36 protein-coding genes are annotated in these 45,434 nt (G+C 72.9%); 12 read left to right on the top strand and 24 right to left on the bottom strand.

Annotation, left to right across the window (positions count from 1 at the left end):
- Window positions 1-244: hypothetical protein (locus ACIA8F_RS18890; protein WP_399380032.1), on the top strand; the 244-nt coding region annotated here is incomplete at its 5' end.
- A 209-nt stretch (window positions 245-453) separates the two neighbouring features.
- Here ACIA8F_RS18890 and ACIA8F_RS18885 read toward each other — a convergent pair.
- Both ACIA8F_RS18885 and dapA read right to left on the bottom strand, forming a co-directional pair.
- Entirely contained in the window at window positions 454-2,139 is a 1,686-nt protein-coding gene (locus ACIA8F_RS18885) for a ribonuclease J (protein ID WP_399380031.1), read from the bottom strand.
- Window positions 2,140-2,255: 116 nt separating this feature from the next.
- Complete coding sequence (dapA, locus tag ACIA8F_RS18880) at window positions 2,256-3,155, bottom strand: 4-hydroxy-tetrahydrodipicolinate synthase (RefSeq protein ID WP_266904008.1); 900 nt, start codon at window positions 3,153-3,155, stop codon at window positions 2,256-2,258.
- A gap of 405 nt (window positions 3,156-3,560) precedes the next feature.
- Between dapA and ACIA8F_RS18875 the strand changes: the two genes are divergently transcribed.
- Both ACIA8F_RS18875 and ACIA8F_RS18870 read left to right on the top strand, forming a co-directional pair.
- Window positions 3,561-3,800, top strand: coding sequence for a hypothetical protein (locus tag ACIA8F_RS18875; protein ID WP_399380029.1), 240 nt, complete (start codon window positions 3,561-3,563; stop codon window positions 3,798-3,800).
- A 48-nt stretch (window positions 3,801-3,848) separates the two neighbouring features.
- The gene (locus ACIA8F_RS18870; protein WP_399380027.1) at window positions 3,849-4,406 is read left to right on the top strand and encodes a PH domain-containing protein; all 558 of its coding nucleotides are present in this window, start codon (window positions 3,849-3,851) and stop codon (window positions 4,404-4,406) included.
- Window positions 4,407-4,475: 69 nt separating this feature from the next.
- Here ACIA8F_RS18870 and ACIA8F_RS18865 read toward each other — a convergent pair whose 3' ends face one another.
- The 6 genes from ACIA8F_RS18865 to eccD form a co-directional block, all read right to left on the bottom strand.
- Window positions 4,476-4,928: a hypothetical protein gene (locus ACIA8F_RS18865; protein WP_399380025.1), complete on the bottom strand. Its 453-nt coding sequence runs from the start codon at window positions 4,926-4,928 to the stop codon at window positions 4,476-4,478.
- Window positions 4,929-4,947: 19 nt separating this feature from the next.
- Entirely contained in the window at window positions 4,948-5,700 is a 753-nt protein-coding gene (gene dapB / locus ACIA8F_RS18860) for a 4-hydroxy-tetrahydrodipicolinate reductase (protein WP_399380024.1), read from the bottom strand.
- Between the two features lie 74 nt (window positions 5,701-5,774).
- Window positions 5,775-7,154 carry a M16 family metallopeptidase gene (locus ACIA8F_RS18855; RefSeq protein ID WP_385370530.1) on the bottom strand — a complete coding sequence of 460 codons (1,380 nt, stop codon included), beginning with the start codon at window positions 7,152-7,154 and terminating at the stop codon, window positions 5,775-5,777.
- The gene (locus ACIA8F_RS18850) at window positions 7,151-9,373 is read right to left on the bottom strand and encodes a polyribonucleotide nucleotidyltransferase (protein ID WP_385370554.1); all 2,223 of its coding nucleotides are present in this window, start codon (window positions 9,371-9,373) and stop codon (window positions 7,151-7,153) included. Before ACIA8F_RS18850 ends, ACIA8F_RS18855 begins: the two co-directional genes overlap by 4 nt.
- A 304-nt stretch (window positions 9,374-9,677) precedes the next feature.
- Window positions 9,678-9,965, bottom strand: a complete 288-nt coding sequence (gene rpsO / locus ACIA8F_RS18845; RefSeq protein ID WP_243337509.1) for a 30S ribosomal protein S15 — start codon at window positions 9,963-9,965, stop codon at window positions 9,678-9,680.
- A gap of 171 nt (window positions 9,966-10,136) precedes the next feature.
- Window positions 10,137-11,651, bottom strand: coding sequence for a type VII secretion integral membrane protein EccD (gene eccD / locus ACIA8F_RS18840; RefSeq protein WP_399380022.1), 1,515 nt, complete (start codon window positions 11,649-11,651; stop codon window positions 10,137-10,139).
- A 240-nt stretch (window positions 11,652-11,891) separates the two neighbouring features.
- On the opposite strand from eccD, the gene eccCa reads away from it, so the two are divergent.
- Both eccCa and ACIA8F_RS18830 read left to right on the top strand, forming a co-directional pair.
- The gene (eccCa, locus tag ACIA8F_RS18835; RefSeq protein WP_399380021.1) at window positions 11,892-15,869 is read left to right on the top strand and encodes a type VII secretion protein EccCa; all 3,978 of its coding nucleotides are present in this window, start codon (window positions 11,892-11,894) and stop codon (window positions 15,867-15,869) included.
- Window positions 15,870-15,988: 119 nt separating this feature from the next.
- Window positions 15,989-16,234 carry a DUF397 domain-containing protein gene (locus tag ACIA8F_RS18830; protein ID WP_254385841.1) on the top strand — a complete coding sequence of 82 codons (246 nt, stop codon included), beginning with the start codon at window positions 15,989-15,991 and terminating at the stop codon, window positions 16,232-16,234.
- Window positions 16,235-16,369: 135 nt separating this feature from the next.
- Here ACIA8F_RS18830 and ACIA8F_RS18825 read toward each other — a convergent pair whose 3' ends face one another.
- From ACIA8F_RS18825 to eccB, 4 genes are all read right to left on the bottom strand, one after another.
- The gene (locus tag ACIA8F_RS18825; RefSeq protein ID WP_399380019.1) at window positions 16,370-16,678 is read right to left on the bottom strand and encodes a WXG100 family type VII secretion target; all 309 of its coding nucleotides are present in this window, start codon (window positions 16,676-16,678) and stop codon (window positions 16,370-16,372) included.
- A 60-nt stretch (window positions 16,679-16,738) separates the two neighbouring features.
- A complete protein-coding gene (locus ACIA8F_RS18820; protein WP_399380017.1) occupies window positions 16,739-17,080 on the bottom strand; it encodes a WXG100 family type VII secretion target in 342 nt (113 codons plus the stop codon).
- Window positions 17,081-17,294: 214 nt separating this feature from the next.
- A complete protein-coding gene (mycP, locus tag ACIA8F_RS18815; RefSeq protein WP_399380015.1) occupies window positions 17,295-18,572 on the bottom strand; it encodes a type VII secretion-associated serine protease mycosin in 1,278 nt (425 codons plus the stop codon).
- Window positions 18,572-20,158: a type VII secretion protein EccB gene (eccB, locus tag ACIA8F_RS18810; protein WP_399380013.1), complete on the bottom strand. Its 1,587-nt coding sequence runs from the start codon at window positions 20,156-20,158 to the stop codon at window positions 18,572-18,574. Before eccB ends, mycP begins: the two co-directional genes overlap by 1 nt.
- Window positions 20,159-20,418: 260 nt before the next feature.
- On the opposite strand from eccB, the gene eccE reads away from it, so the two are divergent.
- The 3 genes from eccE to ACIA8F_RS18795 all read left to right on the top strand — a co-directional run bounded on the left by eccE (window position 20,419) and on the right by ACIA8F_RS18795 (window position 26,193).
- Window positions 20,419-21,702: a type VII secretion protein EccE gene (eccE, locus tag ACIA8F_RS18805; protein WP_399380011.1), complete on the top strand. Its 1,284-nt coding sequence runs from the start codon at window positions 20,419-20,421 to the stop codon at window positions 21,700-21,702.
- Window positions 21,699-22,469: a hypothetical protein gene (locus tag ACIA8F_RS18800; RefSeq protein WP_399380009.1), complete on the top strand. Its 771-nt coding sequence runs from the start codon at window positions 21,699-21,701 to the stop codon at window positions 22,467-22,469. Before eccE ends, ACIA8F_RS18800 begins: the two co-directional genes overlap by 4 nt.
- Before the next feature lie 718 nt (window positions 22,470-23,187).
- The gene (locus ACIA8F_RS18795; protein ID WP_399380008.1) at window positions 23,188-26,193 is read left to right on the top strand and encodes an SCO5717 family growth-regulating ATPase; all 3,006 of its coding nucleotides are present in this window, start codon (window positions 23,188-23,190) and stop codon (window positions 26,191-26,193) included.
- A 112-nt stretch (window positions 26,194-26,305) separates the two neighbouring features.
- Here the strand turns inward: ACIA8F_RS18795 and ACIA8F_RS18790 are convergent, their stop codons facing one another.
- The 9 genes from ACIA8F_RS18790 to rimP form a co-directional block, all read right to left on the bottom strand.
- Window positions 26,306-27,262 carry a bifunctional riboflavin kinase/FAD synthetase gene (locus tag ACIA8F_RS18790; protein WP_399380006.1) on the bottom strand — a complete coding sequence of 319 codons (957 nt, stop codon included), beginning with the start codon at window positions 27,260-27,262 and terminating at the stop codon, window positions 26,306-26,308.
- Between the two features lie 57 nt (window positions 27,263-27,319).
- Window positions 27,320-31,297: a serine protease gene (locus ACIA8F_RS18785; protein WP_399380005.1), complete on the bottom strand. Its 3,978-nt coding sequence runs from the start codon at window positions 31,295-31,297 to the stop codon at window positions 27,320-27,322.
- Window positions 31,298-31,586: 289 nt separating this feature from the next.
- On the bottom strand, window positions 31,587-32,495 hold the full coding sequence (gene truB, locus ACIA8F_RS18780; RefSeq protein ID WP_399380003.1) for a tRNA pseudouridine(55) synthase TruB: 909 nt from the start codon (window positions 32,493-32,495) through the stop codon (window positions 31,587-31,589).
- On the bottom strand, window positions 32,495-32,971 hold the full coding sequence (gene rbfA / locus ACIA8F_RS18775) for a 30S ribosome-binding factor RbfA (RefSeq protein WP_399380001.1): 477 nt from the start codon (window positions 32,969-32,971) through the stop codon (window positions 32,495-32,497). The genes truB and rbfA overlap by 1 nt, the downstream gene beginning before the upstream one ends.
- Before the next feature lie 27 nt (window positions 32,972-32,998).
- On the bottom strand, window positions 32,999-33,292 hold the full coding sequence (locus tag ACIA8F_RS18770) for a DUF503 domain-containing protein (protein ID WP_355411441.1): 294 nt from the start codon (window positions 33,290-33,292) through the stop codon (window positions 32,999-33,001).
- Between the two features lie 163 nt (window positions 33,293-33,455).
- A complete protein-coding gene (gene infB / locus ACIA8F_RS18765) occupies window positions 33,456-36,617 on the bottom strand; it encodes a translation initiation factor IF-2 (RefSeq protein ID WP_399379998.1) in 3,162 nt (1,053 codons plus the stop codon).
- Between the two features lie 151 nt (window positions 36,618-36,768).
- Complete coding sequence (locus tag ACIA8F_RS18760; protein WP_266881406.1) at window positions 36,769-37,056, bottom strand: YlxR family protein; 288 nt, start codon at window positions 37,054-37,056, stop codon at window positions 36,769-36,771.
- Between the two features lie 189 nt (window positions 37,057-37,245).
- A complete protein-coding gene (gene nusA, locus ACIA8F_RS18755) occupies window positions 37,246-38,343 on the bottom strand; it encodes a transcription termination factor NusA (protein WP_399379997.1) in 1,098 nt (365 codons plus the stop codon).
- A 2-nt stretch (window positions 38,344-38,345) separates the two neighbouring features.
- Window positions 38,346-38,843, bottom strand: a complete 498-nt coding sequence (rimP, locus tag ACIA8F_RS18750) for a ribosome maturation factor RimP (RefSeq protein WP_399379995.1) — start codon at window positions 38,841-38,843, stop codon at window positions 38,346-38,348.
- 165 nt (window positions 38,844-39,008) lie between these two features.
- Between rimP and ACIA8F_RS18745 the strand changes: the two genes are divergently transcribed.
- From ACIA8F_RS18745 to ACIA8F_RS18730, 4 genes are read left to right on the top strand one after another with little or no spacing between them, the layout of a single operon-like run.
- Window positions 39,009-39,569, top strand: a complete 561-nt coding sequence (locus ACIA8F_RS18745; RefSeq protein WP_399379994.1) for a hypothetical protein — start codon at window positions 39,009-39,011, stop codon at window positions 39,567-39,569.
- A complete protein-coding gene (locus ACIA8F_RS18740) occupies window positions 39,566-40,021 on the top strand; it encodes a DUF4439 domain-containing protein (RefSeq protein WP_399379992.1) in 456 nt (151 codons plus the stop codon). Before ACIA8F_RS18745 ends, ACIA8F_RS18740 begins: the two co-directional genes overlap by 4 nt.
- Window positions 40,022-40,073: 52 nt before the next feature.
- Window positions 40,074-40,976 (top strand): aminoglycoside phosphotransferase family protein, encoded by a 903-nt coding sequence (locus ACIA8F_RS18735; protein WP_399379991.1) that lies wholly within the window; start codon window positions 40,074-40,076, stop codon window positions 40,974-40,976.
- A gap of 41 nt (window positions 40,977-41,017) precedes the next feature.
- Window positions 41,018-41,965: a slipin family protein gene (locus ACIA8F_RS18730; protein WP_399379989.1), complete on the top strand. Its 948-nt coding sequence runs from the start codon at window positions 41,018-41,020 to the stop codon at window positions 41,963-41,965.
- A gap of 124 nt (window positions 41,966-42,089) precedes the next feature.
- On the opposite strand, the gene ACIA8F_RS18725 is transcribed toward ACIA8F_RS18730, so the two are convergent.
- From ACIA8F_RS18725 to ACIA8F_RS18715, 3 genes are read right to left on the bottom strand one after another with little or no spacing between them, the layout of a single operon-like run.
- Window positions 42,090-43,793, bottom strand: coding sequence for a proline--tRNA ligase (locus ACIA8F_RS18725; RefSeq protein ID WP_399379988.1), 1,704 nt, complete (start codon window positions 43,791-43,793; stop codon window positions 42,090-42,092).
- Window positions 43,794-43,835: 42 nt separating this feature from the next.
- Window positions 43,836-44,405 carry a GNAT family N-acetyltransferase gene (locus ACIA8F_RS18720; protein ID WP_399380048.1) on the bottom strand — a complete coding sequence of 190 codons (570 nt, stop codon included), beginning with the start codon at window positions 44,403-44,405 and terminating at the stop codon, window positions 43,836-43,838.
- 44 nt (window positions 44,406-44,449) lie between these two features.
- The gene (locus ACIA8F_RS18715) at window positions 44,450-45,295 is read right to left on the bottom strand and encodes a GNAT family N-acetyltransferase (RefSeq protein ID WP_399379987.1); all 846 of its coding nucleotides are present in this window, start codon (window positions 45,293-45,295) and stop codon (window positions 44,450-44,452) included.
- Between the last annotated feature and the right edge of the window lie 139 nt (window positions 45,296-45,434).

Raw genomic sequence — 45,434 nt, 5'->3', positions numbered from 1 at the left:
GTATCAACTTTTTGGCGTTGATTTTTGGCACGCTGTTGAGTTCTCAAGGAACGGACGCTTCCTTTGTACTCACCCTCTCGGGCTTTCCTCCGGGCTTCGTTCTGTTCTGTTCTTGCGTTTCAGACTCTATCAGAGTCTGTCTCGCTTGTTTCCCGCCTTCCAGGTCATCCGCTTTCGCGTTTTCCCTTTCCGGCGATTCCAACTCTACCAGATCATTTCCGTGTCGTTTCCGACTTGGATTTGAATTGGATGGCCATTGGAGAGCCATTCCCTTTCGGGCGAGCCAGACTTTATCAGGTTTCCCTGCTCTGGAATCCCACCCGCCCGCATCGACATGGCCGGGCACACGTGTGTGCCGGGGGGTCGTGCGAGGTGGAGACGTAAACGTACTGGAGCGGGGCCCCCGGATGCAAATCCGGTTGCCCCGCTCCGGCGTGGTCGCTACGGCGAGGGTCAGACCTCGACGACGACCGGGAGGATCATCGGGCGGCGGCGGTAGCCGTCCGAGACCCACTTGCCCATCGTGCGACGGATGAGCTGCTGGATCTGGTGCGGCTCTGCCACGCCGTCCGCGGCGGCGCGGGCGATGGCTTCCTCGATCTTCGGCAGGACGGAGGCGAACGCCGAGTCCTCGATGCCGGAGCCGCGGGCCTGGATGTTCGGGCCGCTGACGATCTTGCCAGTGGTGCTGTCCACCACGACGTAGACCGAGATGATGCCCTCGTCGCCGAGGATCTTGCGGTCCTTGAGGTGGGCTTCGGTGACGTCGCCGACCGAGAGGCCGTCCACGTAGACGTAGCCGGCCTGGACCTTGCCCGAGATGCGGGCCTTGCCGTCGATGAGGTCGACGACTACGCCGTCCTCGGCGATGACGATGCGGTCCTTCGGTACGCCCGTCAGGGCGCCGAGCTCGGCGTTGGCGCGCAGGTGGCGCCACTCGCCGTGGACCGGCATCAGGTTCCGCGGCTTGCAGATGTTGTAGAAGTACAGCAGCTCGCCGGCGGAGGCGTGGCCGGAGACGTGCACCTTGGCGTTGCCCTTGTGCACGACGTTGGCGCCCCAGCGGGTCAGGCCGTTGATCACGCGGTACACCGCGTTCTCGTTGCCCGGGATGAGCGACGAGGCCAGGATGACCGTGTCGCCCGGGACGATCCGGATCTGGTGGTCGCGGTTCGCCATGCGGGACAGGGCCGCCATCGGCTCGCCCTGCGAACCGGTGCAGACCAGGACGACCTCGTGGGGCGGCAGGTCGTCGAGGGTCTTGACGTCCACGACCAGGCCGGCCGGAACCTTCAGGTAGCCCAGGTCGCGGGCGATGCCCATGTTGCGGACCATCGAGCGGCCGACGAAGGCGACCCTGCGGCCGTACTCGTGCGCGGCGTCGAGGATCTGCTGGATGCGGTGCACGTGGCTCGCGAAGCTCGCCACGATGATCCGGTTGTTGGCGTTGGCGAACACCGTGCGCAGGACGTTCGAGATCTCGCGCTCGGGCGGGACGAAGCCCGGGACCTCGGCGTTCGTCGAGTCCGAGAGGAGGAGGTCGATGCCCTCTTCGCTCAGACGCGCGAAGGCGTGCAGGTCGGTGAGGCGGTTGTCCAGCGGGAGCTGGTCCATCTTGAAGTCACCGGTGCACACGACCATGCCGGCGCCGGTGCGGATGGCCACGGCCAGGGCGTCCGGAATGGAGTGGTTGACCGCGACGAACTCGCAGTCGAAGGGGCCGAGGTTCTCGCGCTCGCCTTCCTTCACCTCGAGGGTGTAGGGGCGGATGCGGTGCTCCTGGAGCTTGGCCTCGATGAGCGCCAGCGTCAGCTTGGAGCCGATCAGCGGGATGTCCGGCTTCTCCCGGAGGAGGTAGGGGACGGCGCCGATGTGGTCCTCGTGGCCGTGCGTGAGGACGATGCCCTCGATGTCGTCGAGGCGATCCCGGATGGACGAGAAGTCCGGCAGGATCAGGTCGATGCCCGGCTGCTCCTCTTCGGGGAAGAGGACGCCGCAGTCGACGATGAGCAGGCGGCCGTCGAACTCGAAGACGGTCATGTTGCGGCCGATCTCACCGAGCCCGCCCAGGGGGGTGACCCGGAGGCCGCCCTTGGGGAGCTTCGGCGGCGGACCCAGTTCAGGATGCGGATGGCTCAAAAGGTTCTCCTTCACCACGCGCGGCCACGTACCCGTCGAGGCACGTGGCGCGCATGTCATTCGTGCACTTGCTGTCGTCTTGTGTGGTTCTGCTTATTCAGTTGTGAAGTCTGGTGTCAGAGCTGTACCCCGCCGGCGGCAAGATCGATCTTGAGCTGTGCCGTCTCTTCGGCGGTCAGCTCGACGAGCGGGAGGCGCAGCGGGCCCGCGGGCAGGCCCTGCAGGTTCAGTGCGCCCTTGGTGGTGATCACACCCTGGGTGCGGAACATGCCGGTGAAGACGGGGAGCAGCTTCTGGTGGATCTCGGTGGCCTTCTGGACGTCGCCGCCCAGGTGGGCCTCGAGCATCTCGCGGAGCTCGGGAGAGACCACGTGACCGACCACGGAGACGAAGCCGACCGCGCCGACCGACAGGAGCGGCAGGTTCAGCATGTCGTCACCGGAGTACCACGCCAGGCCGCTCTGTGCGATGGCCCAGCTGGCGCGTCCGAGGTCGCCCTTGGCGTCCTTGTTGGCAACGATACGGGGGTGCTCGGCCAGCCGGACGAGTGTTTCCGTATTGATCGGGACACCGCTGCGGCCCGGGATGTCGTAGAGCATGACCGGGAGCTCGGTGGCGTCGGCGATCGCCGTGAAGTGCCGGAAGAGGCCCTCCTGCGGCGGCTTGCTGTAGTACGGGGTGACCGCGAGCAGGCCGTGGGCGCCGGTGCGCTCGGCCTGGCGGGCCAGCTCGAGGGTGTGACGGGTGTCATTGGTGCCGATGCCCGCGACCACGTGGGCCCGGTCTCCGACCGCTTCGAGTACGGCTCGTACGAGGTCGTTTTTCTCCGCGTCAGTGGTGGTCGGCGACTCACCGGTGGTGCCGTTGATGATCAGGCCGTCGTTGCCTGCATCCACCAAGTGGACGGCGAGCTGCTGCGCGCCGTCGAGGTCAAGTGCGCCATCCGCCGTAAACGGCGTGATCATGGCGGTGAGGACCCGCCCGAAGGGGGTCTGCGGAGTCGAGATCGGAGCCATGGGTAACACGCTACTCGCTGCCATGCTCGCGGTGTCCCCTCGGGGGACGTGATGAGGGTGTTGGAGCCCGGCACTGCCTGCTCGGGGGTTCAAGCAGTGCCGGGTCCGTTTGATCAGCCTAGATGAACTTTACGAAACGTGGCAATACGGACACTTCAGACTTGTTCCGTACATCCGTGCGGAACCAGGCGATCGGGGCATACGGGGTATCGCGGCGGACAGGCCCGAACGGGGTGCGGACCCGCCGGGCCCGAGGGCGTCGGAGCTGACGCCGCGCCATAAAATTTGGTTAATGTCCCGGAAATCGGCACCGATCGGGCCTTTCGCGCGTCCTACTTGGTAGGACATCCGCCCGTCCTGACCCCACAGCCCCCAGGGCTCCGACCGTGAGGAGAGTCGTCCCCCATGTTCCGCCGGCGCGAACCCGTCCCGTTCGCCTTCGTCGCCGAGGCCGACCGATTCCGCAGCAACGTCACTCCGCCGCCGCGCGAGAGTCTGAGCAAGACCCAGTTCGCCGCCCGTAGTCTGGTCGGACTGACCGTCGTCGCGGGGCTCGTCGGATCCCTGCTCTTCGGCATCCCCGCACTGCAGCCGAGCCACGCACCAGCGAAGTCGCAGCAGTCGGAGGCCTCCGAGGGGCGGTAGCCTCACGGGCACAGCCCAACCGAACGTGCATGTGAGTGAGGTCCTGCCGTGCCCCTGCCCTTCCTGACGGCCGACGGCGCATTCGACGCGCACGACACCGGGGAGACGCTCCCCTACGAAGACCCCGACCGCTGGCGCCGCCCCTACCGCCCGGGGCCCTGGCGCGTGGCCATCGCCGCCGTCATGCTGCTGGTCGGCTCGTTCATGCTGTTCGCCACCGTGATCATCGTGGCCGCCGGCACCTGGGCGGGCGCCCTGGGCGGCCTGCTCGCCTCGCTCGCCGTGATCGGCTCCGCCCTGCGCCTGCTGCGCACGGGGGTCTGGGTGAGCCCCAAGGGGCTGCGCGTGGCCGGATTCTTCACGACCCGGTCCATCCCCTGGAACCAGGTCGGCGAGGTCCGCACGGTCCAGCAGCCCGTGCGCTGGCTCGGACTCCCGAGGACCGTGCAGGGCCAGGCCCTGACGGTGGCCGCGCGCGGCGGCTCCGAGCTGCCGGTCCTGCTGACCGACCACAGCGCCGATTTCCTGTCGCGGACCGAGGCCTTCGACCGGGCCGCCGGCTCGGTGGAGGCCTGGGCCGACGAGTACCGGGCCGTGCCGGCCTGAGCCGTCCCGCCCCACCGCCCCACCCGCCCCTGAGGGGGCGCGTCACCCGCACGGGAAGCCCGTACAGGCTCAGGCTTGTACGGGCTTTCCGTCGTGCAGGGAGATGGCCCTCTGCATGGCCTTGCGGGCCCGCGGGGTGTCGCGGGCGTCGTGGTAGGCGATGGCGAGGCGGAACCAGCTGCGCCAGTCCCCCGGGGCGTCCTCCGTCTCGGCCTTGCGGCGCGCGAAGACCTCGTCGGCCGAGTCCCGCAGGATCCGGCCGTACTTGTCCCGCTCCAGCTCGTCCACGGGCAGCCCGCCCTCGGCCTCCAGCTCGGCTCCGAGCTGGTTGGCCCGGGTGACGAACTGGGTGTTCTTCCAGAGGAACCAGACGCCGATGACCGGCAGGATCAGCACGGCCACCCCGAAGGTGACCGTGAGCCAGGTCCCGTGCCGGATCAGCATCAGGCCCCGGCTGCCGACCAGGACGAAGTACACGACCAGGACCGCGGCCGTGAGGAAGTAGAGGATCTTCGCGCGCATGGGTGCAGCCGCCTGCTCGTCAGCCGAGTTCGAGGAAGTTTTCCAGGCCGAAGGTGAGGCCCGGGGTCTGCGTCACGCGGCGCGCACCGAGCAGGATGCCCGGCATGAAGCTGCTGTGGTGCAGGGAGTCGTGACGGATGGTCAGGGTCTCGCCCTCGCCGCCGAGGAGTACCTCCTGATGGGCCAGCAGTCCGCGCAGGCGGATCGCGTGCACCGGGACGCCGTCGACGTCCGCACCGCGCGCGCCGTCGAGGGCGGTGGCGGTGGCGTCGGGCTGCGCGCCGAGGCCGGCCTCGGCGCGGGCGGCCGCGATGAGCTGCGCCGTACGGGTCGCCGTGCCGGAGGGGGCGTCGACCTTGTTCGGGTGGTGCAGCTCGACGACCTCGACGGACTCGAAGTAGCGGGCGGCCTGGGCGGCGAACTTCATCGTGAGGACGGCGCCGATGGAGAAGTTCGGCGCGATGAGCACACCGGTCGCCGGGGAGGCGGCGAGCCAGGTGTTCAGCCGGGCGAGGCGGTCCTCGGTCCAGCCGGTGGTGCCGACCACTCCGTGGATGCCGTGGTGGACGAGGAACTCCAGGTTCTCCATCACCGAGGCGGGGGTGGTCAGCTCGACCGCGACCTGGGCACCGGCCTCGGCCAGCGTCTCCAGCTTGTCTCCGCGGCCGAGTGCGGCCACCAGTTCCATGTCCTCGGCGGCCTCGACGGCCTTGACCGCCTCGGAGCCGATGCGGCCCTGGGCGCCGAGAACTGCCACGCGCAGCTTGCTCATGTCATTCCTTAAAGTGCGTACGGACCCGGGCCCTGTCCCGGGGCCCGGGCAACGTGCTCCCGGGGTTCGCCCGGCTAGGCGACGGCCTCGTCCAGACGGGCCGCCTGCTTCTCCTTCAGCGGACCGATCACCGCGAGCGAGGGCCGCTGGGCCAGGACGTCCTGCGCGACCGAGCGCACCTCGTCCGGGGTGACGGCCGCGATCCGGGCCAGCAGGTCGTCGACCGACATCTGGTCGCCCCAGCACAGCTCGCTCTTGCCGATGCGGTTCATGATCGCGCCGGTGTCCTCCAGGCCGAGGACGGTGGAGCCGGACAGCTGGCCGACGGCCCGCCGGATCTCCTCGTCGGTGATCCCGTCGGAGGCGACCTTGTCCAGCTCGTCCCGGCAGATCCGCAGGACGTCGTGGACCTGGTTGGGGCGGCAGCCGGCGTAGACGCCGAAGAGGCCGGTGTCGGCGAAGCCCGAGGTGTACGAGTACACGCTGTAGGCGAGGCCGCGCTTCTCCCGGACCTCCTGGAAGAGGCGGGAGGACATGCCGCCGCCGAGCGCGGTGTTCAGTACGCCGAGCGCCCAGCGCCGCTCGTCGGTGCGGGCCAGGGCCGGCATGCCGAGGACCACGTGGGCCTGCTCGGTCTTGCGGTTGACCAGCTCCACGCGGCCGGAGGTGCGGATCCGCTTGGTGCCGGAGCGCGGACCGACCGGTTCGGCGTCGGTGCGGGTCAGGGCGCCGGCCTTCTCGAAGGCCGCGCGGACCTGGCGTACGACCTTGTTGTGGTCGACGTTGCCCGCGGCCGCCACGACCAGGTGGGTGGGGTCGTAGTGCTTCTTGTAGAAGCGGCGGATCCGGTCGGCGGTGAGCGCGTTGATCGTGTCGACGGTGCCGAGGACGGGGCGCCCGAGCGGGGTGTCCCCGTACATGGTCTGGGCGAACAGGTCGTGGACCATGTCGCCCGGGTCGTCCTCGGTCATCGCGATCTCTTCGAGGATGACTCCGCGCTCGGCGTCGACATCGGATTCGAGGATCAGCGAGCCGGTGAGCATGTCGCACACGACGTCGATGGCCAGCGGCAGGTCGGTGTCGAGGACCCGCGCGTAGTAGCAGGTGTACTCCTTCGCCGTGAAGGCGTTCATCTCTCCGCCGACCGCGTCGATCGCGGAGGAGATGTCGAGGGCACTGCGCTTCTCGGTGCCCTTGAAGAGGAGGTGTTCCAGGTAGTGCGTGGCGCCGTTCAGCGAAGGCGTCTCGTCCCGGGAGCCGACGTGTGCCCAGATCCCGAAGGTGGCGGAGCGGACGGACGGCAGCGTCTCGGTGACGACGCGCAGTCCGCCGGGGAGGACCGTGCGCCGGACGGTGCCGATGCCGTTCGCGCCCTTGAGCAGTGTTTGGGTACGGGCGACGGCCCGCCCCTCCGAAGAGGGGCGGGCCGTCACACGGGAACTACGCGACGTCACTTGTCGGAGTCGTCCTTGTCAGCGTCGTCGCCGGCGGCCTCGCCGTCGATCACGGGGACCAGGGAGAGCTTGCCGCGCGAGTCGATCTCGGCGATCTCGACCTGGACCTTGGTGCCGACCGCGAGCACGTCCTCGACGTTCTCCACGCGCTTGCCACCGGCGAGCTTGCGGATCTGCGAGATGTGCAGCAGGCCGTCCTTGCCGGGCATGAGGGAGACGAAGGCACCGAAGGTGGTGGTCTTGACGACCGTACCCAGGTACCGCTCGCCGACCTCCGGCATGGTCGGGTTGGCGATCTGGTTGATCGTGGCGCGGGCGGCCTCGGCGGCCGGACCGTCGGCGGCACCGATGTAGATGGTGCCGTCGTCCTCGATCGTGATCTCGGCGCCGGTGTCCTCCTGGATCTGGTTGATCATCTTGCCCTTGGGGCCGATGACCTCACCGATCTTGTCCACCGGGATCTTGACGGTGATGATCCGGGGGGCGAACGGGGACATGGCGTCCGGCGTGTCGATCGCTTCCATCATCACGTCGAGGATGTGGAGGCGGGCGTCGCGGGCCTGCTTGAGGGCGGCGGCCAGAACCGAGGCCGGGATGCCGTCGAGCTTGGTGTCCAGCTGGAGCGCGGTGACGAACTCCTTGGTGCCGGCGACCTTGAAGTCCATGTCGCCGAAGGCGTCCTCCGCACCGAGGATGTCGGTGAGGGCGACGTAGTGGGTCTTGCCGTCGATCTCCTGCGAGATCAGGCCCATGGCGATGCCGGCGACGGGGGCCTTGAGGGGCACACCGGCGTTCAGCAGCGACATGGTGGAGGCGCAGACCGAGCCCATGGACGTCGAACCGTTGGAGCCGAGGGCCTCGGACACCTGACGGATCGCGTAGGGGAACTCCTCGCGCGTCGGGAGGACCGGCACGATCGCACGCTCGGCGAGCGCGCCGTGGCCGATCTCGCGGCGCTTCGGCGAACCGACGCGGCCGGTCTCGCCGACCGAGTACGGCGGGAAGTTGTAGTTGTGCATGTAGCGCTTGCGGGTCACCGGGGAGAGGGTGTCCAGCTGCTGCTCCATGCGGAGCATGTTGAGGGTGGTGACGCCCAGGATCTGGGTCTCGCCACGCTCGAACAGCGCCGAGCCGTGCACGCGCGGGATGGCCTCGACCTCGGCGGCGAGGGTACGGATGTCCGTGATCCCGCGGCCGTCGATCCGGACCTTGTCCTTGATGACGCGCTCGCGGACCAGGGCCTTGGTGAGGCTGCGGTACGCGGCGGAGATCTCCTTCTCGCGGCCTTCGAAGGCCGGGAGGAGCTTCTCGGCGGCGATCTCCTTGACGCGGTCCAGCTCGGCCTCGCGGTCCTGCTTGCCCGCGATGGTCAGCGCCTGGGAGAGCTCGCCCTTGACCGCGGCCGAGAGGGCCTCGTAGACGTCGTCCTGGTAGTCCAGGAAGACCGGGAACTCGCCCTCGGGCTTGGCGGCCTTGGCCGCCAGGTCCGCCTGGGCCTTGCAGAGGACCTTGATGAAGGGCTTCGAGGCGTCGAGGCCGGCGGCCACGACCTCCTCGGTCGGCGCCTCGGCGCCGCCCTTGACCAGGGCGATGGTCTTCTCGGTGGCCTCGGCCTCGACCATCATGATCGCGACGTCGCCGTCCTCGAGCACGCGGCCCGCGACGACCATGTCGAAGACGGCGTCCTCGAGCTCGGTGTGCGTCGGGAAGGCAACCCACTGGCCGCGGATCAGCGCGACGCGGACGCCGCCGATCGGGCCGGAGAAGGGCAGGCCGGCCAGCTGGGTGGACGCGGAGGCGGCGTTGATCGCCACGACGTCGTACAGGTGGTCGGGGTTGAGCGCCATGATCGTCGCGACGACCTGGATCTCGTTGCGCAGGCCCTTCTTGAAGGACGGGCGCAGCGGGCGGTCGATCAGGCGACAGGTGAGGATCGCGTCCTCGGAGGGGCGGCCCTCGCGGCGGAAGAAGGAACCGGGGATCTTGCCGGCCGCGTACTGGCGCTCCTCGACGTCCACCGTGAGGGGGAAGAAGTCGAGCTGGTCCTTGGGCTTCTTCGACGCGGTGGTGGCGGAAAGCACCATCGTGTCGTCGTCCAGGTAGGCAACGGCGGAGCCGGCGGCCTGGCGGGCCAGACGGCCCGTCTCGAAGCGGATGGTGCGGGTGCCGAAGGAACCGTTGTCAATGACGGCCTCGGCGTAGTGGGTCTCGTTCTCCACTAGCGTTTTCTCCATTTTCGTCGTCTCCGTCCGCCACCCGTGTGGTGGTGGACGGTTGCGGAGAAGCGCTCCTGGCGTGCGGGCCGGTCTTCGATCGAAGCAGCCGGGCGAAGCCCCGTACGGGCTTTCCGGATGCCACTACCGAGGACCGGCGGCGTGGGAGGGCGCTCCTCCTCTTCAGTTGTGCAGTCGTGCGCGTCTCGCGACGCGGACGCTTCCAGACTACAAAGCGTCCGGTACGTCGCGCACGTACAGCAAAGGGAGCGGCCCACTCAATGTGGGAACCGCTCCCTTCACAGCGTCTTTACTTGGCGCCGGCCGCACCGCGGCGGATGCCGAGGCGCTCGACCAGCGTACGGAAGCGCTGGATGTCCTTCTTGGCCAGGTACTGCAGCAGGCGGCGACGCTGGCCGACCAGGATCAGCAGACCACGACGGGAGTGGTGGTCGTGCTTGTGGGACTTCAGGTGCTCGGTCAGGTCCGAGATGCGGCGGGACAGCATCGCGACCTGGACCTCGGGGGAGCCGGTGTCGCCCTCCTTGGCACCAAACTCTGCGATGAGCTGCTTCTTGACTGCGGCGTCGAGCGGCACGCGTACTCCTTGTAATAGGTCTACATAGCCACCGAGTGCCCCAGGTCGAATTCTCTGGGGATCTTCCGTAACTCGGGAGGCGGGGTCCGCTGAGCGCAGCCCCGGAGCGATCCGGAGGCGCGTACACAAGCGGCCGTCACACAGCGTACCAGGCTGCCGCTGACCCTCGTCTCAGCTGGTGAGAGAGCGGGCCCGGGCGTAGACGTCGAGCACGGCCAGGGCCAGCGGGACCAGGCTGAGCAGGACCGCCGCCTCGGTGAGGTCGAGCAGCCGCCCCCAGAAGGGTGACAGACCCTTGCGGGGAATGACCAATGCAATTCCGGCGAGGAGGGCGCCGCCGGCGGCGACGGCGGCGGAGAGCCAGAGCGTACGGATCTCCAGGCCGCTGTGGTCCCCGTACAAGGCGAGCTCCTTGAGCAGGGCCAGCGGCGGGTGCATGGCGAGGCCCAGGACGAGCAGGCCCAGGGCGGCGAAGCCGGCCACGAGGGTGCAGGCGACCTGGGAGGTGTAGCGGAAGAGGCGGGCGCGCAGCAGCATCGCGAGCCCGGTGGCCAGGGCCAGGAGCCGGGCCCAGGTGTTGTCCGAGAAGCCGAGCACGGCGGCCGCGCCGACGGCGACGGCGGCGCAGCCGCCGACGAGGCCGAGGAGCATCTCGTGGCCGCGGCGGGCCTGGGCGGCGATGGCCTCGGCGTCGAGGGGCGCGCCGGAGTCGTGCCCGTCGGTGGCGGAGCGCTCGCCGTACTCGTTGTAGGGGTCGCTCTCGTAGCGGTCCGGGGCCTCGTACTCGGCGGTGGCGCTCTGCGGGGCGGCGTAGCCGATGGGGAGGCGGGCGAAGCGGGCGGAGAGGCCGGGGAGGAAGGCGACGAGGCCGATGGCGGCGGGGGCGCAGACGGCGGCGGCGGAGGTCGCTCCGGCGTCGGCGGCGATCGCGGCGAAGGTGGCCAGGGTCCCGGTGGCGGCGAGGAAGGTCGTCGCCACGAAGGGGGCGTCGCCGTCGGGGGTGAGCGCGACGAGAGCGACGGAGGCGACGAGCACGCAGACGCAGCCGAGGAGGAACTGGAGCCGTCCGGGGCCCTGGCCGGCGGCGGGGGCGATGATGCCGGCGCCGGCGAGCAGCAGGTGCGGTACGGCGGCGAGGCCGAGGGCGACGGCGGAGCCGCGGTCGCGGTAGACCCGGGCGCGGACGCCCGCGGCGGCGGTGAGGAGCAGGCCGACGGAGCCGGCGATGATGCCGGGCAGTCCGTGCACGTCGTGCAGGACGGGGTCGGCGTACCAGAGGACGAAGCCGAGCAGGACGAAGAGGACGGCGGCGCCGGTCAGGCCCGCGCCGCGCAGCATGTCGTCGCTCCAGCGGTGGCGGTCGCGCACCACGGCGGCGGCGACGGCGTCGGAGACGTCGTCGAAGACGGCGGGCGGCAGGGATTCCGCGAAGGGGCGCAGGCTCAGCACTTCGCCGTCGAGGACCTGCTGGGCCGCGAGGGTGCGGGCGCCGTCGAGGACGGTGCCGCTGCGCAGGACCAGGTGGAAGCCGGTGGGTGCGCCGACCGGCTGGGTCTGGCCGGTGAGGCGCAGCAGCTCGGGGTAGATGTCGGCGACGGCGATGTCCTCGGGGAGGGCGACGTCTATGCGGCTGTCGGGAGCCACGACGGTGACCCTGCGGAAGCCGGTCGCCTCGGCGGTGTTCACCTGATGCCCCCCGGTGGGTGTGTGCGTGGGTGTGGGTGTGCGTGTGCGTCGGCGGCGGTGGTCCGACCGCCGGTGCGCGGCCGATTCGCGGATGCGCATGCCGCGCGCGCCACCCTACCGGGAGGCCCGGCGACTGTCGGCAAGTAGGATCACCTCTCTGCGGAGGAGACCCCCTTCGCGCCCGGGACTTGAGGGCGCCGGTTGCGACGTCCCGTCTGTTTTCGAGGGATTGATGCTCCGGTGAGCCAGATCGTCGTCAAACGTCCGCCGCGGTCGCTGCCGCCGGAAGTGCCTTCGGACGAACTGAGGCTGGAGGCACCGCCGGAACTTCCCCGGGGGCAGCAGGAGGGCGTGCTGATGCAGCTCCTCCCGATGCTCGGGATGGGCTCGTCGGCCGTCTTCTTCTTCATGCCGGGCGCCGCGCCGTTCATGCGCATCATGGGCGTGCTGATGATGGTGTCGACGGTGGGCATGCTGGTGGCCCAGCTGGTGCGGCACCGGCGCGGTACGCAAGGGCAAATGGCCGATATCCGGCGGGACTACCTCAAGTACCTGGCGCAAACCCGCCGTCAGGTACGGAGGACCGCACGGGCCCAACGCGACGCGCAGCTCTATCTGCACCCGGCTCCGGAGCAGTTGTGGTCGGTGGTGGCGGAGGGCTCGCGGCTGTGGGAGCGGCGGGTCGGCGATGCGGACTTCGGGCAGGCCCGGCTGGGGCTGGGCGCGCAGCGCCTGGCGACCCCGCTGGTGGCTCCGGACACGGCGCCGGTGGACGAGCTGGAGCCGCTGGCGGCGGGCGCGATGCAGCGTTTCCTGCGGGTGCACTCCTCGCTGGACGGGCTGCCGATGGCGGTGTCGTTGCGGGCGTTCTACCACGTGACGGTCTCCGGGGAGCCGGAGTCGGCGCGAGGCACCGCGCGGGCGCTGGTGGCCCAGCTGGCGACGCTGCACTCCCCCGAGGACCTGATGGTGGCCGTGGTGGCGGCGCCCGGTTCGGTGGCGGAATGGGACTGGGTGAAGTGGCTGCCGCACACCCAGGTTCCGGGTCAGATCGACGGGGCCGGCACGAAGCGGCTGTTCGGCGACGACCTCGGTGAGCTGGAGGGGCTGCTCGCCTCCCGGCTGGAGGGGCGGCCCCGGTTCAGCCGGGAGGGCTCCCCCGTGCTGGACCAGCCGCACGTGGTCCTCGTACTGGACTCGGGTTCCCGCGGGGGTCTGGTGCCGGCGGAGTCGGTGTTCGCGGCGGCCGAGGGGTTGCAGGGGGTCACCGTCGTCGAGGTGGTGGCGGGCGAGCTGGACGAGGCGCGCGGCGGGCTGTCGGTCGTGGTGCGGCCGGGCCGGCTGCGGCTGGAGTCCGGTGCGGGCTTCGCCTACGAGGGGCTGCCGGACAGCCTGTCGCTACCGGCGGCCGAGGCGCTGGCCCGGCAGCTGGCGCCGCTGCGGACGGGTGGCGGGGACGAGGACGAGCCGCTGCTGGCCAACCTGGACTTCACCGACCTGCTGAACCTGGGCGACGCGGCCGCCGTGGACGTGGCCCGGACCTGGCGGCCGCGCTCCGCCGGCGAGCGGCTGCGCGTGCCGATCGGGGTGGGCGAGGACGGTTCCCCGGTGATGCTGGACCTGAAGGAGGCCGCGCAGGAGGGCATGGGCCCGCACGGTCTGTGCGTGGGCGCGACCGGTTCGGGCAAGTCGGAGCTGCTGCGCACGCTGGTGCTGGGGCTGGCCGTCACGCACACCTCGGAGACGCTCAACTTCGTGCTCGCCGACTTCAAGGGCGGTGCCACCTTCACCGGGATGGGGCAGATGCCGCACGTGGCGGCGGTCATCACCAACCTGGCGGACGACCTCACGCTCGTGGACCGCATGGGCGACTCGATCCGCGGCGAACTGCAGCGCCGCCAGGAGCTGCTGCGCTCGGCGGGCAACTACGCGAACATCCACGACTACGAGAAGGCGCGGGCGGCGGGTGCTCCGCTGGAGCCGCTGGCCTCGCTGGTGCTGGTCATCGACGAGTTCTCCGAGCTGCTGACCGCGAAGCCGGACTTCATCGACATGTTCATCCAGATCGGCCGCATCGGCCGGTCGCTGGGCGTGCACCTGCTGCTGGCCTCGCAGCGGCTGGAGGAGGGCAAGCTGCGCGGGCTGGACACGTACCTCTCGTACCGGATCGGTCTGCGGACCTTCTCGGCGGCGGAGTCGCGGACCGCGATCGGCGTGCCGGACGCCTACCACCTGCCGTCGGTGCCCGGTTCGGGCTACTTGAAGTTCGGTACGGACGAGATGACGCGCTTCAAGGCCGCGTACGTCTCGGGCACCTACCGCTCGGGCGGGCCGGACCTGTCGGTCGGGCTGTTCCCGGTGGAGCGGCGTCCCGTGCTGTTCACGGCGGCGCCGGTGCCCGTGGTGTACGCGGCTCCGGACCCGGCGTACCTGTCGGCGCGGGCCGAGCAGGAGGCGCGGGCCGGGGACGACGCGCTGGCGGACACGGTGCTGGACGTGATCGTGGGACGGCTGGAGGGGCAGGGGGTGCCGGCGCACCAGGTGTGGCTGCCGCCGCTGGACCAGGCTCCGCCGCTGGACCAGTTGCTGCCGGCGCTGGCTCCGAGTGCGGAGCGCGGGCTGCATGCGGAGGGGTACACGCGGCCGGGCGGGCTGGTGGTGCCGCTCGGGCTGATCGACAAGCCCTTCGAGCAGCGGCGCGAGGTGCTGTACCGGGACTTCTCGGGTGCGGCGGGCCACATGATGGTGGTCGGCGGTCCGCAGTCGGGCAAGTCCACGCTGATGCGGACGCTGGTCTCCTCCTTCGCGCTGACGCACACCCCGCGCGAGGTGCAGTTCTACGGGCTGGACTTCGGCGGCGGCGGTCTGTCCTCGCTGGCGGAACTGCCGCACGTGGGCGGGATCGCCTCCCGGCTGGACCCGGAGCGGGTGCGGCGCACGGTCGCGGAGGTGGCCGGAGTGCTGCGCCGGCGCGAGGAGTTCTTCCGCGCGAACGGCATCGACTCGATCGGCACCTACCGGCGCCGGCGGGCCGCGGGCGAGCTGCCCGGGGAGGCCTGGGGTGACGTGTTCCTGGTCATCGACGGCTGGGGCGGTTTCCGGGGCGAGTACGAGGCCCTGGAGCAGGTCGTCACGGACATCGCGTCCCGCGGACTGGGATACGGCATCCACGTGGTGATCACGGTCGCCCGGTACATGGAGGTCCGGGCCGCGCTGAAGGACCAGATCCTCAGCCGGCTGGAGCTGCGCCTCGGCGATGTCATGGACTCCGAGTTCGACCGCAAGGTGGCGGCGAACGTTCCGACGGGGATGCCGGGCCGCGGTCAGGTCGCGGAGAAGCTGCACTTCCTGGGCGCGCTGCCGCGGGTCGACGGCTCGCACGCGGCGGAGGACCTGTCGGAGGCCACGGCCGCGTTCGTGGACGCGGTGAAGCAGAACTGGACGGGCCAGGCGGCCCCCGGGGTGCGGCTGCTGCCGCGGCTGCTCCACGCGGACCAGCTCCCGAAGGGCGCGGAGTACCCGGAGCGCGGGATCGCGATCGGCATCGACGAGACCGAACTGGAGCCGGTGTTCGTCGACTTCGAGACCGACCCCTTCCTCCTGGTGTTCGGCGAGAGCGAGTCGGGCAAGACGAACCTGCTGCGGCTCATCGCGCAGCGGATCGCGGAGCGCTACGGCCCGGACCGGGCCCGGCTGGTGGTCGGCGACTACCGGCGCGGCCTGCTCGGCGCGCTGCCGGAGGAGCACCTGCTGGAGTACGCGCCGATGGCGAGTTCCCTGCAGATGCACATGGAGGCGCTGGCCGGGGTGTTCGCCCGCCGTCAGCCCCCGCAGGACGTCACTCCGCAGCAGTTGCGCGACCGCAGCTGGTGGACGGGCCCGGACGTGTTCATCATCATCGACGACTTCGACCTGGTGGCCACGAGCCAGGGCAATCCGCTGGCGCAGCTGGTGGAGTTCCTGCCGTTCGCCCGCGACACCGGGGTCCGCTTCATCATCGCGCGCAGTTCCGCGGGGGCCTCGCGGGCGCTGTACGAGCCGTTCATGCAGCGGATCAAGGAGCTGGGCGCGCAGGGCGTCGTCCTGTCCGGCGATCCGTCCGAGGGGGATCTGGTCGGCAACGTGCGGCCGCGGCCCATGCCCCAGGGCCGGGCCTCCTTCGTCTCGCGCAAGCGCGGGACCTCGCTGATCCAGATCGGGCGGATGCCGGGGCTGTAGGGCGGGGACGGCGGGCGGGGCGCGGAGGGCGGCCGGGAGGGTTCCGGAAAGCTCCCCGCGCACGGCCGGCCGGCGTCGATAATCGGCGGGGAACCGCACCACCGAAGGAGAGGCCGCGCATGGGCACTCAGCAGGAGAAGGACGAGCTGTACGGGCTCGACATCAGCGGCGTCGAGTGGGAGGGCCCGCCCGGGACCTCTCCCGACGAGGAGCGGGTCGAGATCGCCCGGCTGCCCGAGGGGGCGGTGGCGATGCGGTCCTCGCTGGACCGGGACACGGTGCTGCGCTACACCGCCGCCGAGTGGGAGGCGTTCGTACTCGGCGCCAGGGACGGGGAGTTCGACCTGGACCGGGACCCGCGCTAGGGATGGCCGCTCCGGGGTCCGTACGGCTCCCGGGGACGGAGGAAGGGGCGCGCCCGGTGCGGGCGCGCCCCTTCTCCTCGTGCTTCGCCGTGCCCGTCGGTGCCCGGTCCGGCGGCGCTGCGCGGCGCCTCGGGCCTAGTAGGCCTCGGTGAACAGGCGCGAGGCCTTCACGTCGGTGGCGCGGTAGTCGTTCTTGCCGCGCTCGATCAGGTCCGCGACCAGGCGCAGCTGGGCGCGCATGTGGTCGGCCTTGGCGTTGTACTTGCGCTGCAGCTCGACGTACTGGAGGTGCGCCTCGCCGTCCCAGGTGTCGGTGACGACCGTCAGGGCGGCGCCCATCTCGTCGAGGTCCTTCTTGATGTTGTCCGAAACGATGCGGATGCGGTCCGCCATCATCTGGACGCTCTCGTACCGGACCTTGGTGTGCCCGTCGTTCGCGGTCATGCTCTTCTCCTTCGCACGGGGCGGGGCAGGTGGGTGGGGAAGCGGATCGGGTCCCGCCGGTCAGATCCCGTTGAGGGCGGAGGTGTTGCCGCCGCCGCCGGCGGACTTGACCGACTGGAACGCCGAGACCACGTCGTCGTCCTGCGCGTTGCTCAGGTTCTTCGTCTGCCCGACCGCGTTGTGCAGGACGCCGAGCAGCCGGCGGATCTCGTCGTGGTCCTCGTTGACGACGGTCTGCGCGGAGGTGAACCCCGACGCACCCACACCGGTCCAGCCCGCACTGACGGTGGCCAGGATGTCCGCCAGCTCCCGGGACTGCCGGGTGACGCTGTCGGCGGTCTCCGAAATCTTGTTCAGTGCCTGCTTTACCGGGTCATCAGCGAGTCCGAAATTGTTGGTCATCCGAAGCTCCTCATCTCTCAATTCGCCAGACAGAACCGGCGGACCGCGCGGCGGAGCGGTGCTTCGAGGAGGCGGTTTTCAGCCACGCGCCCCCGGATCCCCTCCGCTTCACACACCATCCCCGATCACAGTCGTGAAGCCTCCGATCACTGTAGTCAGTTGATCGGCCTTACCCAACACAGCCCTTTGGGATCTGTTGATGAACCGTGACCGTTCACTGCAAACGGCGCCGTCGGTTCCGTGCGTCCCGGACCACCGTGGCGGTCCCGGCGATCACGGCGATGAGCAGGCCGCCGATCCCCAGCGCGTACGTGCCCAGCCGTTCGTCGCGTTCGCGCGCCGTCTCGGTCGTCTGCATCGCGGCCGGTTCCGGGGCCGCCGCGGGGGGCGGCCCGGGGTCCGGTACGGGGGCCTTGGGGGGCTCCGCCCCCGCGGCGGACTGGGTGAGCGCGCGGACCGGGTCGACCACGCCCCAGCCCACGTAGTCGTCGTGGCCGTTGACGGAGCGCTCCGCGGTGTTCTGGAGCTGCCAGATCACTTCCTGCGCCGTCCACTGCGGGTGCTTGGCGCGCAGCAGGGCGGCGACCCCGGCGACGTAGGGGGCGGAGAAGCTGGTGCCGTTGTCCACGCACTGCCCGAAACCGGGGACGGTGGAGACCATGTCGACCCCGGGAGCCGCGATCCCGATGAAGGAGCCGGGCTGGGAGAAGGCGGCGCGCTCGTTGTTGCGGTCCGAGGAGCCCACGGCCAGGACGCCCGGGAAGGCCGCCGGGTAGGTGGCGCGCTTCTTCCCGGTCAGGCCCTCGTTGCCCGCCGAGGCGACGACGACCACGTTGGCCTCCACGGCCTTCTTGACGGCCTGGCCGAGCTTGGAGTCCTGGGTCATCGCCACCTCGGTGTCCTGCGAGATGTTGATGACCTGGGCGCCCTTGGACACCGCGTGCGCGATGGCCTCGCTCAGGGTCTCGGCGTTGCCGTTGCCCTGCCCGTCGTTCTGCCGGATCGGGATGATCGTGGCCTCGGGGGCGAGCCCGACGAAGCCGGTGCCGGGCTTCGGGCGGGCCGCGATCAGCCCGGCGACCTTGGTGCCGTGCCCGACGGTGTCCGCGGTGCCGTCGCCCTTGGGGTCGAGGAAGTCGCGGCCGGCTCCGATGTCGAGGGCGTCGCTGAGCTGCGGGTTGACCCGGTCGACGCCGGTGTCGATGACGGCCACGCGGACGCTCTTGCCGTCCTTGGAGCGGCCCTTGGTGTCCGCCCACAGCTCATCGAGCAGCAGCCGCTGCAGCGCCCAGGGCCGGTCCTCTATCTGCTTCTTCATCGGGAAGGTGCACTCGCCGGCGCCCGCGAGGCGCAGGGGGTACGGGGTCTCGCGCGCGCTCCCGTACGAGGACTGCGGCGCGGCCCCCAGGGTGAGGGCGGCGGCCGCCAGCAGGGCGGCGAGGGCGGGCCTCGCCGTGCTGCGCACGGGGGCGGGCTTCACCGGGCCGCCCATCACGAACCCTGGGGCTGGCGGGCGGAGTTGCTGTCGAGGCGGGGCCCCTTGGAGAGGAACTCCGACCAGGCGATGGGCACCGTCACCGGGACCACGTCCGCGTAGCCGAGCCGGGCCTGGGCCTGGCTGGGCGCGGGGCGGCCGTCGGAGGTGGCCGGCCCGCCCTGGCCGGGGCTCGCGCCCGGTCCGGGTGAGGGCTGGGCCGCGTCGCTGTCGCCGTTGGCCTGGACGGCGTACCGCAGGCCGGTGTCGGTGACCAGGAAGAGCGCGCCGCCCGCGGTGGTCTGGCGGCCCTGCGTCTGGGTGTAGAGGAGGCCGGTGCCCGGAGTGACGTAGGCGCTCGTGCCGGAGGCGGTGATGTCGACGGGGAAGCCCGTGCCCGCCCAGGTGCTCAGCGTCTGGCGGCCCTGGGCGTCGACCGAGCGCAGCACGCTGCACACGGTGTCGCGGGCACCGTCCGCGGCGGTGGCTCCGGTGGCACGGACCTCGTTGATCCGGTCGGTCTTCTCCTGCGGCCACTTCGCGTCGCCCCGGAAGGGCGTGCGGTCCGGGTTGATGGACTGGAGGTCCACCTCGTGGGGCTTGCCGTGCATGTCCAGCCGGTCGGTGGCGGGCGAGGAGATCATCAGCCAGGCGACGAAGTCGGAGACGGGGAGCACCTTGCCGGGCACCACCAGGTAGTGCTGCGCACCGGCTCCGGTCACGGCCTTCAGCACCATGCCGACCTTGTCGTCGGTGCTGGCCAGGCCCTTGACCCCGGCGGCCGTGCCGGCCTTGCCGCCCGGCAGCTCGGGGAAGGCCAGGTCGTCGCCGGAGCCGAGGGTGGCCAGCCACTCGTCGGTGACCGGCTGCGGGACGGCGCTGCCGCCGACGAGGGCGTTGGTCATGGTGCGCGCGTCCGCGGTGCCCTCGGGGAACTTGTACTTCGTGCCCGCCGCATCGACGAGGTAGCGGGCCCTGCCCGGGCCGTTGCTCTGGACGTACAGGGCCTGGGAGTCGGAGAGCCGGCGCCCGTCGTCCATCAGGTGCGCCTCGCGGTCGGCCAGGACGAAGGCGGCCGTCTGCACGCCCTTGCCGTTGCCGCCGGGCTGCTGGCAGACGGCCCAGCGCTTGGCCTTGCCCGCCTCGGCGGGGGCGGGCAGCCGGTCGGGGGCGTAGGGGATGCCGATGATGGGGCCGCGCGGGAGCTTGCCCGCGTCCAGCACCTTGTCCTCGACCTGGACGACCTTGGCCTTGTTCGGGTCGAGCAGCAGGCGCGCGGAGGCGAGGTTGAGCACGGGGTGCAGGCGGGTCTGGTCCTTGCCGTCGACCTTGGTGGTCAGGACGACGTAGCGGGTCGTCGAGTCCTTGCCGACGATGACGTGGTCGCCGGGGGTGTCCCAGCCCTTGGGGGCCGTCGGCTTGAACATGCCCCAGGCGCCGAAGGCGGCGAGGACGAGCGCCGCGGTGATCACACCGGGCAGGACGGCGCGCAACGGCCGTGGAGCACCCTCCTCCGAGCCGCTCGCGGAAGGCTGAAGGAACGCGGCCACCGTGCGTCGCTTCGCAAAGGTGTACGCGTTGAGCTCGTCACGTCGTGAGGCCATGGCCGCCTGATTCTCCCCGCACGGCCCGGTCGGTGGGTACGGTCTCCGGGCCTCTATTGTCCGACCGGCCACCTACTATGCCTCTTGACGGAGGGTGGGTGGGGGCCGGGTAGGGTGAGGCAGCCGCTCCACGCCTTCCTGGCCGGGGGAAACAGGGGTGTTGGGGCGGATTGGGGAGATTCCGGGGGCGAGCGGCCGGCTGTCGCGCGTACTGCCGGGGCTCAGGGGCACGGACCCCGGAAAGGTGAGGTGCGCGAGTGATGGCCACTGCCGTGAGGCCGCGGACCGGGGCGCCCGCACCCGCGCCCGCCGGTGTGACCCCGCATCCGAAGTCCGGCCCGGGGCGTTTCGGGCCGTTCCGATTGCAACAACTCGTACTCCTCCAGGTCGCCGCGGCCGCGCTGTTGGCGGCCTGGGTGGTGGAACCGCTGCTGCTGGCACCGGCCGGCGTACTCGCCCTGATCCTCGTCCTGCTCGCGGTCGTCCGCAGGCACCGGCGTTCGCTGCCCGAGTGGATCGGCGGCGCGCTGGCGCTGCGCGCACGCCGCCGCCGGGCCGCCGCCACGGCGGTCCCGGCCGGCACGGAGCCGGGGCTGGCCCCGCTCGTCGAGGCCGAACCGGCGCTGCGCACGCTCACGTTCAGCGAGCGGGAGCGCGACCGTGACCGGCGGCCCGTCGGGATGGTCGGCGACGGCACCTTCCTGACCGCGGTGGTCCAGGTCGACATGGACGCCACCGCACTGCGGCCCGACCGGGCGGCGCGGCCGCTGCCGCTGGCCCTCGTACGGGACGTCCTCGAAGTGGACGGCATCCGGCTGGAGTCGGCGCAGCTCGTGCAGCACACCCAGCCGGCGCCGGCCCCGCACCTGCCGGCCCAGTCCATGGCCGCACGCAACTACGCCCCGCTGCAGGCCCTGACCGGGAGCCCGGCGGTGCGGCTCACCTGGATCGCGCTCAAGCTGGATCCGGAGCTGTGCCCCGACGCGGTCACCGCGCGCGGGGGCGCAATGGCGGGGGCGCAGCGGTGTCTGGTGCGGGTGGCGGACCAGTTGGCGAGCAGGCTCGCGGGGGCCGGGTTCCGCGCGACGGTGCTCACGGAGCAGGAGCTGACCGCCGCACTGGCCACGTCCTCCTGCGCGAACCCGATGGCGATCACCCAGGCGGGGCGGTCGGCGGCCACGGGCCGGCGCACCGAGGAGACCCCGCGGACCTGGCGCTGCGACGACCGGCGGCACACCACGTACTGGATCAGCCGCTGGCCCCAGTTGGGCGGGGGCGGGGCGGGACTTCCGCAGTTCGTCGCGCTGTTGACCTCGCTGCCCGCGCTGGCGACGAACTTCAGCCTGACCATGACCCCGGCCGCCCGGCACGAGGTCACCCTGACCGGGCACGTACGGGTCACCGGGCGCAGCGACGAGGAGCTCGTCACCGCACGGCGCGGGCTGGAGCAGACGGCCCGGGGAGTCAAGGCGGGACTGGTGCGGCTGGACCGGGAACAGGTGCCGGGCCTGCTGGCGTCGCTGCCGCTGGGAGGAGCACGATGAGGGGCTCTCGTTCCACGGGGCGTGCGGCGCAGGCTTCCACCACGGGGGCCGCGCGGGGCCCGTCACCGCTGCGGGGCGGCTTCGGGCTGGTCGGCCCGCGCCGGGAACGGCACGTGGTCCAGGCCGCGGAGCTGGACGCGCTCGCGCTGCCCGTCGGAGACGACGGGGTCGTCATCGGCGTGGACTCGGGGGGCCGCCCGGCGGTCCTCGGCATCAACCGGCCGACGCCGTACGAGGTCACGCTGATCGGCGGCCTGTGGACGGCGCAGGTCCTGGCCCTGCGGGCGGCCGCCACCGGGGCGCGGGTGGCGGTGGAGACCGGGCGCGGCCAGGTGTGGTCCGGCCTGGCGCAGGCCGCGGGCGGCGGCCAGCAGTGCGTGACCCTGCACGACGTGGGCCGGGTGCCCCCGCAGGGCGCGTCGGCGGGCAGCCCCGTCCTGGTGATCCGCGACTGCGGCATGCGCCCGCCGCGGGGCCGCGTGGCCGCGGGACCCTGGCAGTCGGTCCTGACCCTGCTCCCGTACCTGAGCCCGGCGGCCCCCCGACTGGTGCGCAACGCCTCCCTGGTCGGCATCCAGCGGGTCTCCCCCGACGAGGCGGAACAGCTCGGCCGCCTGATGCAGCTGCCCGCGGCGGCGGTGGAGTCCCTGCCGACGCTGGGCGACGGGGTCACCCTGTGGTGCACGGAGCGGGACCGCCAGTTCGTGATGACACAGCCGACGGACGGCGAAACGGGCCTGCTGGGCCCGTCCCGGCGCATCGACTGAACCCTGTGCGAGGCAGGAGTGCCTCGTGCCGTCCGGCGGAGGCAGGAGTGCTGCGAGGTTCAGTCTCACGGGGGACCCCGGGTCGTGGGGCGGACACTCGGGCGGTACCGGTTCGAGGGACGTGCCGCGCGGATCCCGGTGGGGCGGGTCCCTGTGTGCGGGGCGCCCGGGACGAGCGCGGCACCCGGGAACTCCGCGGTCGGGCCGGGAACCGGGAGCGCGTGCTCAGGCGTGCCCCTCACCACAGGACTGTGCGGACCGGGGCGGAAGCGTCGGACCGGACCGGGCGCGGGGCCCGCGGGCCGGTGGCGCACGGGAGCAGCAGGGCCGAACTCGGCGGCGGGGCGGGCAGGTTCCGGGGGGGGCGGGTCGGGGAGGGCCGACGGGTTGGGGATCCGCAGGGCGGGAACGGGTGAGTCGGGGCCGGTGCTCATGCGGCGGCCGGCGGCGGCGGCAGGCGCCACGCACGCGTCCGTCGGGGCGCCTGGGTGGCCCGTAGGGCGCGAGCGGGGTGGCCCGTGGTGGTGTGCCGGAGCCGAGCGGGCGGGGAACGGCCGGGGATCCGGCCGAATGGGCAGGATGGAGGCGGTCCGGGCCCTGCCGTCGGGCTCGGGTACGGGAAGACGGGGGCGGCTGCCGGCTGCGGGACCCGATTAGGCTGGGCGGCGGCGTGGCGCGGTGGGACGCCGGACCAGTGTTCGACATATCAGGAGGACCAGTGAGCGGCGATCGGAACGAGAGGCGCGGCGGGACGTGGGACGTCCCGACGGACGATCAGTCCGACGCGGAGCCCGAGCTGACGGGCGAGTTCACCATCGACTACACCCCGCCGGCCTGGTACACGCAGGGCGCCGCCCCGGCGCCCGCCGCGGTCCCGGGCCTGCCCGAGGGCAGTGGCTTCGAGCCCCACCGGCCGCCGTCGGACCTGGAGACGCCTCCGACGATGCGCATCGCGCCGCCGGCTCCACGCGCGGAGTCCGGCCTCGCACCGGCCCCGGCCGTGCCGTACCAGGGCACCCCCGGCGCACCCACGGCACTGACCGGAAACCCCGCGGCCGCCGCACCGTACGCCCCGCCCTCCCCCTCGGCGCCGGGCAGCGGACTGCCGTCGCAGCACCTGTCCGCCCGGGACGGTGCCACCCCGACGCCGGGCACCGGACTGCCGTCGCAGCACCTGTCGGCCCCCGAAAGCGCCGCCGCGGTACCGACTTCCCACGCCCCGGCCCCGGGCACCGCCCTGCCGTGGCAGCCGTCGGCTCCGGACACCGGACTGCCGCCGCACGCGTCGGCTCCGACCAGCCCCGACCCGGCCTACGCCCCGGTCCCTGACGCCGAACTCCCGGAGCCCCCGGCGGCCGCCGACAGCGCCGCGCCGCCCCGTACGCCGAGCCCGGAGACCGAGCTGCCGCCGTACGCGGGCACCCCGGCTCCGTCGCAGCCCTCGGCCTCCGGCGCTGCCGCCCTGCCGCCGGTCCGGTCCGGCTCCGACAGCGCCGCAGCGCCGCACGCCCCGGCCCCTGAAACCGCCTTGCCGCCGTACCCGGGCGCCCCGGCTCCGTCGCAGCCCTCGGCCTCCGACGCTGCCGCCCTGCCGCCGGTCCCGTGGGGCTCCGACAACGCCTCACCGTCCCGCACGCCGTCCCCGGAAACCGCCACGCCGGGGTACCCCGGCACCCCGGCCCCGCCCCACGCCCCGGAGCCGGGCGCCGCCCTGCTCCCGGTACCGCCGGGCTCCGACAGCGCCGCACCGTCCCGCACGCCGTCCCCGGAAACCGCCACGCCGGGGTACCCCGGCACCCCGGCCCCGTCCCAGGCCCCAGAGCCGGGCGCCGCCCTGCTCCCGGTATCGCCGGGCTCCGACAGCGCCGCACCGCCGCACGCTCCGGCCCCGGAAACGGCCCTGCCGCCGTACCCGGGCGCCCCGGTCCCGCCCCAGCCCTCGGCGATGGACGGCGCCCCGTCGCACGCGCCGGAGCCTGCTGCCTCCCTGCCGCCGGTCCCGTCGGCCTCGGAGAGCGCCGCGCCTTCCCCCACACCGGAGCCGTCGGCCGGCGTCGGCGCCGGGGAGTCGGGCGAGCGGGCACCCCTGAGCGACCCGTACGCGGACGCGTCCGGCGGCGCTGAGCACGGTGCGTCGCCCGTCCGGCCGGACGCGGCGGCTTCGTACGCCGCGCACCCGCCGTACGAGAACGCGGCGCCGCCCGCCGCCGTGCGTACGCCGACTCCCCCTGCGGGGACGGTCGTTCCGGCGGCGCGCGCGGCGGACACGTTCGGGGGGCCCGCCTCGGACGGCTCGGTGCCCGGCGCCGAACTGCCGCGGTGGCCTGCGGAGTTGACCTCGCCGGTGGATCCGCAGGCGGGGTACGCCATCCAGCCGCCCACCCCGCACCAGCCCCAGGCACCGGCGCCGGACGCGGGGTACGGATTCCCGCCCGCGCAGCAGCAGCCGCAGCAACAGCCGCCCCAGCCCCAGCAGTACGCCGATCCCCGCGGCGGCCAGTGGCAGCAGGGGCCCCCCGGGCCGCAGGGCCCGCAAGGTCCCCACGGGCACGATCCCCGCTACGGCGCGCCCCAGCCCTCCGGCGGCGCCCCCCTCGGCTACACCGCGGCCGTCGAGCTGTCCTCCGACCGCCTGCTCCGCGGCAAGCAGAAGGCGAAGAGCGGGAACAACGCCTCCGGCGGCGGTCTGTTCCGGTTCGGCGGCAAGGCGGCGGAGGCCGAGCGGAGGCGCAAGCTGGAGCTGATCCGCACGCCGGTCATGTCCTGCTACCGCATCGCCGTCATCAGCCTGAAGGGCGGCGTCGGCAAGACCACGACCACCACCGCCCTCGGCGCGACCCTCGCCACGGAGCGCCAGGACAAGATCCTGGCCATCGACGCGAACCCCGACGCCGGCACCCTCGGCCGCCGCGTGCGCCGCGAGACCGGGGCCACGATCCGGGACCTGGTCCAGGCGATCCCGTACCTCAACTCGTACATGGACATCCGCCGGTTCACCTCCCAGGCGCCCTCCGGCCTGGAGATCATCGCCAACGACGTGGACCCGGCCGTCTCGACGGCCTTCAACGACGAGGACTACCGCCGCGTCATCGAGACGCTCGGCCGCCAGTACCCGATCATCCTCACCGACTCGGGCACCGGTCTCCTCTACTCCGCCATGCGCGGGGTCCTGGACCTGGCCGATCAGCTGATCATCATCTCGACCCCGTCGGTGGACGGCGCGAGCAGCGCCAGCACCACCCTCGACTGGCTCTCCGCCCACGGGTACGCGGACCTCGTCTCGCGCTCCCTGACGGTGATCTCCGGGGTCCGCGAGACCGCCAAGATGATCAAGGTCGAGGACATCGTGCGGCACTTCGAGACCCGCTGCCGCGGAGTCGTCGTGGTTCCCTTCGACGACCACCTCGCGGCCGGCGCCGAGGTCGACCTCGACATGCTCCGGCCAAAGACGCGCGAGGCCTACTTCAACCTCTCCGCCCTGGTCGCCGAGGACTTCATCCGCGCCCAGCAGCAGGCCCCCCAGAACCACTGGGGCCAGCCCCAGCCGCCCCAGCAGCCCTACCCGCAGCAGCAGCCCCCGCAGCCGCAGCAGTACCAGCAGCCGCAGGGCCCGTACGGGCAGCAGCCCTACCCCACCCCCGGGCAGCCCTGGCCCCAGCAGCCCGGCCAGCCCCAGGCCCAGCCCCAGCCGGGCGTGCCCCCGCGCGACCCGCGCCTGGGCTGATGCGGTCGGCGCACGGCACGCGTACTGCGCCGTACGGCACACGCACGAGGGCCCGTACCGCCCCCGGAATCCCCGGGACGGTACGGGCCCTCGCCCGTGGTCCGACCGCTCGTCAGCGGTCCGCGTCGTACGACTCCGTGAGCACCCGCGCACGCTTCACGTCGTCCGCGATGGCCTCCAGCAGCCCGTCGAGCGACTCGAACTTCGCCATCCCGCGCACGTAGGCGAGGAAGTCCACGGCCACGTGCATGCCGTACAGGTCCAGCCCGACCCGGTCGATCGCGTACGCCTCCACGGTCCGCTCGGTGGCGTCGAACTGCACGTTCGTGCCGACCGAGATCGCCGCCGGCATCCGCTCGCCGTCCGCCGTCAGCCAGCCCGCGTACACCCCGTCGGCCGGGATCGCGGTGTGCGGCTGCGTCTCCACGTTCGCCGTCGGGTAGCCGAGCTCGCGCCCGCGCTGCGCACCGCGCACCACGACGCCCTCCAGCCGGTGCGGGCGGCCGAGGATCTCGGACGCGCCCTCCATGTCGCCCTGGGCCACGAGCTTGCGCGCGAGCGTGGAGGAGAACGGCACTCCGCCGCCCGCCTCGCCGCGCTCCACCAGGTCCACGACCTCGACCTCGTAGTCGTAGGTGGCGCCGAGCTGCCGCAGGAACTCGACGTTCCCGGCGGCCTTGTGGCCGAAACGGAAGTTCGGGCCCTCGATGACCGCCAGCGCGTGCAGCTTGTCGACGAGCACCTTCACGATGAAGTCGGCCGGGGACAGCTGCGAGAACTCCGCCGTGAAGGGCAGGATCAGCAGCGCGTCCACGCCCAGCCCGGCCATCAGCTCGGCGCGCCGGTCGTACGGGGCCAGGATCGGCGGGTGACTGCCGGGGCGGACGACCTCGCTCGGGTGCGGGCTGAAGGTGACGACGACGGAGGGGACACCGAGCTCGCGCGCCCGGGCCACGGCGCGTCCGATGATCAGCTGATGACCCCGGTGGACCCCGTCGTAGGAGCCGATGGTGACGACGCCGCGTCCCCAGTCCTGGGGGATGTCCTCCAAGCCACGCCAGCGCTGCACTGTGACCGCTCCTCGCCCGAACCCTGTGGGCCCACGTCCTGGTTGCCGATTGCAGGTCTAAGACTGCCATGCCGGTGGCCGCTGCCCATCATCGGCGTCTTCCCGCGGGCACGCGCTGTGAGCGAGGGTCTCGACGGTCCGGCGCGCGCTCGGCCCCAGCAGCGCCGCCGCCTCCTGCGGCGCCCGCTCCAGCCAGCGGGCCACGAGGGCGCCGAAGGCCGGTTCGGCCCGCGCCAGCTCGACCGTGCGCCGCTCGAAGACCGCCGGACCGCCCGGTGCGCGCAGCAGTTGCCGGCCGGTGCGCCGCAGGAGGTCCCGGGTGCGGTCCGCGGGTGCACCGGCGGCCGCTCCCGCCGCCAGGGCGCCGAGGAAGGCGTCGAGCACCGACGGGTCGAGCTCCTCGCGGAGCAGCTCCTCGGCGAGCTCCCCGCGGAGGGTGTACGAGGGCTCCGTGCCCGGGGCGGCCAGTACGCCGGCCAGCGCGGCCCGGACCGGCGGCGGACCGGAGGCCAGCAGGTCCCGTACGAGCGGGCGGAGCACGGGGGCGGCGGCCAGGCCCTGTTCGAGCCGCTGGTCCAGGAACGCGGCGGCGTGCGCCGCGTCCTGCGGGCGGCGCGCCAGGTGGTCCCGTACGAGGTCGGCCGCGCGCCGCGCCAGGCCCGGGGTGGTCAGCGCGGCCAGGGCGCGCACCACTTCGCCGTCGGCCCGTTCCCGCAGGGCGGCGAACACCGCGTCCGGGTCGGGCAGCACGGGGAGCGCGGCGACCAGCGCGGCGGCGGGCAGCCGCCGGCCGCGTGCGGGGTCGCGGAAGCAGGCCAGTGCCTCGGGGAGGTAGCGGGCCCGTACCTGGGGGTCGCGGAGCAGGATTCCGAGGGCGCTGCCGTGCAGGGAGACGTCGGCGGGGCGGGCCAGGAGGGCCTGCGCGGCGTAGCGCAGCAGCTCGCGGTCGGCGGGGGTGCGTACGTGCGGGGCGGTGAGCGGCCCGTACGCGGCGGCCGCGACCCGGCGGCCGGGCCGCTCGTCGTGGGCCCATCGGTCCACGGCCCGGCTGAGGGCGGAGGGCTCGTCCTCGGCGAGGGCGGCGAGCAGTTCGTCGGCGCGGGGGTGCGCGGCCGTGACGAGCGCCTCGGCGAGGTCGTCGACGGCGAGCCCGCGGTGGGTGTGCAGCAGGGCCTGCGCGGCCGTGGCGACGGTGGCCCCGGGCCGCCCGAGCAGCCGCCCCTCGTCGCGGAACCAGCCGCACAGCAGCGGCTGTACGAGGCGCGGTGCGCGGACCAGCCGCCGGGCGGCGGCCTCGAGGAGGCGGTGGTCATGGGGCACCAGGCGGCGCAGCAGCTCGAACCGGTCCTCCTCGGCGATGCGCAGCCGGGTCCAGAACCACGCCCCGAACTCCCCCTCGTCCTCCGGGCCCCGACCGGGCTCGGGCGGGCCGCCGGGTGCGGCGCTCCCGCCGGTCCGCGCCCCGCCGGCGCAGGCCGTCTCCCCGGGCCCGGCCTGCCCGTCGGCCCGCGGGGCTCCGCCCTGGGCGGGGATCCGCGGGTGCCCGGTGGCTCCGGGTCCCGGCCACGCGGTGGTGGCCGCCGGGCCCGGGACCCCCAGGGCTCCCGCGTACGCGGCGGAACCGGCCGGTGGCGGGTCCGCCCGCGGCACGGGGGCGGGTGGCGGGGGCACGGGGGCGGGCATCACGGACGCCGGTGCCGGGCCCGCGGGTGCCGGGCGCGCCGGTGCCGGGCCCGCGGGTGCCGCGGCCTTCGGCGGCCCGGTCAGGTGGGCGGTGAGGGCGTGGAGGACGGGCAGGTACGGCGTGGCGTCGGGGGCGCGCAGCAGGGTTTCGCCGAGGAGGCGGGCGGCCCACCAGCGCGCCTCGGGGCCGGCCGCTTCGCCGTCGAGCAGGGCCACGAGCCGCTCCAGTGCCGCTGCCCGCTCCCCGGGCGGGAGCAGCCGCAGGGCCTCCAGCACGGGACCGATGCGGTGGCGGGGGACGTCCCGTCCGAGGGTGTCCAGGGCGGCCGGGAGATCCAGGTGCGCGGCCTGCACCCAGTCGGCGAGCTCCTCGTGGGCGAAGCGGTAGCCCTCTCCGGCGGGCACCAGCAGCCCCTCGGCGAGCACCGCGGAGGCCCACCCCGACCGCCAGGGGAACAGTTCCTCGAAGGAGGCCCGGTCCAGCTGTCCCTGCCCGGGTCCCAGACACCGCCGGGCGGCTTCGTGCACCCGCCCGGCCACCCGCGCGGCCAGCCGGCCCGCGCCGGGCCCGTACACGGCGGCGGCGTCCGGACCGCACGCCCCGCCCTGGCCGGCCCCGCACGCCCCACCCGGATCCACCCCGTCGACGCCGCCCCGGACCGAACCGGACTGCCCGCCGGAGTCCGCCCCGTACCCGCCACCCGAGCCCGACCCGCACACTCCGCCCAAGCCCGGCCCGCACACCCCACCCGGATCCACCCCGTACACCCCACCCGAACCCGGCCCGTACACCCCACCCGGATCCGCCCACCTCGCGCCGCCCGTTTCCGGGGCCGCGCCGCGTGTGCGCGGCTGCGGCAGCGCCGCGCAGACCCGGACGGCCACGCGCAGGCACAGCAGGTCCAGGTGTGCGGCGAACACCTCGTCACGCGACGGACGGCCCGCGGTGACCCCGGCCGCGCGGATCTCCGCGAGCAGCCGCAGGGTGAGCGGGTGCCGGGCGTCGGCTCCGGCGACGGCGCCGGCCGGGATGCCCAGCCGGGCCCCGGCGAGCACCGCCTCCTCGGGGGTGAGGTCGCCGACCGGGACCGCCGGCGGCAGCCCGCGGGCCGGCCGGGCCGGGGTGCGGAGCATCCGCCGCGGGTAGAGCCGCCCGGCGGACTCCCAGTGTTCGGGTCGGGCGGCCACGGCGAGCCGGGCTCCGGTCGCGTCCAGCCAGGCGGCGGTGGCGGCGGTCCACGGCGCCGCCCGGCCCGCGAGCCGCGGGGGCATCTCCTCGGGCCCGTCCAGGACGACGAGCAGGGGCCGCCCGGCCGAGGCCACGAGCGCGGCCAGCTCCGAAGCCTGGTCCGCCCCCGCGACGGCGGCCGGCACCTCCAGGATCCGGCCGGCCTCCGCCAGGGCCCGGGCCACCGCGTCGGCCAGCGAGGTGTCCCCGGCCCGCAGGTCGGCTCCGCGCAGCCAGAGGGTCGGGGCCGGGCGCGGGCCGCGGGCGCGGCGGACCGCCAGGGCGGCGAGGGCGGTGGTGCGGCCGGTGCCGGGGTGTCCGACCAGGGCGAGGACAGGGCGGTTCCCGGCGGTGAAGGCGTCCAGTTCCGCTGCGATCGCCGGGCGGTTCACCGGCTCGGGTCCCCCGGTGGCGAGGGCCGCGCCGAGGGTCGTGCCGGTGAGCTGCAGGGCTCCGGCGAGGTTCAGAGCGGGGCCGTGGCCCGGCACGGTGGCGGCGTTGCGTTCCAGCAGCGCGGCCAGGGGTCCGCCCGGGTCGGCGGCGGCCGCGGCCGTGAGCGGCACGGCGAAGCCCCCGGAGCGGTGCTCCGACTGCGGAGCGGTGCACAGGACCGCGAGCACCGCTCCGGTTCCGTCGTCCAGCACCGGGCCCCCGCAGGCCTCGCCGCCGAGCCGCAGCGCGTCGCGGCCGTCGGTTCCGATGGCCAGTTCCAGCGCGGCCGGGAGCAGCGGGAACTGATGCGCCCCCGTCGGGGCCGCCGCCACCGGGCCCGCCCACGCGTAGGCCGCCTCGGCCGGGCCGAGCACCCGTGCCTGGCGCCAGCCCCGCGCCGACAGCCGTACGTAGGTCCCGGGAGCGATCACCGCCCGCGGTGCGACCGGCAGCGGCCGTACTCCGAGCCCGTCGCTCCGTACCAGCGCCAGCCCCAGCTCCGGCAGGGCGGTCACGTCCGAGGCCCCCGCCACCCAGGTCCGCTCCCCCGGCGGCGGCCCGTGCAGGACGACCCGGGCCAGTCCGTCGACGGCCTCGTGGCTGGTGAGCACGGTCCCGCGGTCGTCCGCGACGAACCCGCTCCCCCGCGGCCGCCCGGCGAGATCGCAGATCCTGATCAGTTCCGCCGTCACCGCACCACTCCCCGTCGCGCGTGCCCCGTAGGCACGACCGTAGGCAGGTGAAGATCAGCGGGAAAAGCACGCGAGGCGAAAGCGCCCCCTTACGCTCCCTCCATTCACTCCGAGCGCCTGCTCGGACGGGTGAATAGGAGGGTCCGGATGGATAGAGACCTACCCGAGGGGGGTCGTGGAGCGGTGAGCAGCAGTCCGTGTGCGCTCACCGCTCCACGTCGAAAACGAGAACCGGCCGGCCCGAAGGCCGGCCGGTGAACGCATCGGGAAAACGGACCGGGGGAACCGGTCAGGCGAAGACGGCGAGCGACTTCGCCTTGCCGCCCTTGTTCTCCACGAGCCCGAGCAGCTGCCCCTCCGGCCCGTAGACCGCGACCGCCTTGCCGGGCTCGTACTCGTCCGGCATGTCGATCCGGACGCCGTTCGCCAGCAGCGACGCCCGCCGGGAGTCGAGCTGCCAGCGCGGGAACGCGGCAGCCGCCGCGTCGCCGATCGGCATGACGGTCAGCTCCTCCTGGAGCTGGTCGAGCGTGCGCGCCCGGTCGATCTTGTACGGACCCACCCGCGTGCGCCGCAGCGCCGTGAGGTGCCCGCCGACGCCGAGGTCGGCGCCGAGGTCCCGCGCGAGCGCGCGGATGTACGTACCGCTGGAGCAGACCACGGAGACGACGAGGTCGACGACCTTGGTGCCGTCCTCGGCCTCCGCCTCCCGCATGTCGTACACCTGGAAGGAGGACACGGTCACCGGGCGGGCCGGGATCTCGAACTCCTCGCCGTCCCGTGCGCGCTTGTAGGAGCGCACGCCCTTGATCTTGATGGCGCTGACCTTGGACGGGACCTGCATGATCGCACCGGACAGCTTGGCGATGCCCGCGTCCACGCCCTCCCGGGTGACCCCGGTGGCGTCCGTGGAGGAGGTGATCTCGCCCTCGGCGTCGTCCGTCAGGGTGTTCTGGCCCAGCCGGATGGTGCCGAGGTACTCCTTCTCCGTGAGCGCGAGGTGGCCGAGGAGCTTGGTGGCCTTCTCGACGCCCAGGACCAGCACGCCCGTCGCCATCGGGTCGAGCGTGCCGGCGTGGCCCACGCGGCGGGTCTTGGCGATCCCGCGCATCTTGGCGACCACGTCGTGCGAAGTGAAACCGGACGGCTTGTCGACGATGACCAGGCCGTCCGGCGTCTTCCCTGCGTTGGTGCTCATTACGCGGATGCGTCCCCGTCTTCGTCGGCGTCGGCCCCGTCGGCGTCGTCGTCCTCATCGGGCTTCTTGTACGGGTCGGCGTCGCCGGCGTACTTCGCGCCCGAGGAGACCTCGCGCACCTGGGCGTCGGAGGTCCGCGCCTTCTCCAGGAGGTCCTCGATGCTCTTGGCGGTCTCCGGAAGGGCGTCCGCCACGAACGTCAGGGTCGGCGTGAACTTGGTCTGTGCCGCCCGGCCGACCGCGGAGCGCAGGACGCCCTTGGCGCTCTCCAGGCCCGCTGCCGCGCTGACCCGCGCCTCGTCGTCGCCGTACACCGTGTAGAAGACCGTGGCCTCCCGCAGGTCGCCGGTGACCCTGGTGTCCGTGATGGTCACGTGCGTACCGAGGCGGGGGTCCTTGACGCCGCGCTGCAGCTTCTCGGCCACCACCTCCCGGATGAGGTCCGCCAGCTTCTTCGCCCGCGCATTGTCGGCCACTGGTCCGTCTCCTTCTTCGTCTTGCGGTCAGTCTTCATCACCGTGGATCCGCCGTCGTACCGACAGCAGCTCCACTTCCGGACGTGCCGCGACCAGCCGCTCGCAGCGGTCCAGTACATCCGAGAGGAACCCCGTGTCCCCACTCACCAGAGCGACCCCTATACGGGCCCTGCGGTGCAGGTCCTGGTCGCCCACTTCGGCCGCGCTCACAGAGAACTTGCGCTGGAGCTCGGCCACGATGGGCCGGACGACGGAGCGTTTCTCCTTCAGCGAGTGAACGTCGCCGAGGAGCAGATCGAAGGACAGAGTCCCCACGTACATGCAGTTCCGGATGTCCCGCCGGTGCGGGTTCGGTGGCCTGCCGGCCGTCGCGCGGCAGGGTCATCAGAACCGTACACGCAACGGCCGGGGCCGATCGACGGATATTCCGCCGACCGGCCCCGGTGTTACAGCTACCTACGACACGGTGCGAACCGCCTCGCGCTTACGCGCGGGGCTTCTCGCGCATCTCGTACGTCGCGATGACGTCGTCGATCTTGATGTCGTTGAAGTTACCGAGGTTGATACCGCCCTCGAAGCCTTCGCGGATCTCGGTGACGTCGTCCTTGAAGCGGCGCAGACCGGAGATGTTGAGGTTCTCGGCGATGACCTTGCCATCGCGCAGGAGCCGCGCCTTGGTGTTGCGCTTGACCTCGCCCGACCGGATGAGGACACCGGCGATGTTGCCCAGCTTGGACGAGCGGAAGACCTCGCGGACCTCCGCCGTACCGAGCTCGACCTCTTCGTACTCCGGCTTGAGGAGACCCTTCAGGGCCGCCTCGATCTCCTCGATGGCCTGGTAGATCACCGAGTAGTAGCGGACGTCGACACCCTCGCGCTCCGCCATCTGCGCGGCACGGCCGGCCGCACGGACGTTGTAGCCGATGACGATGGCGTCGGAGCCCATCGCCAGGTTGATGTCGGACTCGGTGACCGCACCCACACCGCGGTGCAGGACGCGGATGTCGACCTCTTCGCCGACGTCGAGCTGGAGCAGCGAGGACTCGAGAGCCTCCACCGCACCGGACGCGTCGCCCTTGATGATGAGGTTGAGTTCCTGGACGAGACCGGCCTTGAGGACCGAGTCGAGGTCTTCCAGGGACACCCGGCGGACGCGCTTGGCGAAGTTGGCGTTGCGCTCACGCGCAGCACGCTTCTCGGCGATCTGACGGGCGGTGCGGTCCTCGTCGACGACGAGGAAGTTGTCGCCGGCGCCGGGGACGTTGGTGAGACCCAGGACCAGGACGGGGGTCGCGGGACCCGCTTCCTCGACGTTGTTGCCCTTGTCGTCGAGCATGGCGCGCACGCGGCCGTAGGCATCGCCCACGACCATCGTGTCGCCGACGCGGAGGGTACCGCGCTGGACGAGGACGGTGGCGACGGCACCGCGGCCGCGGTCGAGGTGGGACTCGATCGCAATACCCTGAGCGTCCTGCTCCGGGTTGGCGCGCAGGTCGAGCGAGGCGTCGGCGGTGAGGACGACGGCCTCGAGCAGGGAGTCGATGTGCAGACCCTGCTTGGCGGAGATGTCGACGAACATCGTGTCGCCGCCGTACTCCTCGGCGACCAGACCGAACTCGGTGAGCTGACCGCGCACCTTGACCGGGTCGGCACCCTCGACGTCGATCTTGTTGACCGCGACGACGATCGGAACGCCGGCGGCCTGGGCGTGGTTGAGCGCCTCGATCGTCTGCGGCATCACGCCGTCGTTGGCCGCGACCACGAGGATCGCGATGTCGGTCGACTTGGCACCACGGGCACGCATGGCGGTGAACGCCTCGTGACCGGGGGTGTCGATGAAGGTGATCTTGCGCTCTTCACCGTTGACCTCGGTGCCCACCTGGTAGGCACCGATGTGCTGGGTGATGCCACCGGCCTCGCCCGCGACGACGTTCGTCTTGCGGATGGCGTCGAGCAGTCGGGTCTTACCGTGGTCGACGTGACCCATGACGGTCACGACCGGCGGACGCGGCATGAGGAATTCCTCGCCGCCCTCGTCCTCGCCGAACTCGATGTCGAAGCCCTCGAGGAGCTCGCGGTCCTCTTCCTCCGGGCTGACGATCTGAACGACGTAGTTCATCTCGCCGGCCAGCATTTCGAGGGTCTCGTCGGAGACGGACTGCGTGGCAGTGACCATCTCGCCGAGGTTCATCATCACGGCGACGAGCGACGCCGGGTTGGCGTTGATCTTCTCCGCGAAGTCGGTGAGGGAGGCACCGCGGGACAGGCGAACGGTCTCGCCGTGACCACGCGGCAGCATGATGCCGCCGACCGACGGGGCCTGCATGGCCTCGTACTCCTGGCGACGCTGGCGCTTGGACTTGCGTCCACGACGCGCGGGACCACCGGGACGGCCGAAGGCGCCCTGCGTGCCACCACGGGCGTTGGGACCACCGGGACGTCCGCCGAAGCCGGGACGACCGCCGCCACCGGCACCGGCCGGACCGCCGCCGAAGCCGCCGCCACCGGGACGGGGACCGCCGAAGCCGCCGCCGCCACCCGGACGCGAGCCCGGACCGGCCGGACGGCCGGCGAAGCCGCCGCCCGCGGGACGACCCGCGCCACCGGCACCGCCGGGACGGGGACCACCGGCACCGGGACCACGGCCACCGGGGCCGCCACCGGGACGGGGACCGGGACCACCGGCAGCGGGACGCTGCGGCATCATGCCCGGGTTGGGACGGTTACCACCGGGAGCACCACCGGGACGCGGGGCGCCGCCCTGCGGGCGCGGCATGCCGCCCGGGGTCGGACGGCCCGCACCGGCACCCTGGGGGCGCGGAGCGCCACCGGGGCCGCCCTGCGGACGGGGAGCGCCACCCTGGCGGTCACCGGCGCCGGGGGCACCGGGACGGGGAGCGCCGGCCGGACGGGGCGCCTGCGGGCGCGCCATGCCGGTGGAGCCACCAGAGGTGAACGGGTTGTTGCCCGGACGGGGACCGGCCGGACGGGCGCCCTGCGGACGCGGTGCCTGGGCACCGGGACCGGCGGGACGCTCGGCGCGCGCCGGAGCGGCGCCGGCCGGACGCGGGGCGCCGGGACGGGCGCCGGACTGGCCACCGGCCGCCGGACGCTCGGGGCGCTGCTGCGCCGGACGCGGACCGGGGGTCGCGCCGGGGCCGGCGGGACGGTCGGTGCGCGCCGGGGCCGCGGCGGCCGGAGCCGCCGGGGGCGCGGAGAACTCGGTCGCCACGGGAGCCGCCGGAGCGGGCTTCGGGGCGGCCGGAGCCTTGGGACCGGGACGCGGGCCGCCTGCGGCGGGGGCCGGGGTCACCGGGGCGGGCGCTGCGGCGGCCGGGGCCTCCGCGACGACCGGCTTGGGGGCCGGGGCGCCGGGCTTCGGCGCCGCGGGACGTGCAACAGCACCCGGGGTGGGAACCCCGGGCTTGGCGGGGGCGGCCTTGCGGGGCTCACCCGGCTTCGCAGCGGACTTGCCGGCGTTGCCGCCGGGGCCCTGCAAAGCATCGGTCAACTTGCGTACGACCGGCGCCTCGATCGTCGAGGACGCCGAACGGACGAACTCACCGAGTTCCTGGAGCTTGGCCATGACGACCTTGCTCTCAACTCCGAACTCCTTGGCGAGTTCGTATACCCGGACCTTAGCCACTTCGCTCCTTTTAGGTCCGGGTTACGCCGGACCGTCTCTACTTCATGCTCGTACTCATCGCGTACTCATCGAGGGGTGCTCATCGCAATCTCGACCTACTTCCAACTCGCGAGGTACCTGACCGCACGGTGATCCGTGCCGTACTACGTGCTTACGGTGTCGCCTCGGCCTCATCGGCCACGGCATTGTGCAGTTCCGCCGTGTCGAACGGTCCTGCGGACTTGAAGGCCCGGGAGAACGCCCTGCGGCGGACAGCCTGGTCGAGGCAGACCACGGCGGGGTGCACGTAGGCACCCCGGCCGGGCAGCGTACCGCGAGGATCGGAGACACATTTGTCACCGACCGCCACGATGCGCAGCAGATCGCTCTTGGCCGCTCGCTCCCGACACCCCACACAGGTGCGTTCGGGGCATGCGCGGGCTTGCGTCCGGCCAGACACGCTTAAGTCTACCTCCCCGCACCGACCTCACCTCTTCGGGTGAAAAATCGAACGGATGTCGTCGTGATCACGAGTGCCGGGTCCCGCCGCCGAAACCTCGGCGGAGGACAGCCGTGCACGTCGGGCAGGGCTCTTCGTCGCCCCTGCCGTTCTTGTGTACCGCCCGGACAGCTCCGGGCGGTAGCGGTTTTATTCCCCGCGGCGGTCGTCGCGCCGGTCGTCCCGGCGGTCGTCGCCCCGGTCGCCCCGGTCGCCCCGGTCGTCCCGGCGCTCGGCGCGGTCGCCCCGGTCGCGGTCGTCCGCGTCCGAGGGCTGCTCGGTGTCGGGACGGATGTCGATGCGCCAGCCGGTGAGGCGGGCGGCGAGGCGGGCGTTCTGGCCCTCCTTGCCGATGGCCAGCGACAGCTGGTAGTCGGGCACGGTCACCCGGGCGGACCGGGTGTCCCAGTCCACGACCTCGACCTTGCTCACCCGGGCGGGTGACAGGGCGTTGGCGACCATCTCCGCCGGGTCGTCCGACCAGTCGACGATGTCGATCTTCTCACCGTGCAGCTCGGCCATCACGTTGCGCACGCGGCTGCCCATCGGGCCGATGCAGGCGCCCTTCGGGTTGAGGCCGGAGCGGTTGGCGCGAACGGCGATCTTGGTGCGGTGACCGGCCTCACGGGCGATCGCGCAGATCTCGACGCTGCCGTCGGCGATCTCCGGGACCTCCAGCGAGAACAGCTTCTTCACCAGGTTCGGGTGGGTGCGCGACAGGGTCACGGACGGACCGCGGACACCCTTCGCCACCCGCACGACGTACGACTTCAGCCGCAGTCCGTGCGTGTAGTCCTCGCCGGGGACCTGCTCCTGCACCGGCAGCATGGCCTCCATCTTGCCGATGTCGACCAGGACGTTCTTCGGGTCCTTGCCCTGCTGCACGACGCCGGTGATGACATCACCCTCGCGGCCCAGGAACTCGCCGAAGGTCAGGTCGTCCTCGGCGTCGCGCAGACGCTGGAGGATCACCTGCTTGGCGGTCGTCGCGGCGATGCGGCCGAAGTCCGACGGGGTGTCGTCGAACTCCTTGGCCTCCTGGCCCTCTTCCAGGTCCCTCGGGTCCTCGGTCGCCCACACGATCACGTGACCGTTGGTGCGGTCGAGCACGACGCGTGCGCGCCGGAAGCTTCCCTCGGTGCGGTGGTACGCGATGAGGAGGGCCGACTCGATCGCTTCGACCAGCAGGTCGAAGGAAATCTCCTTCTCCCGGACCAGACCCCGTAGGGCACTCATGTCGATGTCCACGACTACGCCTCCTCTTCCTTCTTGTCCTTGCGGTTGAACTCGATCTCGACACGCGCCTTGGCGATGTCGGTGAATGCGATGCGCCGGGCGGTCGCCTTGCGGCCCTTCACGCCCGGGACCTCCAGGTCCATGCCCTCGTCGTCGACGTCGAGGATGCGGGCGATCACTTCCCCGCCGTCCGACGTCTGGAACTTCACGAGCCGGCCGATCGCCCGGATGTAGTGACGGTGCTCGGTGAGCGGGCGGTCCGCGCCCGGCGAGCTGACTTCGAGGACGTACTCGTCCTCGCCCATCGCGTCGGTCTCGTCCAGCAGGTCGGAGACTTCGCGGCTCAGCTCGGCGCACGCGTCCAGCTCCACGCCGTCATCGGAGTCCACGATGATGCGCAGCATCCGGCGCTTGCCCGCCTTGGACGTCTCGATCTCCTCGAGGTCCAGGCCCTTGGCGGCGGCGAGCGGCTCCAGCAATGCGCGCAGCCTGTCGCTCTGGGTGGTGCTCATCCGGGTGACTCCTCGGCCGCGTGTGCTGTTGTGATGTCCGTCGTGCGTCAGGTCAAAGGGTATCCGGTCGCGGGGGGTGTTGCCGTCCGCCCTGTGGACGGAGCCCCGGGTACCGTGATCACTCCCTGCCCACGATCAGCCCAGTCAGCCCCCGGAGGCCTTGCCGTGCCCTCGATCCTGCCGTCGCGAAGAGGCCTGCTCGCCGGTGCCGCGGGCATCACCGGAGCCGCGCTGCTCAGCGGTTGCTCCGACGGCGGGACGCCCGCCGCGGATCCCGAGGTTCCACTCGAACGGCGGATGCGTGAGACGGCCGTTCGTGAGAGCGGGCGACTGCTGGAACGTTACGACGCGACGGCCGCGGCCCATCCGGCCCTCGCCGAGCGCCTCGCGCCGCTGCGCGCTTCGGTCGCGGCGCACACGGCGGCCCTCGGCGACGGCGGGTCCCCGGCGCCCTCCCGCTCGGCCTCCGCTCCTTCGCCGGCGCCCTCCCCCGCGCCGTCCGGCACCGCGGCGGCCGCTCCGCCCGCCCCCGGTGCCGCGCCGGTGCCGGCCGCGCCCGCCGAGGCGCTGACCGCCCTCGCGGACGCCGAGCGGAGCCTGGCCGAGGCCCGGACCATCTCCCTGGCCGGCGCCCCCGGGGAGCTGGCCAGGATGCTCGCCTCGGTCGCGGCGTGCGGCCACGTCCACGCGTACCTGCTGACCTCGAACCCGGGAGCCTCCTCGTGACCTCCATCCCCTCCCCCGCCGGCCGGGTCCTGGAGGCCGCGCAGGCCGCGCTCGCCGCCGAGCACGCGGCCGCGTACGGCTACGGCGTGATCGGCGCCCGGGCGGCGGCCGGCCGCGCCGCCGAGGCCCGGGAGGCCCACGGCGGCCACCTCGCGCGCCGCGACGCCCTCGCCCGCACCGTGCGTGAGCTGGGCGGTTCCCCCCGCGCCGCGGAGGCCGCGTACACCCTGCCGTTCGCCGTGCGCACACCCGCCGACGCCGAACGGCTGGCCGCCGGGATCGAGGACCGGGTGGCGGGCGCGTACTCCGATCTGGTGCGGGCGGCAGAGGGCCGGTTGCGCCGCGAGGCGGCTGACGCGCTGAGCGCCGCGGCCGTGCGCGCGGCACGCTGGCGCGGTGGCGGCGTAGCCTTCCCTGGGCTCACGGAACGCGCGGACACCCCGCGGAGCTAGCGCGCAAACATGCGCGACGAGCCCGGGCACAGCTGAAAGGGACCACGCACGCATGGCTTTCGAACCGCCGCAGCGGCTCGTACGGGCGCTCGGCGAGCTGCCGGAATCGGCGCACGTCTCGGACTGGCTGGGGCAGCTCCCCGGGCTGGCGCAGGACGCGCTGGCCCGGCGCGGAGTACACGCGCAGCGGGTGCAGGCCCCCGGCGGCCGCAGCAGCCTGGTCGTCCTCGTCCGGTACGCCGACGGGACCCCGGCCGCGCTGAAGCTGGCCCCGCCGGGGCTCCGCCCCGACCGGGAGCTCGCCGCACTGGCGCACTGGGGCGGTTTCGGGGCGGTACGGGTCCTCGACACGCGCCACCACGAGGAGGACGGGGCGCTGCTCCTGGAGCGGCTGCACCCCGAGGTCTCGCTGCGTTCGCTGCCGGAGGCGAAGGCGCTGCTGGAGGCCTGCGGCACGCTGCGCAGGCTGTGGGTGGCCCCGGCACCGGGGCACGGCTGGGAGACGGTGGCCGAGCGGACCTCCGAGCAGGCGGAGGTGCTCCGCAAGGCTCCCCCGGAGACGGCGGAGCTGGCCTCGGCGGCGCTGGCGGCCCGTGAGGAGCTGACGGCGGCCCCGGCCGAGGAGCTGCTGCTGCACGGGAACTTCCGGCAGGGCAAGGTCCTCGCGGGCGAGCGTGCTCCGTGGCTGGCGGTGGGCCCCGACCCGATGGTTGGCGAGCGGGCGTACGACCTGGCGCGGCTGGTACGGGACCGGCTGGAGGACCAGATGGCCTCCTCGGCGGGGGCTTCGGGTGCCCGCCGGCGGGTGAACAAGCTGGCCGACGCGCTGGAAGTGGACCGGGACCGGCTGCGCGGCTGGACGCTGTTCCGGGCCGTCGAATCGGGCAACCGGGCGCTGGCCGCCGGGCGGCGGCGGGACGCGGAGCTGCTGCTGGAGTTCGCGGGCTGGTTGTAGGGCATAACCCCCTTGGGGGACCTGCCCGGCAGGAGGACGCCATGCTCCAGGAACTGCTCACAGCCGGCGCCGTCGCGGGCGTCGGGATCGTGGCCTACCTGGGCGCCGCCGCCCGGGTGGTCAAACAGTACGAGCGGGGCGTGGTCTTCCGCCTCGGCCGGCTGCGGGACGGGGTCCGGGGGCCCGGCTTCACCTTCGTGGTCCCGGCCGTGGACCGGCTGCGCAAGGTCAACATGCAGATCGTGACGATGCCCGTGCCCGCGCAGGAGGGGATCACGCGGGACAACGTCACGGTGCGGGTGGACGCGGTCGTGTACTTCAAGGTGGTGGACGCGGCCAACGCGATCATCCAGGTCGAGGACTACCGGTTCGCGGTCTCCCAGATGGCGCAGACCTCCCTGCGGTCGATCATCGGCAAGTCCGACCTGGACGACCTGCTGTCCAACCGGGAGCAGCTCAACCAGGGCCTGGAGCTGATGATCGACAGCCCGGCGGTGGGCTGGGGGGTTCAGATCGACCGGGTGGAGATCAAGGACGTCTCGCTCCCGGAGACGATGAAGCGGTCGATGGCGCGGCAGGCGGAGGCCGACCGGGAGCGGCGGGCGCGGATCATCAACGCGGATGCGGAGCTCCAGGCGTCGAAGAAGCTGGCGGAGGCGGCGGAGGTCATGTCGGAGCAGCCCGCGGCGCTGCAGCTGCGCCTGCTCCAGACGGTCGTGGCCGTCGCCGCGGAGAAGAACTCGACGCTGGTCCTCCCGTTCCCGGTGGAACTCCTCCGCTTCCTGGAACGCGCGGCCCCTGCCCCCGCGGCGCCGCCTCCGCCCCCTGCCCCGGCGCCGCCGCCCCCGGGCACCTCGGCCCCCGCACCGGCGGCGCCCGCGAGCATCGCGACCCCGGCGCCCGCGGACGCTGCTGCGGGGCTCGGCCCCGGGGCGGTGTCCGAGCCCTGCCTGGACGGGCCCCCGGCGGAGCCGGACGAGCGCGGCTAGCCGCTGCGCGGAGCCGTCCCCTACCCGCCCTTCCACCGTTCCCCGGGCTCCGCCCGGACCCGGTCCTCGAACGCCGGACGGGCTGGATTGTGCGCCCCGGGGGTGGGGAACCGGCCCCGTAGGGCTACGCGCCGGCGGTCAGGCGGGAGAGGGCTTCCTCCAGCGGGAGCTCCTCGCGGGTGCCGGCGCGGCGGTCCTGGAGTTCGACCACCGGCTCCGCCGAGCGGCGGCCCGCGACGAGGATCCACGGGACCCCGATGAGCTCCGCGTCGGTGAGCTTCACCCCGGGTGACAGGCCGGGCCTGTCGTCCAGGAGGACGCGGAGACCGGCCCCGGCCAGGGACTCCGCCGCCGACTCCGCCAGCGCGAGCGGCACCGCCTTGCCCGCCGCCACGACGTGCACGTCGGCCGGCGCGACCGCGGAGGGCCAGCACAGGCCCCGCTCGTCCGCGGTCTGCTCGGCCAGCGCGGCCACCGCGCGGGAGACGCCGATCCCGTAGGAGCCCATCGTGACGCGGACCGGCTTGCCCTCCTTGCCGAGGACGTCGAGCCCGAACGCGTCCGCGTACTTCCGGCCGAGCTGGAAGATGTGCCCGATCTCGATGGCCCGGTCGAGCCGCAGCCCGGCGCCGCAGGCGGGGCAGGGGTCGCCCTCCTCGACGACGACCACGTCGAGGTACTGGTCCACCTCGAAGTCCCGGCCGCAGACCACGTCGCGGGCGTGCGTGTCGGGCTTGTTGGCGCCCGTCACCCAGGAGGTGCCCGGCGCGACGCGCGGGTCGGCGAGGTAGCGGACCTTCTCCAGGCCCTGCGGGCCCACGTAGCCCCGTACGAGGTCGGGCCGGCCGGTGAAGTCCTCCGCCGTCACCAGTTCCACGACGGCCGGGGCCAGGTGTTCGCCGAGCTTGCCCAGGTCGACCTCGCGGTCGCCCGGTACGCCCACGGCGGTGATCTCGCCGTCCACCTTGACCAGGAGGTTCTTCAGGGTCGCGGAGGCGGGGACGCCCAGGTGCGCCGCGAGGCTCTCGATGGTGGGGGTGTCGGGGGTGGGGATCTCCTCCAGCGGGCCGTGCTCGCCGGGGGCCGGGGTCAGGGCGAAGGTCGCGGCCTCGGTGTTGGCGGCGTAACCGCAGGAGGGGCAGTCCGCGAAGGTGTCCTCGCCGGCCGGGGCCGGGGCCAGGAACTCCTCCGAGGCCGAGCCGCCCATGGCGCCCGACACGGCCGACACCACCCGGTGGTCGAGGCCGAGCCGCTCGAAGATGCGTACGTAGGCCTCGCGGTGGAGCCGGTAGGACTCCGCCAGGCCCTCGTCGGACACGTCGAAGGAGTACGAGTCCTTCATCTGGAACTCGCGGCCGCGCAGGACGCCCGAGCGGGGCCGCGCCTCGTCCCGGTACTTGGTCTGGATCTGGTACAGCATGACAGGCAGGTCCTTGTAGGACGTGCACTGGTCCTTGACCACCAGGGTGAAGATCTCCTCGTGGGTGGGGCCGAGCAGGTAGTCCGCGCCCTTGCGGTCCTTCAGCCGGAAGAGCAGGTCCCCGTACTCCGACCAGCGGCCGCTGACCTCGTACGGCTCCTTCGGCAGCAGGGCCGGCAGGAGTACTTCCTGCGCGCCGATCCCGTCCATCTCCTCGCGGACGATGCGCGAGACGTTGTCCAGGACCCGCTTGCCAAGCGGGAGCCAGCTCCACACGCCGGCGGAGCTGCGCCGGACGTAGCCGGCCCGGACGAGGAGGCGGTGGCTGAGGGTTTCCGCGTCGGCCGGGTCCTCGCGGAGGGTCTTGGCCATGAGGCGGGACATGCGCTGCACGTGTTGCGTAGACATGACGCGAGGCTATCGGGGGTGCCGGGGAGCGCGGAAACCGTTTCAGGGCCTGCGCAGCGGCAGCGGGGCGCCCATGACGGCGTACGGGAGGCTCGCGCTCGGGAAGAGGACCTGACGGGCCAGGTCCTCGTACCCGAGGGAGCCGTAGAGGCCGCGGGCGGGGCTGTCGGTGTCGATCGCGGAGAGGATCGAGCGGTCCTCGGCGGCGGTGTCGGTGATCAGGGTGATGAGGGAGCGGCCGAGGCCCTTGCCCTGGTACCCGGGGTGGACGTGCAGCTCGGTGATCACGAAGGAGCCGTCGAGCCAGCTCTCGTGGCCGCCGGCCCGCAGGTAGGGCTCGACGACTCCGGACCACCAGTGGGTGCGGTCGTTGGGCATGCCGTAGACGAACCCGGCGAGCTCTCCGTCCCCGGTGAACGCGCCGAGCGCGCGGGCGCCGCGGCAGGTCATGTGGCGCTGGACGATGTAGCGCCGGATGCCGATCTCTTCCTCGCTGAGCCCGAAGGCCAGGGCCTGCACGCGCAGGGCCTCGTCGACCCGGGCGGCGAGGTCGAGGGGCCCGATGCGCAGTCCGGCGGGCCGGCCGGGGTCGTCTCCCGCGGGGGTTGGCATCATGCGGCGACCTTACTGGCCGACCGTGCGCTCGAACAGCAAGATCAGAAGAGCACGCTCATGAACGCGCCGACCTCGCGGAAGCCGACCCGGTGGTAGGAGGCTCGTGCGGCGGTGTTGAAGTCGTTGACGTACAGGCTGACCACGGGGGCCACGTCCCGCAGGGCGTAGGCGACGACGGCGGCCATCCCGGTCTCGGAGTGCCCGCGGCCGCGGAACTCGGGGTCGACCCAGACGCCCTGGATCTGGCAGGCGCGGGCGGTCGCGGCGCCGATCTCGGCCTTGAAGACGACCTTGCCGTCCTCGACCCGGGCGAAGGAACGCCCGCCGGCGACCAGCTCGGCGACCCGGGCCTGGTAGAGCAGGCCGCCGTCGCCGGTCATCGGGGAGATGCCGACCTCTTCGGTGAACATGGCCACGCAGGCGGGCATGATCACCTCCATCTCGTCCTTGCGGATCCGGCGCACCCGGGGGTCGGCGGTCACCGTGGTGGACGGCTGTTCCATGACCATGAGGGGCTGGCGGGAGCGGACGTCGCGGGCCGGGCCCCAGCTGGGCTCCAGGAGCCGCCAGAGCAGTCCGGTGGCCTCGGCGGGGCCGACGATGGAGGAGCAGCGGCGGCCGGTGCGCCGGGCGCGGTCGGCGAAGGCCCGTACGGCGTCGGGGCCGGCGCAGACGGGCACCAGGTTGGCGCCGGCGTAGCAGAGCGAACGGAGCTCGCCGTCGGCGTACCAGCCCCACATCTCGCCGCCCAGGCGCCACGGGTCGAGCCCGGCGACCTGGACCCGCGAGGTGACGAAGGCGTTCTCGACCGGCTCGCGGCCGAGGATGTCGAGCGCGGCGTCAAGATCACTGGGCTCAAGGACCCGGGTGGTGGTCTGCGTCAACACTGGGGCCTCACCATGCAAGTCTGCTGATCTCCGCACTGTACCCGGACCGGGGGGGGGGGGGGGGCGCCGCGGCCCGCGGCGGGGGGGGGGGGGGGGGGGGGGGGGGGGGGGGGGGGGGCGCCGGCGCCGCCCGCGGCCC

The organism is Streptomyces sp. NPDC051563, assembly GCF_044454225.1.
Classification (GTDB): Bacteria; Actinomycetota; Actinomycetes; order Streptomycetales; family Streptomycetaceae; genus Streptomyces.
Note: the sequence above shows the minus strand (reverse complement) of the source record. Positions and strands in the feature narration are given on the sequence as shown.

Bases quoted from the DNA above. Each gene is read 5' to 3' on its own strand.
- dapA (WP_266904008.1), bottom strand. From the start codon at position 3,155: ATGGCTCCGATCTCGACTCCGCAGACCCCCTTCGGGCGGGTCCTCACC.
- ACIA8F_RS18875 (WP_399380029.1), top strand. From the start codon at position 3,561: ATGTTCCGCCGGCGCGAACCCGTCCCGTTCGCCTTCGTCGCCGAGGCC.
- ACIA8F_RS18865 (WP_399380025.1), bottom strand. From the start codon at position 4,928: ATGCGCGCGAAGATCCTCTACTTCCTCACGGCCGCGGTCCTGGTCGTG.
- dapB (WP_399380024.1), bottom strand. From the start codon at position 5,700: ATGAGCAAGCTGCGCGTGGCAGTTCTCGGCGCCCAGGGCCGCATCGGC.
- ACIA8F_RS18830 (WP_254385841.1), top strand. From the start codon at position 15,989: ATGGGCACTCAGCAGGAGAAGGACGAGCTGTACGGGCTCGACATCAGC.
- ACIA8F_RS18825 (WP_399380019.1), bottom strand. From the start codon at position 16,678: ATGACCGCGAACGACGGGCACACCAAGGTCCGGTACGAGAGCGTCCAG.
- ACIA8F_RS18820 (WP_399380017.1), bottom strand. From the start codon at position 17,080: ATGACCAACAATTTCGGACTCGCTGATGACCCGGTAAAGCAGGCACTG.
- mycP (WP_399380015.1), bottom strand. From the start codon at position 18,572: ATGGGCGGCCCGGTGAAGCCCGCCCCCGTGCGCAGCACGGCGAGGCCC.
- eccB (WP_399380013.1), bottom strand. From the start codon at position 20,158: ATGGCCTCACGACGTGACGAGCTCAACGCGTACACCTTTGCGAAGCGA.
- eccE (WP_399380011.1), top strand. From the start codon at position 20,419: ATGGCCACTGCCGTGAGGCCGCGGACCGGGGCGCCCGCACCCGCGCCC.
- ACIA8F_RS18800 (WP_399380009.1), top strand. From the start codon at position 21,699: ATGAGGGGCTCTCGTTCCACGGGGCGTGCGGCGCAGGCTTCCACCACG.
- truB (WP_399380003.1), bottom strand. From the start codon at position 32,495: ATGAGCACCAACGCAGGGAAGACGCCGGACGGCCTGGTCATCGTCGAC.
- ACIA8F_RS18770 (WP_355411441.1), bottom strand. From the start codon at position 33,292: ATGTACGTGGGGACTCTGTCCTTCGATCTGCTCCTCGGCGACGTTCAC.
- rimP (WP_399379995.1), bottom strand. From the start codon at position 38,843: ATGAGCACCACCCAGAGCGACAGGCTGCGCGCATTGCTGGAGCCGCTC.
- ACIA8F_RS18735 (WP_399379991.1), top strand. From the start codon at position 40,074: ATGGCTTTCGAACCGCCGCAGCGGCTCGTACGGGCGCTCGGCGAGCTG.
- ACIA8F_RS18730 (WP_399379989.1), top strand. From the start codon at position 41,018: ATGCTCCAGGAACTGCTCACAGCCGGCGCCGTCGCGGGCGTCGGGATC.
- ACIA8F_RS18725 (WP_399379988.1), bottom strand. From the start codon at position 43,793: ATGTCTACGCAACACGTGCAGCGCATGTCCCGCCTCATGGCCAAGACC.
- ACIA8F_RS18720 (WP_399380048.1), bottom strand. From the start codon at position 44,405: ATGCCAACCCCCGCGGGAGACGACCCCGGCCGGCCCGCCGGACTGCGC.